Raw genomic sequence first — 57671 nt, 5'->3', positions numbered from 1 at the left:
GCACATCTACAGCCGCAATATCGGGATTTCGGGATGAATCAAAGGTAGCTGTAATATTAGTAGAACCATCATTACTACTACTGGAAGTAATGTAGCGGATACCTTGAATACCGTTGATTTGTCGTTCTAAGATGTTTGTCACACCGCTTTCGACATCCTCAGCACTAGCGCCGCTAAAGTTGGCGGTGACGTTGATTTGAGTAGGGGCAATATTTGGGAAACGAGCGATAGGCAATGTGGGAAGACAAATCAATCCCAACAACAGCACAATAAATGCACAAACCGTAGAAAAGACTGGTCTTTTAATAAAAAAATCAATAAACATAAGAAAATTGGGGAGTGGCAAGTGGGGACTAGGGACTAGGAACTAGGAACTAGGAAGATTATTCTGAAAATACTTCCTTAGTAGTACAAGCCTCTAGATTTATCTGTGGGGTAAATCCAAAATCCAAAATCCAAAATCCAAAATCCAAAATCTAAAATTGTATGACCTTCGCATCCTTCATACTCAGCACTTTACTTTTATTGACCCTTTTCTTCTGGTGCAGGCATGATGGGCGCACCATTGGTAAGATTGAGAATGCCAGCAATAACAATTTTGTCACCAGCTTCGAGTCCTTCGAGAACTTGATAATCGTTTCCTTGAATGGCTCCCAATTTAACGGGTTTTTGTTGAGCTACGAGGTTTGGCATTCCTGCTTTAGATTCTGCCGGCGCTTGGGCCACAAATACAAAAGTTTGTCCACCCATGCGAGATATTGCTTCTGTGGGAATTAAGATTCCTGGACGTTCCTCCCAGATGACTTTGGCTTGGACGTTCAGGCGATTGAGTATTTGGTTTCTGGCATTAGTAAAGGTGGCTTTTGCTAAAATATTCTGCGTATTTACACTAATATTAGGCGAGATAAAACTCACTTTACCTGTGACGGCTGGTTTGCCTTCAGCATCTAGGACTTGTACTGGTAATCCTACACGCAACCTTTCGACTTCACTGAAAGGGATAGATAAATTCAATTCCAAAGTCTCATTTTTATTTAGTGTGGTGAGTGGGTCTCCTTGACTGACAAAATCTCCTACCTTTGCGGGAATATTACCGAGAATACCAGTTAGAGGCGCGACAACATTTGTGTATTGCTGTTGGGCTTGGGCTACCTGGACTTGGGCGGCGGCTTCCATCACTTGAGAACGGGCTTGGGCGATTTCTTCGGGGCGGGAACCGTTCTCTAGTTGTTTGAGATTTTGCTTTTCTAGTTCTACAGCCGCAGCTAGTTCATCAATATCGGAGCTTCTGCTTTTGCGGAGTTGGTCGAGCCGTCGTTGAGCTTCTTGTAGCCTAGCTTCAGCACTTCTTTGTTCTCCGAGATATCCTTCTAGTTCGTCTTGGGAAACAGCACCGTCTGTTCTTAATTGTTGGTATCGCTGACCTCTTGACTGTGCTAATTCCAGATCAGATTTAGCTACCTCAATTTGAGCTTCAGCCTGAGCTATTTCTTCGGGACGCGCTCCCCCTTGGGCATTTTTTAGGCGAGTTTCGGCTTGAACTAATCTGGCTTTGGCTTGGGCTATTTCTTCGGGACGTGTACCTGCTTTGAGTTCTGCTAGTCGGGCTTGGGTACGGTCTAATGATGCTTTGGCTTGTCGTAGGCGGGCTTGGGTGTCGGCACTTTGCAGGCGTATTATAACTTGTCCTTTTTGGACGCGATCGCCTTCTTTAAATAAAATTTGATTGATCCGCCCGTCAATTTCTGGCTTGAGTTCTACTGAGCCAGGATCTTCTAAAAAGCCCCCAATTACTGAACTGTCTTCTATGGTTTCAGTCTCTACTGTGGCTAACTTCACCGGAATTCCCATTGGTTGTCCAGCCGCAGCTCTATCGCCTGGTGGTGCATTACCCGCAAAGCTATTTTGCCACCAGCGCCAACCAAAGCCACCGCCGGCAATTAACAGGACTATGCCCAAAATTAATGCCCAACTTCGCTTTTGACTTGGTTTCAATGTTTGCTTTTGCTGTTCAATCTGACTGGAATCAGTCACAGCATTTTTTTCAGTTTCCGCAGAAACTTGAGATTCAAGGGATTCAGAATTGTGCATCTTTATTTTCTCATCTTAGACTGATTGGCTATTTGGCTTGCTGGAAAATCTCTAAGTTTTTGGGTATATCTAAAATTTGTATCTAGTAATTTGGTGTAAGAACTGTGGTTTATCTCCAGAAATAAATCCAGAATCAGGCAATTACTTACAAGCAAATGTAAGTGCTTGCTTGCATTATATACACATAGGGAGGAATTTTGGAGAAATTATAAGGATTTGATAGCGATCGCGAAAAAATGTGCAGTTAAAATCCAATCAATCCCATTTAATTCCCAAAATATAAGTTTTAATTATTGAAATTAGCCATTTATATCCGGGTGAGAATGCTTATAAATGCAATTTATACTGTCTTTACAAGAGAATATGGGTAAAATGACTGTGTTCAGCATATCTGATATGATTGACCATCAAATATCGATAGTGCTAATATTTTGCTGTTTAAAAACTCTGTTGTAGAGCAAGTCCTAAGTTGACAATTTCATAGACAAAACTATACTTATATTGACAAAAATCAATATATATTTTAGGAAAAAATCAACTACTTGATATATAATACGGTGATATCAAGTATTGAATTGAGACTATTGCCGACGCGAAAACCAAGCAATGATGGTGGTAGTCTTTTTCAGAAACTTAATTGGAACACAATCGCGTCTGGCTAAGGCGTGAAAGTCTACTGAGGGATAACTGCTCCCATGCTCCCGTTGAAGTAGAAAGTAAAGTCTAGTTTTGTCTAGGTTTTATATAGCAGATCATCTGTTGAGCATTCAATTTGCACAAACTGGACGGGCATCTTTGCCCTTCCCACAAGGGTTGTATTTAGATATGTTGTGCAAAATATTAACTAAAATCTATCTTTCATTCCCCGTAAACGAGCAAAAGTTTGTATTGGATCACTACTTTTGGTCACTAACTGTAATGATGGTTGTTCCCAACGTAAAAACGGATTGGTGAGCTTTTCCACACCCAAGAATGAAGGAACAGTAGCTTCTTGGCGACTACGATAGTTTTTAACTTCCTCGTAGCGCCTTTGTAATTCGGTATTCTCGCTATCCACAGTCAGAGCAAATTGCAGATTCTTTAAAGTGTATTCGTGGGCGCACCAAACACGGGTATGATCTGGGAGAGAGCGGAGTTTACCCAAAGATTCCACCATTTGCGTCGGTGTACCTTCAAATAAGCGACCACAACCGCCAGCAAACAGGGTATCACCACAGAATAACTCTCCGGTTTGGTCAGATGTTACTGGGAAGAAGTAGTAAGCGATATGAGCGCGGGTGTGTCCAGGAATGAAGAAAACTTCGGCGGTGCGATCGCCAAATTGAATGCGATCGCCTTGTTGCAAAAATACCTGTTGTCCCGGAATTCTTCCCCGATCTTCCGCACCTCCATAAACTGTCAAGTTAGGGAAATCTTGGATTAACTTTTTGTTTCCACCCACATGATCATTATGGTGATGAGTGTTGAAAATGGCTACCAACTCGGCTTGGAGTTCTGCAAGCTTCTTTAATACTGGTTCAGCCTCTGCTGGATCAACAACAGCAGCAATATTTTGTTCCTCATCGTGTAGTAAGAATATGTAGTTATCTGAGAGCGCTTCCAGACGAATTACCTGCATTCCCTATTTCTCCCATGTGTTTTAGCTATCTTAGAGGATGTTTTCACAATATTACACAAACATCCTCTGAGAACCCCAGTCAATTACTCAGCTACTTGCATAAATTGACTAAACTATCTATATTTTGTTTATTATAGCTTTCACTATTCATAAATCATGATAATATGCAACCGTACTTACACTTAGGCTATACTAAAGTTCAGTTTAATGAACTTTTTTTTTACAGTAACATTCTTCTGGGTAAGAAGTTAACTTTTTGGGATGATTTTTGATGGCAAAAATCAAAATTAAGAAAAAACGAACCACGTAAAGCCTTCTCTACGAGAGGCTTCGCCAACGGCATAGCTTCGCTTACCGCGTTAGCGTCTCCCCTTCTCCCAAAGGGAGAGGCTAGCGCCAAGGGAGAAGGGACGAAGGACACAAAGGTAAGAGGTTTCAAAGAGTTTTTGCATTTTAGGTGAATTTAATTGACCAACTATTTACTCTTGTATCTGGGTTTTATAATTTTTAATTTTTTAGAGGAATAATTAACATATGGCTCCATTCGTTTCGTTCATTCTCCCCTGTTTTAATCGCGCCATCTATCTGGAAAAATGTGTTCAAAGCATTTTAAATCAAACCTTAACAGACCTAGAATGTCTAATTATAGATGATGGTTCAACTGATTATACTCGTCAAGTAGCTGATAAGTTAATCGGTAAAGATTCACGAGTTAAATATTTTTATAAAGATAATGGAGGAGTATCTTCTGCCAGAAATTTTGGCATGAATCAGGCTGAAGGAGATTGGATTCAATGCTTAGATCCTGATGATTGGATTCATGAAGATAAAACTAGATTTCAATTAAGTTATTTAAATAATTTAACAGAAAAGGAAGTTGTATTTTATTGCGATTATGAAAGAGTACATTTAGATGAACAGCAAAATATTATTAAACGAGAATTGAAGATAGTTTCTGCTCTCACACGGGAACAATTAATCAACAGATTGTTGCTTCCTGACTCTTTAGCTAATTCACCATTTCCCTTGCTTCAGCAATGTTTACTCATGCATAAAAGCGTTATTCATCACAAAAGGTTTGATGAAAATCTCAAAGCTCTTGAAGATAGAGATTTTGTATTAGACCTTCTCGTTGCAGATGTAAATTTTGTTTATACACCGATAGTGGGGACATTCTACACCAAACATCAGACTAATACAACTAATAATTGGTCTTACCTCAAAGGTTGTTACACAAAATTATATGAAAATGTCTCTAGAAAACACCTAGATTTACTACCATTATGCCAACCGGGAATTGATTATTTCATTAAAGAAGCAATTAAATACAAAGATAAAAACACTTTTGATAGATTACTGAAAATCTTAAAAATGCCCTTTTACTTATTAGACAACCAAATTAAAATAAACCATCGGATATTACTCAAAATTATTTATATAACCAGGTTATTTATCCCCAACTTTATCCTATATGAAAAATTCCGTGGTCCACGGTCAAAAAAGCTCATGGCTATATTTGCCAAAATGATCAATTTTGCTCCCAAGAGTCAATCAAATTGAGAAAAATCTGAAATATAGCGTTTCCCAGACTGCTAAAATCTATATTATCTGTGTTAATCTGTGGTCGAATAATTATTGTCATACCTATTGAGATAATAATCGCTATATTAACTGAATAAAAGCCCCTAAAAAAAATACCTTAAAATTAGTCAAATATGAAAAAAATCAAGGTTTCATTAGTTGTTAGTGATTTATCTAGTGGAGGTGCAATCAGAGCATTTCTTTTAGGACAAGTTCTAGAAAAGCTGAATTATCAAGTAGAAGTTATAGGCTTTTTATTTGGTAAAGAACTTTATGCAATTCCTCCTTCTAATATGTCTGTGATTTCGATTCCAGGAAAAAATTATCCTGAATTTTTGAATTCATCAAAAAAACTTTTAAACCAACTGGATGGAGATATTATTTATGCAATAAAACCCAAACCTACAAGTTTTGGTATATCTCTAATAAAAAAAATCAGCAGTGGTCGTCCCTTAATTTTAGATATGGATGACTGGGAATTAAGTTGGTATGGTGGCGATGACTGGAAGTATAGTCCAACTCCCAAACAATTATATAGAGATATCTTTAAAAAGAATGGTGCATTGAGATTTCCTGACCATCCGCTTTATGTCAAGTGGATAGAAAATTTAGTATCTCGCGCAAATGCAATCACTATAGATACTCAATTCCTCCAACAGCGCTTTGGCGGTGTTTATGTCCCTAATGGCAAAGATACGGCAATATTTGACCCCAATAATTATAATTCTGAAGCGAGCAGAGAATATTATGGTCTTTCTGGGTTGAGAATTTTGATGTTTCCCGGCGCACCTAGACCACACAAGGGGGTGGAAGATGTTTTAATAGCATTGGAGCAGTTAAATCAGCCAGATTTAAGATTAGTAATTGTGGGTGGTAGTCCTTATGATAATTATGATGAGCAGCTGATGGAAAAGTGGGGACGTTGGATTATTAAGTTACCAAAGTGTCCGATAGAAGTTATGCCTCATGTATTAGCTGCTGCTCATATTATAGTTGTTCCTCAGCGAGATACTTTGACTGCTCGCGCCCAGTTTCCTCTAAAGCTTTCTGATGGAATGGCAATGGCTAAACCTGTATTATCAACGATAGTTGGAGATATTCCCGAAATTTTGGGTGAAACTGGTTATTTAGTTAAACCTAGTTGTCCTGAACAAATTGCGGAACAAATTCAATTAATATTTGAGAATTTGGAGTTAGCAAATGAGCGAGGACAAAGAGCTAGGGACAGATGTGTGGAAAAATATAGTATAGAGGCGATGGCTTCTAGCCTTGAGTCTGTAATTTCCCAGTTATAAACATCTGGTTTGCAAAATTTTCAAGATGCCATAAACTTAAGGTGCAATTATGTAAATTTTTATAAACAACGGTGTTTAATTTAGGGAATAACTTGATTTTTTAAGTAGAGATAATATTGCATTCATGTTGATATATTTGTCATTGCCAAATATACAATAAATTGATAAATTATTTAAATAATAATTAAATTGTGATATAAATAACTGATGTCTACCAGGAAATTACTACTAAGATTTGCTAAACCCTATCCAGGTTGGATTCTGCTAACGATATTATTGGGATTTTCTGGAGCCTTATTTAATGGGGTTAGTACAGCGCTGATTGTGCCAGTAATTTTAAAAATTGTCGGTCAAGAGGTAGATTTTACTAATGCTCCCCCCATTCTGAAAATTATTATAAATCCATTTGATAACGTCCCAGAAAATTACCGTATAGGGGTAATGGCTGGGGCAATTTTGTTGATAATTATTTTAAAAAATATAGCTACTTATGCCAGTGTATTGACATCGAGTTCTTTCACGCGAATGCTGACATCAGATATACGCGAATCTGGATTGAAATTATTAATGGAGGTGGATATAGATTATTATGCCAAGATGAAAATTGGCGATTTAATCAATAGTCTTGGTGGAGAAATTGGTCGGACTGCCAATGCTGTGTCTAATATAATAAAATTAATTATTCTAGTAATTACTATTTCAGTTTTTGTGATCATATTACTGTCAATTTCTTGGGAATTGACAATTGCTGCGGCTTTTTTACTATCTTTTGTGACTCTAATAAATCAGTATGCTATTTACCGTTCTAAAAGCTTTGGTAAGCAACTGAGTGAAATGTCTAAAGCCTATTCAATTGCTGTGCTAGAAACACTGAATGGCATAAGATTGGTGAAAGCGACGGGAAATGAAGCGAAGGAATATTTCAGAATTAAAAAACTCATACGCGATCGCGAAGCAGCCGATTTTCAATCTCAAGTTAATTCGCAAGCGATCGCACCAATCAGTGAGGTAATGGGAATTGCATCTTTACTGGTGATTATATTTTTGAGCCGAACTTTCTTTTCAGACCAAATTTCTACTCTTTCCGCCGTACTATTAACATATTTATTAGTGCTGCTGCGATTATTGCCATTAATTTCTCAGTTAAATAGTCTGCGTAGTAGCTTTGCCAATAGTTCTACAAGTGTAGCCATCATCACTGATTTTTTAAATCGAAATAATAAGCCTTTTATGACTCAGGGGAATATTCCCTACACAACATTACAGGAGGGGATACATTTTCAATCTCTTTCCTTTGCCTACCCTGGTCATCAAAAGCTAGTACTCAAAGATGTAGACTTATTTTTACCCTGTGGTGCGACTTTAGCTTTGGTAGGTGGTTCAGGTGCTGGTAAATCCACCTTGGCGGATCTTTTACCGAGATTTTATGACCCGGTATCTGGCAGTATTACCATCGACGGTAAGGATCTGCGTGACTTTGATCTCATATCTATGCGAAAGAAAATGGGAATTGTCAGTCAAGATACCTTTTTATTCAATGATACAGTACAGAATAACATCGCTTATGGGCGACCGTCAGCTACTGTGGATGAGATTATCACCGCAGCAAAGCGGGCTAATGCTTACGAGTTCATTAGTAAATTACCCCAGGAATTTGAAACCCTGATTGGCGATCGCGGTGTTATGTTATCTGGTGGACAAAGACAAAGATTAGCGATCGCTCGCGCCCTGTTACAAAATCCCGAAATTCTGATTTTAGATGAAGCCACCAGCGCTTTAGATACGGTTTCCGAACGCTTGGTACAAGCTGCACTTGATGATCTCAGTCGCACTCGCACAACCTTAGTAATTGCTCATCGCCTTTCCACAGTGCAGAAAGCTGATCAAATTGCTGTGTTAGAACAAGGACGTGTAGTAGAGGTAGGAACTCATCACGAACTTTTACAAAGGGGTGGTTACTACTCACGTCTGTATTCCATGCAATTTAGCGATCGCCCGAAAATCTCCACCAAAAGCAGCCAAAGCTTCATCCGCATCTCTGACGAATTGCGGACGCGGTTCAACTCAATGATTGGGTTCTTAAACTTATTAATTGATGGTATGGTAGCCAATCCCCAAGAACAGCAAGAATTAATTACAAAATCCTATAAATCAACTCTAAAAACCATCACAACAGTTGATATATTAGAAGATATTATTCACTTACAAATCCAAGAGCAACTACTATCATCCCCGCATCAAAATATCATTACCAAGTATCCAACCTTTGAGCAAATTGCCGAAAAAGTTCGCCAACATCTCAATACAATAATCAGTATCCTGTCCTTTTTAGATAATAGCTTAAAACCAATACAGCCAGGAAAAAGTAAACTGATTATAGAATCATATCATGCTGCTAAATCTTTAATTGAAGATTTAGAAAAATTTGGAAATCAAATATTCAAATTATGAAAAATACTATATATTCTATATTAAACAAGAATTAGCAAAACCACAACCTCACCTAGTCCAATAAATAAATGCAGCAAAATTAGGATATTCAATCGAATTGGTTCAACAATTATCTTGGCAAAATCGAGCCGCAAAAATTATGAGTTATATTGATAAAAATTTCCGTCCTCAAATGATAAATTAACATGAGTATTAAAACGATTGGCATGATCAGCAGCTATCCAAATCTTAATAAAAGAGAAGATTGGCTGTGGCCACAAACGCCAAATTACTTTGGGATTTGGAACAATATACAAATGCAGGCGCTGCTAGCAAAACCCGATTTCCTGCTGATGTATCAGTTCGAGTTTCCCAAACCTCCCCAGCCCCAACCCTGGTGGGAAAAGTTAGGTAAAAAACCGCAAAAATTAGAGGTAAACATCAAATCGATCCTGCGTGATGTTCCGCCAGAACGCGTAATTTATCTTTTGCGGGAACCACCATTAACTGAAGTTATCGACGTTGCTAAACGTAGTTATCAGGAAGCAGAAAAATATTGCGGTTATATTTCTGGCCCTGATGATTTTGCGCCGACTCCTGACTATATGCCTGCAATTTGGTATCATGGTAACTCGTTTCGGGAATTAAATGAAATGCCACCACCCGAAAAAGTTTACCCTTGTAGTTGGATTACTTCTGGTATTAATCGCACAGCCAACCATCGCCAGAGGTTAAACTTTTTACAGTCCCTACAATCTCATGAAATTAAATTTGATTTGTATGGGCGCAATTTGCCTTCATGGTCGAAAAATTCGGGGGAAGTGGGTAACAAATGGCATGGTATGGCTCCTTATTATTACAATCTCGCCATTGAAAATTATGCCGAAAATGATTGGTATGTGAGTGAAAAATTATGGGATTCTTTATTGGCTTGGTGTCTACCAATTTATTATGGTGGTTCTGCTGCTGATAAATTATTACCACCGGGGAGTTTTTTGCGTTTACCAAGTTTGGATGAAAAAGGTATTGCTTACATCCAGGAAGTGACAGCTAGTCCTGATGCTTGGTATGCTGCTAAAGATGCGATCGCAGAAGCTAGACAAATTATTTTACATAAATTAAATCTACTGAACTGGTTATCAGAATTTGTTACTAAAGTTTCTGGCTAAATTGGGAATTTTTATATGGATGGTATTTGTACCCTGGCTAACGACCGAGTTTATCAGCAACTCGTGGCTTTACTTAATAGTATCGAGGCAATTTATGGGCAAGATATGCCCGTTTGCATCTATCCTTATGATGACAATACAACACAAATTACTGCGGAAATTGCTCATCGCCCTAATGTGCAGATTTACGATAATCAAGAGTCAATTCAGCAATGGGATGAGTTTGTTTGCCAGATTTGGGATGCTCACCCCAGCGCCCAAGCACATTGGTTGAAATTAGGTAATGACAAATATTATCGCGTTGGTACTCATAGACGTTATGGTGCATTTGATGGACCTTTTGACCGCTTTGTTTATATGGATGCGGACACTTTATTAATGAGTCCATTAACAGAAGTTTTTAACCAGTTAAATCACAATGATTGGGTAGTATATGATTTTCAGTACACAGATTTATCTCATGTTTATCATCAATCTTTGGCAAAATTAACCGAAATATTTCCACCAGAACGACTGCAAACGGAAATATTTTGTTCGGGATTTTATGGTTCTAAAAAAGGGGTATTTGATGCCCAAATGCGAGAATCATTACTAGAAAAACTCCGCCAAGGAGAAGCCGAAATTCTCTATGATATGGCTCCTGACCAAACTATTCTCAATTATATGGTAATGCGTTCGGGAATCTCTAGCTGTAACTTGGCTCTGGAACTGACTGAAGCTCAGAAAACAGGCTGTTGTGTAAGTTCTGCTCATTTTCAAGCTGAAGATCATATTTTATATGATCACGGGAAACGATTAACTTATATTCACTATATTGGCTTAAAATCGCAATTATTTCAGCAAGTTTGCGAGGGAGAAAATATTGATTTTCCCTATCGAGATGTTTTCTTACATTATCGCTATCTCCATGAACCAGAGAAGCGCCCAAAATTTACAACTAAAGCCAAGGCTTATAACGCGCCTCCCAGTTTAGCTACAAAAGTTTTAAAAAAGTTAGGATTAACAGGTAGAGGTAAATAACATGACTCGCGGAATTTATATTATTGCTAATGACAAAGTGACTGATCAGGCGATCGCACTCCTAAATAGTATCAGATTGCATGACGCAGATACACCCATTGTGATGATTCCTTATGATGAAAATTATCACAATATAGCCGAAACACTCAATAAATATTATGGAGTGACAGTTTACGAAGACTTAGAATTTATTGACCGTCTAGCAGGAAAGTTACATGAAACCTTCGGGGGGCAGTTTTTCGCTCGTCCGAATCAATTTCGGAAGCAAGCTTGTTGGTTTGGTCCCTTTGATGAGTTTTTGTATATTGATACCGATATTGTGGTGTTTGAAAAGATTAGTAATAATTTAGACTATCTAGCTGAATCAGATTTTATCTATTGTGATTATCAACATTTAGGTGGGATTAAAAATGTTTTCAGTCCCCAGGTATTAACAGATAAAGTATTTACTGAAGCAGAAGTTAAGGATATTTTCAATGGTGGGTTTTGGGGTTCCAAGAAAAACTTAGTCTCGGAGAATGATTTATATGAAACTTTTGCCGAGTGTGCAGCCCATCCAGAATATTTTGACTTTTCTGAAAAGACTTCTGATCAACCAATTATTAATTATATGTTGCTCAAGCGGATTTCCCGCCGCTTCAATATAGTTAAAAGAGAAGGGAAAGCACCGGGAAATTGGGCAGGAACTCCACACTTTCAGAGCCAAGGCAATATTCTCTTTGATCCTACAGTCAATCAACCGCTACAATATCTCCACTGGGCGGGGATTCGGATTCAACCTGGCTGTGCTTATTGGCAAATTTGGGAACATTATCGGAATCTCAATCCCGCGTTACCTGCGGCGAATATACCCGCACCTGTAGAAAAAAGTCAGTTGGAAGCAACTCTTGAGCAGGTGAAAAATCAACTTCGGAAACTGAAAAAAGGCGTTTTAAGTGATTAATTTCAGCCCAATGCAATCGCATCGGAATTTTTGGATGAATAAATAGTTGCGATCGCACCCTACGATTCGCTAGGATCGGTAAGCTTTAGGTTATAAGCAAAGCTGCTGGTGATTGTGAGCTATGCTGCTAAAACCCAAGTTAATCAGATTTTACAGGAAAAAACGAAACCGATGGCGAAACGTGTACAGTTAGTTTTAAATCAAGATATTAGCAAGCTGGGAAAATTAGGAGATTTAGTAGACGTAGCTCCCGGCTATGCTCGTAATTATCTTATTCCCCAGAAATTAGCAACCCATGCGACTCCCGGAATTCTCAAACAAGTAGAACGCCGTCGCGAGAAAGAACGTCAACGCCAGTTAGAACTGCGTCAACAAGCTTTAGAGCAAAAAGCAGCGTTAGAAAAAATTGGTAGCTTGCAAATTGCTAAACCCCTGGGTGAAAACGAAGCAATTTTTGGTACAGTCACGACCCAAGATGTCGCAGAAGCAATTCAAGCCGCTACCAGTCAAGAAATTGATCGGCGTGGTATTACCATTCCTGATATTAACCATCTAGGGACTTACCAAGCCGAAGTCAAGCTACATTCTGACGTAACGGCTCAAGTTAATATTGAAGTTGTAGCCAGCTAAGAGAACACCAGACAATAAATTATCCCATCTTGTGGGATGGGCATCCTGCCCGTCCTTGGTGATGCCTGCTCCACAAGAAAAGTTGTCAGATTTTTTATTTGTCAGTGTCTAAATCAGTCCCAGAGGCGATTGATAGCGTCTGTACAAAGAATTGCTGAGTGAATCCCATCCAAGTTGAAATCGCTTATGTCGGAAGAACTAAGTTTTCAAGGCGATGGTAGCGATCGCCTACCACCCCAAAATATTGAAGCCGAAGAAGCGATTTTGGGCGGAATTTTACTTGATCCAGAAGCAATTGGGAGAGTGAGCGATCGCCTCTTACCAATCGCCTTCTACATCAGCGCGCACAAAGACATCTATCAAGCAGCGCTGCGCCTCCATGCTCAAGGTAAACCCACAGACTTACTCTCAGTTACAAGTTGGCTAGCAGATAACGACATCCTCGCCCGCATTGGGGGGAGAAATAAATTAGCCACCCTCGTAGATCGCACAGTATCAGCCGTTAACATTGATGCTTTAGCCGGCTTGGTAATGGAAAAATACCTGCGGCGACAGTTAATTAAAGCTGGTAACGAAATTGTCCATCTTGGTTACGAGACAGAGCAAGAATTACCAATCGTTTTAGATCAAGCAGAACAGAAAGTTTTTGGCGTTACTCAAGAACGTCCCCAATCAGGTTTAACTCACATTTCAGACACCCTGATTAATACCTTTCAAGATATTGAAACTCGTCATCAAGGTATTGCTCTCCCCGGTATTCCTTGCGGCTTCTATGATTTAGATTCCTTAACCAGTGGCTTCCAGCGTTCTGATTTAATTATTATCGCCGGTAGACCATCAATGGGGAAAACGGCATTTTGTTTGAATCTGGCTCACAATATTGCAGCTGGTTATAAATTACCGATCGCCTTTTTCAGCTTAGAAATGTCGAAAGAACAGCTAGTACAGAGACTATTAGCTAGTGAAGCGGGAATTGAAACGGGATATTTGCGGAGTGGGCGCATTAGTCAAACCCAATGGGAACCTTTAAGCCGTGCAATTGGGATGCTTTCAGAGATGCCCATTTTTATTGATGATACATCCAATATTACCATCACTCAAATGCGTAGTCAAGCCAGGCGACTGCAAGCAGAACAGGGGACTGATTTAGGATTAATCGTCATCGATTATTTGCAATTAATGGAAGGCGCAGGGGATAACCGCGTTCAAGAATTATCAAAAATTACCCGTTCTCTTAAAGGTTTAGCGCGGGAATTATCTGTACCAGTGATTGCTCTATCTCAGTTGAGTCGTGGGGTGGAAGCACGTACAAATAAGCGCCCCATGTTATCAGATTTGCGTGAAAGTGGTAGTATTGAACAAGATGCGGATTTAGTTATCATGTTATACCGCGATGATTATTATAATCCTGACAGTCCTGATCGGGGAATTGCAGAAGTAAACATAGCTAAACACCGCAACGGTCCCACAGGTACTGTTAAACTTTTATTTGATCCACAGTTTACCAAGTTTAAAAACTTAGCCAAACAAGGCAATTATTAATAATTCGTAATTCGTAATACTCGCCAAGGGCGAGAAGCAAGCTACGTAATTCGTAATTGGGGAATTGGGGAATTGGGGAAGAAGAAATAGGGTTGATTTTCCTAAACTTCAATCCCCAGACCCCAGACCCTAGTAAAGCACGGCGTAAATAGGCATACTATTTCAAAAATCTCAAAATCCCAAAATAAAAGCCTTTTGACTTTTGACTTTTGACTTTTGACTTCCGCGAAGCGGTACTATTGCCTACTTAATACCCAACAATTCAACGTCAAATAGCAAAGTGGCATTGGGTGGAATTACGCCACCAGCACCACGGGAGCCATAACCTAACTCGGCGGGAATGATTAACTGACGACGACCGCCTACTTTCATAGTGCTGAGTCCTTCGTCCCAACCTTTTATTACTTGTCCTGTACCGATTTTAAACTCGAAGGGACTATTGCGATCGCGTGAACTATCAAACTTATTACCATTTTCTAAAGTCCCGGTGTAGTGAACTACAACCGTTTGTCCACGTTCAGGAGTCGCCCCAGTTCCCTCTTCTAATTCAATATATTTCAGTCCAGATGGGGTGGTTACGACATTATCAGACATAGTATTGCTCGCAATCAAGGTTTGGTTTTGTGTGACACTCGTGGATGCTGGTGTAGTTTCGGTCAAATTAGCAGCAACAGCCGAGTTGACTTTATTCCCAACTTGTGCTAACACCAAAACTACAACACAGAGCAGCATGAAACCCACGCTGAGTAAAATTGATTTCAAAATTAGCCCTCCCTAATTAGGCAATCTGGCATTTTGAAGATTACCAACAGGACACAATTTAGTGTAAATCAGAAAGAGCATTTTATCGCCAAAGCTTATTTTCTAAATCACGCAGTTGACGCTCTAAACGGTCAATTCTCCCACGTAATTCATCCACCTCAGATTGACGAGCCACGCCCAAATCCTGCATCATATTCCGCATTTGTCGCTGCATTTGGTCTTCCCAGTTTCCCTGCTCTGACTTTAATTGCTGTACAACGTCATCCATTACCGCCTTAGCTTGCTCAGGATCAAGTTTACCGTCCTTAACCAAATCATCGCTAACTTGCCGCATTTTTTCCGCTACCAAAGACGTTGTACCAATACCTAGTACCATTAACTGTTGCAACCAGTTGTTATTATCCATACTCCCTTCCTCTTGATGATTTCCCACTAGCTGACTGGGCTGCTTGAGTGTATACAATCAAGCTATGCTGGAAAAGTGGTTTTTTTAGCCTACATCTCTATTTTGGCAAATTCGTAAACACAACAGAGGGAATTAAAAGGTGTGGTTATCGAACTACTGAAGTTTCAAGTTGCTCCAGAAGAGCGAGAAAATTATATCCAGAAGGATGCAGAAATTTGGACAACCGGGCTGGCTAAGTATCCGGGATTTTTGGGAAAAGAAGTTTGGATTAACCCCAATGATCCCACAGAAGTGATTTTCATTATTCGTTGGGCTACACAAGAGCAGTGGAAAGCCATACCTTTAGAAGACTTACAGATGATTGAAGACAAATTCACCCAAGCAATGGGAAAATCCTATCCCATTGTCGAGTCAGCCGAATATCAAGTCCGAAAATTTCCTCATTCGTAGATTATGCCTGACGATCACAATCACGCCCAAATGGATGTGAAAGTTGTAGCATAGAAATCTAGCATCAATTTTTAAATAAAATATTTATGTCTGCTACGCCGCTTGTTTCTCAGGTTGATTCAGTAAAATCAGAACTAATTCCGCCCCTACTAGGTGCTTCAGTTGCAGAGTTAAGCCTTTGGGTACAGCAACAGGGACAACCCGCCTATAGAGGTAAACAACTGCACGATTGGATTTATCATAAAGGAGTGCGATCGCTAGCTGATATTTCTGCCTTCCCGAAACAATGGCGTGCAGAAGTTGCAGAAGTACCCATTGGACGTTCAACTATACATCATCGCGCTGTTGCACCCGATGGCACGATAAAATATCTCTTAAAACTTGCAGACGGTCAAATTATTGAAACTGTGGGTATTCCCACTGCAAAACGCTTGACGGTTTGTGTTTCTACCCAGGTAGGTTGTCCAATGGCGTGTGATTTCTGCGCTACTGGTAAGGGTGGCTTTACACGCAATTTGGCCAGACATGAAATTGTCGATCAAGTTTTGACTGTACAAGAAGATTTTCAGCAACGGGTTAGCCATGTAGTGTATATGGGCATGGGTGAACCTTTATTAAATACTGAGAATGTGTTAAAATCTTTGAAATCTTTGAATCAAGATGTGGGGATTGGACAGCGATCGCTTACCGTTTCTACAGTGGGGATTCGCGATCGCATTCGTCAATTAGCCCAACACAATTTACAAGTCACTTTGGCTGTGAGTCTACACGCACCTAACCAAGCACTCAGAGAAGAACTAATTCCCAGCGCCCGCCCCTATCCCCTAGAAGATTTGCTCGATGAATGTCGGGAATATGTGGAAATCACTAGAAGACGCATCTCTTTTGAATATGTGCTTTTGGCTGGGTTCAACGACTTACCAGAACACGCTATGCAACTAGCAAAATGTCTGCGGGGATTCCAAAGTCATGTAAATTTGATTCCCTATAACCCCATTAGCGAAGTTGATTATAAGCGCCCTAGTAGCGATCGCATTCAAGCCTTTGTTAACATTCTCAAACAACAAAACACTGCTGTGAGTGTCCGTTATTCTCGTGGTTTAGAAGCCGATGCTGCTTGTGGACAACTCCGCGCCAGCAAATAAAATTACCCTTGTAAAGACCCGATAAATCGTGTCTTTACTTACGGTATTTATTTAACCTTAGCAAATTGTTTATTCGCATTAATCCCTGGAGCATAAGCTTCAATGACCTTACCAGTAACCGTACAAGTGATCATCAAGTAATCGCAAGTTGGGCATTGTGTCCGAGTTAATTGACTATCAGAAATATAGTGACGCTCCGCATCACTGCCACAATTTGGACAGTGAACTTTTTGGACTGTATTCATTTTAAAACCCCTGTTTGTAATTATTTTTTATTTAACAAAACTTAAAGTTAAAACGGCAGATATTTTAATTGGGTTCAACTTAACAAACAGCCTTGATCTTGGCTGGTTATTTTCCAGAAAATTTTAGATTGGCATTTTTTATGTTTTCTACATTATCTCAAATTTTAGCTAAATTTACCATCCCACTTTAGATATATAAATTGATTTTATTTTCACACAGTTTCTTAGAATTTCAGTGATCCCTATCACCATTACCTTGAGATAGTCTTATTTTATGCTTATTTCAGGCAATTCTTAAAAGCCGTTCTTGTATTGAAAAATTAACAGCAAAAAAATACTGTATCTTTGGTAACAAAATTTTGTATTTTAAGATTTAGTTAATATTTGTTTGGTGAAGCAAAACAAAGCTACTATAAATTGTATAATATTTTACAGGACATTTACGTCTGAATGATTCAAATAATTTATCTTATAAAAGAGTATTTTGACTTATTTTAAAAACAGCTAAATCTGTAAATAAAGAATATTAAAAATGTCTAAAGTTTGATATGATATATAGTCTGGCTGTTTAAATAATGTTTCCTTAATTTTTATGGGGGAAGTCAAATTAAAGTTTGGAGATTTATTTGCTGGTATTGGAGGTTTTAGATTAGCTTTTGAAAAAGCTGACTATGAGTGTGTATTTTCTTGCGAAATTGATCAAGCGTGTCAACAGGTTTACTTGAATAATTTCGGAGACAAGCCAGAATGTGATATTAGAAAAATTGATTTAGAGAAATTACCTTATTTTGATGTTTTAACTGCTGGTTTTCCTTGTCAACCTTTCAGTATTTGTGGACATAGAAAGGGTTTTCATGACACTAGAGGAACTTTATTTTTTCATATTTGTGAAATTATTGAGCATATTCATCCTCCTGTAGTTGTCTTGGAAAATGTTAAGCATATATTACATCACGATCAAGGTAGAACATTAGACGTAATACTCTATTCTTTAGAAGACATGGGTTATATAGTTAACTACGAAATAGTTAACTCTAGAGATTTCGGACTACCACAAAATAGAGAACGAGTAGTATTTGTGGCGACAAAAGACAAGAAATTTAATTTTAAAACTCTTCAAAAATCTCATCCAGTTCCCACGTTAAGAGAATTTTTGTGTACTTCAGGAAAGTTTGAATATCTAAATCCTGAAGAATACACCATGATAGATTATCCTAAACAGCAAGCATCAGGTTTGATTTTTGTAGGATATCGCAATAAAAGTATTTGGAAAACAGGTGTTAGACCAAATACAGAACATTTATCACGAGTTCATCATCAACCAAATAGAATTTATTCTATAGAAGGAGTACATCCAACAATACCTTCTCAAGAGACTTCAGGAAGATTTTTTATTTACATACCAGAAGAAAATGCAGTTCGTAAATTAACACTGCGAGAGTGTTATAAAATTATGGGTTTTCCTGAAGATTTCAAAACTCATCGCAATTTAGCAGAGTGCTATAAACAAATAGGTAACTCTGTGTGTATACCAGTAATGTATGAACTGGCGAATCAAATTAAAAAACAAATTTTTTCACATCAAGATAGCGAAGTAGAAATAGTCAGTCTGAATAAAAATTCTGATTGCAATCAACCGCTTAAACTAGAAACACATTCGATTATGAATCATCGAGAAAAACTTATACAGATTTATTACAGCATATCTGAATTTAACATTAATCAAGTCGAATTACCCCAAGAATGTCAAGATTATGTTGTGGAGATTAGTAAAAAATGCTTTGCTAGAAAGGCAGTTTATACGGTGCTTGTTACTCTTTTAGTACATAAGGTATTACATCCATATCAGGATATTCGATACCATCAAGTTGATCTCCCAGGTGGGTTTTCAGGAAGAACTATAGATACAAAATATATTACTCCTACATTAACAGAGTTAGGTTTACCAGCAATGGCTGAAAGTGGTTGGTTAACACGTTCTTTAGAACAACCTTACCCTTATACTTTAAATTATGAGGGAAATATCAGTCCTAAATCTTTAAAATTAGCATTTCTGAATATTATTGATTTTGTGCAGAAACATCCTGACAAAGCAGAAAATGTTTTAAAATTGCTTTTGAAATTAGTAAACTCAGCTAAAGATAATAATTTGGTTGAAATTATTAAATTAAGTAATCCAGAAAAATTAGACTTAAAGAGTTTAGTCAATGCTTTAGATGAGCATTTTAATTATAACTATAAAACTGATGGTGGCTCAAAATTGCCGGTTATTGCTTTCTATGCTATTTATCAAATTTTAGTTAAGGAAATATCTAGATATAATTCCTGTACCCTGAAAAAATTAGGAAGTCATACGGCTTCTGACAGAACTTCTAACACTGCTGGAGATATTGAAATTATTGATAAAAATGATCATCTTATTGAAGCGATAGAAATAAAATATGGGCAAGAAATCACTTTGCAAATGGTTTACCGCGCAAAAAATAAAATTATCAAACATAATCCCCGAAGATACTACATTTTTGCCTCAAAAGATGTTAATCAACTAGAAGCTGATAAGATTGATGAAGTTATTAAAGCAATTGCATCAGAACATGGATGTCAATTAATTCTTAATGGAATTATCCCGACAATTAAATATTATTTGAGGTTAATCATGTCTATCACGGATTTTATTGATTTATATTCACAATTAATACAGTCAGATAATGAAATTCAAAAAATTCACAAAGAGAAATGGAATGAAATTTTAGGTAGATTAATGATTGATGAATAAAATTTAGATTCCTGAAGCAGGATGGAAATAATCGTAAATTTCTTGGGCTAACCTTGTCCCAATTCCTGGAACCTCAGCTAGTTGCGCTGGTGTGGCTTGTCTGATATAATCGACTGAGCGAAAATGCCCTAAAAGCTGCTTTTGGCGATGGTGTCCTAAACCGGGAATTTCATCTAAACGCGATCGCTTTAATTTGTCACTGCGTTGTTGACGATGGAAACTTACAGCAAATCTATGGGCTTCATCTCTTAACCTTCGCAATAACTGCACTCCTGGCTGTTCTGCGTTTGTTTCTAAAGGTTGCGATTCTCCCGGTAAAAAAATCTCTTCTCGCTGCTTCGCTAAACTGACAACGCGCAAGTCTTCTAATAAATCCATTTCTTGCAAAACAGCGACAACAGCAGATAATTGACCTTTACCACCATCAATCATAATTAAATCAGGCCAGTCAGGATTTCCCACTCTGGCTAATTGTGAATCTTCGCCATACTTGCGAAACCGTCTCTGGATAACTTCCGCTAAACTAGCAAAATCATCTGAGTGTCCAGATGTAACTGTGGGATTCTTAATTTTATAGTGGCGATAATGCTGTTTACCCGGTAAACCATCAATAAACACAACCTGGGAAGCTACCGCGTTGGAACCCTGAATGTGAGAAATATCATAACCTTCGATGCGGTGGGGTAAATCGGGTAAATCGAGAATATTGGCTAAATCTTGTATTGCTTCATGGTTGCGATCGCTTAGTTTTTGCATTCTTTGCAATTCATACTCAGCATTTCGCTCTACCATCTCTACTAATTCTGCCTTAGTTTGGCGCTGGGGAGCTAAAATCGTAACTTTTCTTCCCTTGCGTTGAGTCAAGACATCCGCCAAGATTTCTGCATCTGGTAACTCATGCTGAACTAAAATCTCTGCGGGAATTTCCACAGCATCCGCAGTTTGATAATGTGATTCTAAAACTCGTTGTAAAATAGCTCCAGGTTCAGCGTGACTATCTGCAATAAATGCTAAACGTCCGACCAATTGTCCGGCGCGAATCTGAAATAATTGAATACAGGCGCGTTCTTTGTCGCTCGCCAGTGCTAAAGCATCTCGTGAAACTGTATCATCTGGTAAGGAAACTTTTTGATCAGCTGTTAACGATTTTAACCCGGATATTTGATCGCGAATACGCGCCGCTAATTCAAAGTTTAACGCTTCGGCGGCGGTTTGCATTTGGGCTGTGAGAATATCAATCAATTCTTGAGTTCTTCCTTGAAACACCATCGCGACTTTCTGTACAGTTTTGCGGTATTCTTCGGGAGAAATTAGCTGTTGACACACACCCGGACAGCGCCCTAAGTCATAATTTAAACAAGGACGGTCTTTGAACAGTGGTTGAGGTCGTTGTCGCAATGCAAATATGCGTTTAGATATGTTTAATATTTCGCGTAATAAACCTGTATCTGTATAAGGGCCGTAAAACTTATCTCTGAGTTTACCTATTTGACGTTTCCGGGTGATGAAAATGCGCGGATAGTCTTCTGACCACGTTATACAGACGTAAGGATATTTTTTATCATCTTTGAGTAAAACGTTAAAATAGGGCTGATGCTGCTTAATTAAGTTGGCTTCTAGGGCTAATGCTTCAGCTTCTGTATCAGTGACAATAAATTCAATCTCAGTCACCTGCTGAACCATTGTGGCGATACGATGGCTTTTGTGATTGCTATCCTGGAAATAGGAACGGACACGCGATCGCAATTTTTTAGATTTACCTATATATATTATGCGATCTTCACCGTCCCGCATGAAATAAACTCCCGGTTCCGAGGGAATTTCAGCTAAACGGTTTTCTAGTTTTTCTGGATCTTTAATTAGTGGTACTATTTCAGCAGAGATTGCCACAACCCAATTTCAGTAGTTTTATCTATCCTTATTTTAAGAAAAATAAATTTGCTCTGTTGATATAATTCATTTAATGAATTTCAGATCAAGTTTTAGTGAAGGAACTGAGCAATTCTCTCTACAGCAGTTTGTAATAAAGGTGGTTCATGTACTAAAGCAAAGCGGACATATCCTTCACCAGATTTACCAAAACCAGCACCAGGGGAAGCCGCTACACCAGTTTGTTTGACTAACTCAGTACAGAATTCTACAGAATTTTTATCCCAAGGTGAGGGTAACTTAGCCCAAATATACATTGTACCTTTGGGAGTGGGAACTTGCCAACCGATTTGATGTAATGCGGTAATAAAAGCATCACGCCGTTTGCGGAAAATAGCCACCCCATCTGCGACTCCGGCTTGAGGTCCGGTTAAAGCGGCGATCGCACCATTCAAAATTCCCTTATACTGATTAAAATCCACAGCAGCTTTGACTTGGCGCAGAGCCTTAATTAACTCGGCGTTACCGATGGCGTAACCGATGCGGAAACCGCCCATATTGTAGGATTTGGAAAGGGTAAAAAATTCAATAGAGACGCTTTTCTCTGGGTCAGCTTGCAGCACTGAAGGAACGACATCCCCAATTTCGCCAAATACCAAATCCACATAGGGAAAATCGTGAATTAAGGCGATATCATGCTGCTGACAGAAAGCCACTGCTTCTTGGAAAAAAGACAAAGGAGCGATCGCCGCCGTGGGATTATGAGGATAACTTAATACCATCATCCGCGATTGAGCCAAAACATCCGCCGGAATCTCAGCAAATACTGGTAAAAAATCGTTTTCTGCCAGTAGTGGCATTGGGTATATTTGACCACTAGCCAAATAGACTCCCCCGGCGTGGGAGGGATAACCCGGATCTTGCAACAGCGCAAAATCTCCTGGGTTGAGCAGTGCTAAAGGTAGATGGGCTGTACCTTCCTGGGAACCAATCAGGGGTAAGACTTCAGTTTCTGGGTCAACTGTGATGCCAAATTTTTGTTTATACCAGTCAGCTGCGGCTTGGCGAAAGCCTTGTGTACCATGAAACAATAAGTAGCCGTGGGTACTGGGATCATGGAGAGATTTCGCCATCGCCTCAATGACCAGGGGACTGGCTGGTAAATCTGACGACCCCAAAGACAGGTCAATTAACTGCTTTCCTGCTGATAAAGCCGCCGCCTTAGCTTTGTCCATATCAGCAAATACATTGGATTGCAGGGGTTGTAAACGGTTAGCAAACTGCATATTAGTTATTAGTCATTAGCCCTTCGGCTACGCTCAGGGTAAATCTTTAGTCATGAGTTTTTAGTCAGCTACTATTGACTAATTACTACTTAAGTGCGTATCCAAGAAGTTGAGTAATTTTTCTTTGCCAATTGCTCCTTCTGTGGAGCCTAATACCTTGTCTCCTTCAACGAGTCTCAAGGCTGGTACGCCTTCGACTTGGTATTGTTTCACAGTCTTGGGGTTGGGATCGACTTCGATTTTAACAATTTTCAGGCGATCGCCGTATTTGGTAGCCGCTAGGTTAATTAGTGGCGACATCAACTGACAAGGACCACACCAGGAAGCCCAAAAGTAAAGCAATACAGGCTGCTCGGCTTTCAATACTTCGGTTTCAAATTCACTATCAGTTATGGTGATTACACCCTTACTCATTACAGTCTCCATTAGGTGGCATTGATCAAAGTTCGCACACACAATACTCTACCTTAAAAGTGCTGGATGCTGTTAGCGTTGAGGGGCAGAGACATCTCCAACTAAAAATGTAGAGACGTTGCATGCAACGTCTCTACAGGGGTTTTAGAAAAAGCATATTTAAATTCAGTCGATGTCTCATGTAAAATCCCACAACCAACAGCTGTGGGATACCCTCATTCAACAAACCAGGTTTTGCGCCAATTGCGTAGTCAGTAAAAATTACAATTGATCCAATTGCCTTTTTAGGGCTTCTAAGTCCGAATCAACTACTTCACTGGCTGGATTCGATTTAGGGGCGGTGCTTTCTTGTTGCGGTGGTAGTTGGGCTTGATTAGGTGCAGCCGCAGGTGGTAAAATTTCCATTTGTGCCTTCATCGCTGCCAATTCATCATCAACGTCGCTACCTTCCAACTGAGCAAATTGGCTTTCTAAATCACTACCTACTAACTCTGCACCTGCTTGGGCGCGAGCTTCTTGCATCAAAACTTTTTCTTCCATGCGCTCAAATGCGGCCATCCCGCTGCTGCTACTCATTCCGCGCACCATACCTTCAAGTTGCTCTTGGGCTTTAGCAGAGGTAATCCGCGCTTTGAGCATTTCTTTTTTGGTCTTAGCTTCAGAAATCTTGCTTTCTAGCTGGATTAAGTTGCGCTTGAGGGTTTCGGTTTGAGTAGTTTGCTGATCGAGGCTAGTTTTGAGCGCCCCTGCGGTATCGCTAAAACTTTTTTTACGTTCTAGGGCTTGTCGTGCTAGGTTTTCATCGCCCTTTTGTAGTGCTAACTGAGCGTTGCGTTGCCACTTATTGATTTCATTTTGGGCATCATTATACTGTTTTTCCGTGCGTTTTTGGGCGGCGATCGTCTGAGCTACACCCTGACGCAACTGTACCAAGTCTTCCTGCATTTCCAGGATGGCTTGCTCTAGGATTTTTTCCGGATCTTCAGCTTTATTAACCAAGTCGTTGAGGTTAGAACTGACTACTCGTCTAATTCGATCAAATAATCCCATAATTGTGTTTTTCCTTGTAGAGTTTACGCTCTTTGTGGTAAAATTCGCTTTTTTACTATTTAATAGCTTCCTATTTCAATGTAATCTTTCCGGTTTGGTTCGGTACCTCCCGACACCCGTTATTTTTTAAGATATCTCCTAACTTGGCTGATTGCCCAATCTTTAAGAGTCTTGAGATTTAGGTAATTGTTGTGGCGGAGGATTTTCACTAGCGGTTAACATCTGTCCTTTCATTGCTGCTAGTTCGCTATCGATGTCACCACCCGCTTCTAGGGATTCAAATTGTTTTTGCAAGTCGTCAGTACCCAGTTGAACCATTGCTTCTGATTGGGCTTCGATTTGCAAAACTTTATCTTCCATGCGCTCAAAGGCATTGAGACTACTTGTAGGGGAACTAGTATCAAGCATATCCTGGAGTCGGACAGAAGCCTCAGCCGAACGGGCGCGAGCGATGTACATATCTTTTTTGGTTTTAGCCTCGCCAATTTTTAATTCTAGCGATCGCATATCCTTTTTCAGTCTAGCTACCACATCATTTTGCTGCTCTATTTGACTAAATAGGGCTGTGGAAGTTTCTTGGTATGCTTTGCGTTTAGTTAAAGCTTCCCGTGCTAAAACTTCGTTACCTTGTTGTAGTGCTAACCCGGCGCGGCGATACCATTCTTCTGAAGTCGATTTTGCCGCCTGTGCTTGGCGTTCGGTGCGTTTTTGAGTGGCGATCGCTTGTGCTACCCCTTGTCGTAAGCGCACCAAATTTTCCTGCATCTCAATCACGGCTTGTTGCAGAATTTTTTCCGGATCTTCTGCACTCCCAATGAGACTATTGATGTTAGCGCGAATTATCCGCAGGATACGCTTGATAAATTCCATATTGGCTCTCTCTCCATTGATTTTGTATCCACAGCGCGGTACTAGGCTCTAGGGCGAAAACAGGAAGAATCAAGATTCGTAACCAGTACCCCATCCTTTCATCCATCCTAGACTTTTACAACTCATGGCTGCTGAATCCTGGCTTTGATACCCTTGGACTGAAGCTCTTGTACCCTTTGTTTTGCTTCCTCTTGCGTCTTGACAGCAGCCAGATAAATTAAAGTTTGTCCCGGTGATAAATAAGCATCGGGAACGATTTTTTGGGCATTAGAGAGAGCGCGATCGCCTTGATTATCCATGACTATATGATAAAACCCATCTGCTGCTGGTGTGATTTGTGCATTCCCATTAACTGGAGTTGTGGTTTCCTCAACCAAAGTTTTTGCTGTAGAACTTGGTGGTACATCTACGGGAATTACAGCCTGCAACTGTGGTAATAACTGCACATCTGGAGTCATTGGTGGTTGAGTAATCATCGGGCTAGGTGTTGGTTTAGGTTTGGGTTGTAAACCCACTACATCATTCGGGTTTCTCACCTCTGGAAATTCTTTAGCTGCCAAATTAGGATATTTAGGTATCGGTGTTAGTTGGGGTTCAGCTTCACCTGGGGTATTATTTGCAACTTCCGTAGTATTTTCCCCACCGTTGGGGGATGAGTCGGGGGAAAACAATCGAGCTAGATTAAACCCAGACCAGTCTTGAGCATCAGGATTAAATACTACATAACCCAGAGTCAGACTGGCTACTAATAGCAGTAACATGGAGCCGATACCCAAAGGCGATAGCAAACTATCATTGGAATTACGAGGCTCTTCTGGGGACTGTTCTTCATCTGTTAAACTTCGCAGCAGTGCTTCACTCGATTCCAAATAGTCATCTGGTTGTGAGGGATGCTCATTGACTGGGGCGAGGTCTTCATTGAGATCAGCATCCACCACCGCAGGGACAATACTGCTGGCAGAATTTGTGGAAGACTGGGGAATTTGTGTTTTGATAGACTCGGAATGAGAGAGTAAGTCGAAATAATCAAGTTTAGCGTTAGTTGTTACTGGGTTCTCTTCGGGAGTCTCATCAGTATATGTAGGCTGAATATCTGTATGATTATTTCCGAGCGTTGGTGTAATTTCTGCCTCTGTTCCTGGATGATTCGGCAAATCTGGGGATGGACTGCTGATGTAACTTCCCAGACGGGATTGATTTTGGATTTTGACTCCAATGCGTGTGCGTCGGTATCGGGCTAATTCTTGATCTATAGGTACTTCTAAACTCGCCAGAGCTGCGGCTAATTGAGGCTTTAAGCCAGATGTTTTCGATGATTTAGTGCCGGCTTCTATCAGGGTATTTTGATTCATTCTCTGCCTCAAACCGAGAGTACTAGATTAACTTTAGATACAATAAGCGCAATCATAGCGAAAATTGTTTAAACACTAACATTCAGCAATCTTAAAAATGTCATTCAATTCAGTTAATAATATTTTAGGCGTTCTCAAGCAACAGGCGAAATGGCAAGAACACCCATTTCAGCGCGTGCTTCAGTTATGGCCAGATGTTGTGGGAAAAGTGGCTGCTACTCATACCCGACCATTATCAATTCAGCGTGATGTCTTGCAGGTAGCTACTTCTAGCGCTGCTTGGGCGCAGAACATGACATTTGGACGAACAACTCTGCTGTTAAAATTAAATCAAAAGTTGTCTGAGCCTTTAGTGGATATTCGCTTTTCTACTAAAGATTGGCAACGTGTTCCAGATTACTTACACCAAAAAACCGTCATCCCCCAGGAACATCCCAGTTATTTGGGTGATGTTAATCGTTCTCGCAGTCAGGTTAAACCCACTATTGAGAACGCAAATACTGCTTTTGCAGCTTGGGCTAAAACAATGCAAGGGCGATCTCATGGTTTACCCCTTTGTCCTCAATGTCAATCTCCCACCCCACCCGGTGAACTCCAGCGTTGGCAAATCTGTTGTGTTTGTGCTGCCAAGCAGTTTTAGTTACTGAGAGTTTTAACAGTATAAACTGAATATAATTCCCTACTAGGGAACACCAGAACATCAATTATTCCCTCTTGTGGCATGGGCTGCATTCCACTAAGCTCAAGCCAAGTCCTGCCCCTCCTGGGTCATTAGCGTCTCAAACAGGGTGTCCCCGCAAAGGAAACTGTTGCACCCGCAGTAACCAATTTACAATTTATTGAAATCAAAACTTTGACCTTTATCCTTGATCCCCAGCCAGTTTTTGTTAAAAATAAGTGTGTATGCACTACTGTGATCATTTACATATATAACAAGAATATAAAAACATCATAAAGTTTATTTTTTCCTGGGGATCGCTGAAACCTATGTACAATAATGACTTATTGGTGATATTACCTCTTTATATATAGGAGCAAAATATAAGTATGTAAATCACCCATAAACTGCATTAAAGATGTACCCAAATGGAACCTATTAAATTCTTGACATCTGCCTGTAGATATTGTCGTCATTACCAGCCAGAGGGTCGCCGAGGCGGAATGTGTCAGCAATTAGGAAGCCCAGTCCAAGCAGGTTGGAAAGCTTGTTCTTTGGCACTTCCACCTTTTGCACCTTCTTGGGAAACTTTGGAAGACGCTTGGGGTTTACCAGATGCAACAAGAGTTTTAGGTTCTTCAACAACTTTGGCTACAGATGCAGACAATACTATTACTACCCCTGTAGAGCAAATAGCTAACCGCACCTCACAAGCTGCTGAGACTGAGGTAGTGCGAATTTAGTTGCCTATTCGAGAAAATAAGATAAATTTTTAATATCAGGACTTACGCAAAAACCCTCTCAAACCCTTATTCCTCTGTGTCCTCTGCGTCTGGTGTGGTTTGTTATTCCGTAATTTGTGCGTAAGTCCTAAATATTTCTAGTGCTTTGAATTTTGACCGAAAAACGAGACGCAAGCCCCTGACTTTAGGCATGGGGAGAAGGCGGTAAGAACTTTTAAGTTCCGTCAAACGATTGCGTGGCTTTAGCCACAGTGTTAAAATAGATTAGCGAGAAAACAAGTAGGAATAACCTTCAGCGCATTGAAGTATCCTAGTACGGAGCAATCCCGGCAACGGACATATCCGACTCGATTCGGAATAGTTAAAGGGCGAATAATGGCAGGATATGGAGCGTTCATCTTTAAAATATGAAGGACTCAGAAAGTATGCGCGAATGAGAGCAAAAGCTCTTTGAGTGAGTAGAGGGATACTTGAATGTCCCGTTGTCGCCTTTTTCAGGTAGGCAAGAATCCCCTGGCTTTAGACGTGGGGAGGTTCAAATCTGGAAAAGTCGCACCTGGTTATCAGGTGCGATTTTTCTAATTTTAAGGTAGCCAAGGAAAGGTGCGAAAATTCGGGGGACGTTTTTCTAAAAAGGCTTGTTTTCCCTCAGAACCCTCTTCAGTCATGTAATACAGTAGAGTGGCGTTCCCGGCGAGTTCTTGTAAACCAGCTTGTCCGTCACAGTCAGCGTTAAATGCTGATTTCAAACACCGTATTGCAGTCGGACTTTTTTCTAAAATTTCTTGCGCCCATTGAATACCTTCAGCTTCTAGCTGTTCTACTGGGACAATGGTATTTACTAAACCCATATCTAAAGCTTGTTCGGCGTTATATTGACGACAGAGAAACCAAATTTCTCGCGCCTTTTTTTGTCCCACAACACGGGCGAGATAACTTGCACCAAAACCACCATCAAAACTGCCTACTTTGGGTCCCGTCTGTCCAAAAATAGCATTATCGGCGGCAATGCTGAGGTCACAAATTAGGTGTAGGACGTGTCCACCACCAATAGCATAGCCAGCTACTAAAGCAATGACTACTTTCGGCATGGAACGAATTAAGCGTTGCAAGTCCAACACGTTTAAGCGGGGGATTCCCGCATCGTCAACATAACCCGCTTTTCCGCGAACACTTTGATCTCCACCAGAACAGAAAGCGTATTTACCATCAATGTGGGGACCTGCGCCAGTAAATAGGACTACGCCTATGTTCGTATCTTCACGAGCATCACAGAAAGCGTCGTAGAGTTCAAAGACGGTTTTAGGACGAAAGGCGTTACGTTTATGGGGACGGTTAATAGTAATTTTAGCAATGCCGTCGATTTTATGATACAGGATGTCTTCGTAGTTTTTGACAATTTGCCAGTTGATTTGGGTCATGGATGATTGCGCTGTTGTGCTTGAGAATTTTATCGCGCCTTCAGGGACAAGCGATCGCTAATATTAGTGTCTGTAGCTTTTACAATCAGTTTGTGAGACGGCTTCAAGTTAAATTCATAAAATCGCAAAGTTTAGCGAAAATAATGATATTTTAGAGAATCTGCGCTAAAAATTTCCGAGTCCGTGCTTCTTTGGGGTTGGTGAAAAAGGTATCAGGTGTAGCTGACTCAATCAGGGAACCACTATCCATGAGAATTACTCGGTCGGCTACTTCACGAGCAAATCCGACTTCGTGGGTAACTACTACCATCGTCATCCCATCGTTAGCTAGGCTTCGCATTACATCTAACACTTCTCTGACCATCTCTGGATCTAATGCGGAAGTGGGTTCGTCAAAGAGCATAATTTTAGGTTTCATCGCTAAAGCACGGGCGATCGCTACCCGTTGTTGCTGTCCACCAGATAACTGTCCGGGATATTTGTGCGCTTGCTCTAAAATACCGACTCTTTCTAAAAGTTGCATTGCTAATTCTTCAGCTTTTGGCTTTGACAACCGCCGCACCCAAACTGGAGCTAAAGAAATGTTTTCCAGGACGGTTAAATGGGGAAATAAATTAAACTGCTGAAACACCATCCCCACTTCTCGCCGAATCAGTTCAATATTTTGCAAGTCATGACTGAGGGTAATACCGTCAATGATGATTTTTCCCTGTTGGTATGCTTCTAAAGCGTTAAATGTGCGGATAAAGGTTGACTTACCAGAACCAGAAGGTCCCATCAAAACTACCACTTCTCCACGATTGACATTTAAACTCACGCCCTGGAGAGCATGAAATTTACCGTACCATTTATGAACATCTTCAGCAACAATTATTGGTTGTAACTCTGACATAGGCTCTAAATTGGGAATCATTAGTAATATTGCTCTATTGACTAATATTTAATTGTCTTTCTAATCGTCTAGATGCTAAGGACATCAAGTAACAAAATATCCAGTAAATTAATCCAATAAATAAATAAACTTCTGCATAGCGTCCGAGAAATTGGGGCTGCGCCAAGATAGAACGGGAAATACCTGTGAGTTCTACCAATCCCACCAGAGATAATAGGGAAGTGTCTTTAAATAAGCCAATAAACTGACCAACTATTGCTGGAATCACTGCCCGTAAAGCTTGGGGGAGAATAATTAAAATTACTACTAAAGGTGTATTCAGTCCTAATGCTTTTGCTGCTTCAACTTGTCCCCGTGGGATGGCTTGGAGTCCGCCACGCAAGTTTTCTGCCATGTAAGCAGCACTAAATAATACTAGTCCGGCTACTCCTCGCAGTAACCGATCTAAACGCAATTCTGTGGGCAGAAATAATGGCAACATGACTTGGGCTAGGAACAAAATCCCAATTAGCGGTAGTCCTCTGACAATTTCAATATAGAAGATGCAAAACCAACGCACTACAGGCAAATAACTGGTGCGTCCTAAAGCTAGTAAAACGCCAATGGGAAAGGAAAGGACTATACTAACGCTTGCCATTAGTAAGGTGAGTAACAAACCGTTCCAAAGGTTGGTAGATACTGCTTGCAAGCCAAACCCACCGCCAAGTAGCCACAGAATTACCGGGAACGACAACAACCATGCTAAAGAAAGCCAAGGCGCTATGATTTGATCAAATCTACTTCCCAACCAAAAACCTGCAAGGAGCAAAACTGCAATTAACAGCAACCACAGGCGGGATGTCAAATCCCAGGGCAAAATTACTAATAAGAATCCCGAAATCAAGGCATATCCAACAACCAGAGGCTTTGTCAACTGTTGTTTACCAAAGAATACACTAACAGTGATGGCGCTGAATGTGGAAGCGATCGCCACGACAATCCAAACTCGCCAGTATAAGGTTTGGGGAAACCTACCAACTAAAAATAAACGTAAATTCACCCAAATTACTGTCCATTGTGCTTGAGTAATTGCCCAATTCAGTAATCCCCATACCATCCAAAACAACACTAATAAGCAGACAACAGTTAACAAGCTGTTGTACCAGCTACTAAAGAGGTTTTTACGTAACCAAGTCAATTTAGTCATTAGTCATTTGTCATTGGTCATTGGTCATTGGTCATTGGTCATTGGTCATTAGGAAGTTACCGTCTTCTCCCCACACGGACCACGGACTACTCATTTGATCTGCACTTGGCGGTTGAATAAGTTCATTGTTAGGGAAATAGTCAAACTCAGGGTGAGATATGTCAATATCAGTAGCAACATTACTTCTACGGCTCTCCCGGTTTGGTTAAAGGTGGTAGAGGCGACAAAATAAATATCAGGGTAGCCGATGGCGATCGCTAAACTAGAATTCTTAGTTAAATTTAAATACTGGCTTGTCAGTGGTGGAATAATCACTCGCAAGGCTTGGGGAAATATTACCAGACGCATAATTAATAATGGTGGAAATCCTAGCGATCGCGCTGCTTCCCATTGCCCTTTTGGTACTGATTGAATCCCGCCTCGGACAATTTCGGCAATAAATGCACCAGTGAAAAACACCAACCCCAGCAATAAAGCTGAAAACTCTGGAGATAAACTAAACCAAGGCAGTTCTATGCCATCTTGGCTGATTCCCAGGAATCCCCAGAGGGAAATTTTATCCTCTCTTCTGGGAAAACCTAGAAATACGGCAAAGTACCAAAATAATAATTGCAGCAGTAAAGGTGTATTCCGAAATATTTCTACGTAAATCGTCGTAATTTTCCGCACTAGCCAGTTGTCTGACAACCGGGCTATCCCGGCACTAATCCCCACAATAGTGGTGAAGAAAATACCTAAAACTGCCACCCGCAATGAGTTAACTAATCCCACCCACAAGGCGCGACTGTAGGTATCAGTTGGTTGGTAATTAATGAGGGTTTCGCCGATACCAAAAGACGCTTGCTGCTGGAGAAAATCAAATCCCAACTGAATGCCTAATTGCTGCAAATTGCGGTTGAGATTACCCCACAGGATGATGACTACAACTGCTGCTAATGATACAGCTATCAGTTGTGCCACAATGTTCCAAAATCGATAATCGCGCCATACAGGTGGTTTGGAATTAGTCATGCGTGATTCTCCCCTTTAGCGAAACGGTGGAGCATAAAGTAATCCACCCTGCTGACCTAGTTGATTTTGACCGCGAGGGAGATTTAGGTTAGTTTTTGGTCCCAAGTTGCGATCGTAAATTTCGCCATAGTTACCGACGTGCTTGACTATCCTGGCGGCGAAGTCGTTTGTTAAACCGAGTCCTTCTCCTAGATTGCCTTCTGTGCCTAAAAAGCGTTTAATATCTGGGTCGTTACTAGTAGCGAATTGTCCCAGGTTCTGAGAATTAATCCCCAATTCTTCGGCTTTAATCAGCGAATAAACCACCCATGTCACCGCACTACCTAATACAGAGTCACCTTTGGCAACGGCTGGTGCTAGGGGTTCTGAGGAAATTACTTCATCCAGAATGACGTTATTTTCAGGATTGGGTAGAGTGATGCGCCGAGAAACTAATGCTGAACGATCGGCTGTAATGCCATCACAACGCCCTTCAGCATAAGTAGCAAAAGTCACGTTAACATCTTCAAAAACAATGGGCTTGTAGGTGATGTTTCGTTTCCGCATTTGGTCTGCTAAATTTTGCTCTGTGGTAGTACCACTTTGAACGCAGATGGCTTTATCTTTCATATCTGCCAGGGAATTAATTCCACGATTTTTGCCCACCATGATCGCCTGACCATCGTAAAAGACAACGGGGGCAAATTCTAGACCCATAGCAGTGGCACGACTGAGTGTCCAGCTAGTGTTACGGCTGAGAACGTCTATTTCCCCAGTTTGTAAGGCTGTAAATCGCTCTTGGGCGCTGAGGTTGCGAAATTCTACTGCATCTGGGTTGTCAAATAAAGCAGCTGCGATCGCTCGGCAGATATCCACGTCGATACCACTATACTTACCGTCAGTTTCCACAAAGCTAAACCCTGGGATTTGTCCACTGACACCGCAAATTAGCTGACCACGACTTTTAATTGCATCCCAGCGATTACGAGTTGTTTGTGTTCCGGGATTAGGATTATTTGTGTTTGTGGTTTCTCCTGGGTTGTTACAAGCCGTAATTGCAAATATTAGGGGAGCGATCGCTAAAATTAACGCTGATCTTCTCATAAACTTCATGGATACTGAACTCGGTAAATTGTATTAGTGACTACAATAATTTTGTAGAAATAAGTAGATGTTTGTAATATAAAACTTTTTGAGTACCTCTGCTGAATTTCCGGGAATATCAGGCATATTAGCTGAATGGCACTAAGTAGGTCGGCATAAATGTTAACTAGCTAGGGTCGTCATTGGTCATTTGTCATTGGTTATTAGAAAGGGTTTGGCTCCTGTTTACGAGTCGTAACATAGTTTGGTTTATTCATGCTTACCTACTTAATAAAAGCGTAAAGGCTTGTAGTTTAAGCAGTTTACAATTGCTTTTGTAATTCGTGCCGAGGTTTCGCCGTGCTGTACTAATGACAAATGACTAATGACAAATGACTAGGACTTACGCACAAGCAACGGAGAAACGAACCACGTTGGTGCTAGCCTCTCCCAAAGGGAGAAGGCACGTTCGCGAAGCGTCTCCCCTTGGGAGAAGGGAAGAGGATTTCAGAGAGTTCCTGCGTAAGTCCTAATGACAAATGACAAATGACTAATGACTAATGACTCAACCTACAATATTCGCCCCAAATCTCTCTAAATTTTCTTTTCTCCATTTAGCATCTACTTTTCTATTGGTTCTGAGTTCTAAAACTCTAATTCCCGTCTTGGGTAACAGCTGCAAGTTTTCTTTTAACTGTTCCCAAGAACTAATTAGCTGATGCTGGACATTGTATGTGGCGCACAACTGAGCAAAATCAATATCTTGGGGAGTGGCAAAAAATTCTTCAAAGGGGGGGTCAAATTTGCTAATGGGTAACATTTCAAAAATGCCCCCACCATTGTTGTTAATTAAGATAATTGTTAAATGTCCAATAAATTTATTTCTCATTAAAAATCCGTTGGTATCATGTAACAAGGCTAAGTCTCCTGTTAACATCACACTACTTTGCTGTTGATGTGCAATTCCTAAAGCTGTGGAAAGTGTGCCATCAATACCATTTGCACCTCGGTTAACATAAGGTTTTATTCCTAAGTTATTCGGTTTCCAGAAATATTCTACATCCCGCACTGGCATACTATTAGCAATAAATAAGGCTGTTCCTGGTGGGAGAGTTTGCGAAAGTAGCCAAGCAGCTTTACTTTCAATTAATTCATCTATATGTGCAAATTTGTCATCAATATTATTTCTGATTTTCGTTTCAAGTTCACACCATTTTTGTAAATAAATTCCCTGCTCAGGATTGATTATTGCCAAATTTTCTAACTCTTCTACAGATATCCTTAAATGTATGGTTTTTCCATGCAAAGGGTCTAAGTTTTCATGGCTACTATCGATGAGCCAGCGTTGGGGTTGAGTAGTAGATAGCCAGTTACGTAGTTCTTTACTGGTGGGCATTTCCCCGATCTGAATTACTATTTCTGGTGTTAATTCTTGGGTAAGTTGCTGATTGCGTAAAATGATGTCGTAGGTGGAAATTAAATAGGGGTTGAGGTCTGCATAATTTCTGACTGGGGAAAGTCCTTCAGCTAAGACAGGCCAGTTGAGTGTTTGGGAAAGACGGGCGATCGCCTGACAATATTTCTCTGCTTGTTGGGGTTGGGCTACACCGCCGATGATTATTCCTCGCTCAGATTTTAACCACTGTGGGGGAATCGGGAATGGCGAATGGGTAATAGGGTTAGTATGTGCTATTCCTGCAAAAAAGTCTTCTGGGTCGAACTGTGACTGTAAATCACTCAAGTCAATTTTATCGGGAATGGGTGCAAGGGGGTCACGCAAGGGAATATTTAAATGGACTGGCCCCTGTGTCGGCATTTGACAGCGTTCCCAAGCATGGATGATGGTTTGTCGTAGATAACCGAGCATTCTCATGTCTGGAGAGGGTACAGCTAACTCTGCTTGCCAGTTGGGGTAATTACCATATAATTTAACTTGGTCTATGGTTTGCCCAGAATGACAATTTCTCAATTCTTGTGGTCTATCGCTGGTTAATACCAACAGTGGTACGTGACTTTCTTTGGCTTCAATAATCGCTGGGTAAAAATTCGCTCCGGCTGTTCCAGAGGTGCAAACCAGCACTACGGGAACCCCAGTGGCTTTGGCTCTTCCCAAGGCAAAAAAGGCGGCTGAACGCTCATCGAGAATGGAAATAGCTTCAATATCGGGTATTTGCTGGACAAAGGCGACTACTAAAGGTGTAGAACGTGAACCAGGACAAATGACGACACTATTTAATCCCAGGCGCTTGAGTGTCTGAGTTAAGATATAAGCCCAAAGTTGATTAACATTTTTATAAGGTATGATATCAAACATAGCCAGCAATTAATTTTAATTTTTAGATTTTGTACATAGCAGTCCTAAATTATCTGTGAACCTCTTTCCTTCTTCACTTGGCGATCTTCTCCCAAGGGGAGACGCTACGCGAAGGCGACTTGGCGGTATGCGCTTCGCGCACGCTACGCGAACGATAAATTCATAAATCAAATAGGATGCCTATAGTTAAATTCAATTTAAAATCTTTCTGGGAAAGTTGAGTTTTTTCGCTTCCCGGCAAATGTCAAATTTACTCTCAAGGTCTTATGGATTGCATTCATTTAACTAATATTCGCTGCTATGGCTACACTGGGTATTTACCAGAAGAACAGGTATTGGGACAATGGTTTGAGGTAGACGTGAAGTTATGGTTAGATATTTCCACAGCTGCCCAGACTGACGCAATTGAAGATACTATAGATTATCGCAGCGTTATTAGCTCGATTCAACATTTGGTAAAAACAGCTAAGTTTGCTTTGATCGAAAGGTTAGTGGGTGCGATCGCTGATTCTATCTTGCAACAGTGCGATCGCGTCACTCAAGTTCAAGTCATTGTCAGTAAACCCGCCGCACCTATTCCAGATTTTGGCGGCCGAATTAGTATTGAAATCACTAGAACCAAGTCTAACCTCTGAAGTTCTAGCGGGCTTTTGGCAACTGATAAAATATCTCAGTAGAGAAATAAATCATGAGTAGATTATACCAAGCTGTTGATGATGTTTACCCTCTCAAACAGCTTGGGTTATTCTGCAATATTTCTCAACTCATCAAAAATAAAATTATAATCTCCTGATAATTGTCTGCAAAATAACCTTACATCTATCAGAAATTATGCTTTTATCTGATAAAATAACTATTTATTTGTTCATCCGAAAAGCCATATTTAATCAGTAATAACTCCAGTCTGCTATATATTTGCTGTCTTTATATTTTGCGTGATTTATTCGTCAATTTAGCCATAAATGGCACATTCAGGGTATCGTCGATGTAGTATCACATCACAGGTTCATTCGCCTAAAAACTAAAACTCTGCGTCCCTTTGCGTTAACCTTTGCGTAACTTTGCGTTTAAAAAATAAAATCCTGATATCATGACCATTCTTGTCTTCGGCAGCATCAACATAGACCTAGTAGCAACCACATCGAGATTACCAATTGCAGGAGAAACTATATTAGGAGAAGACTTCTTCAAAATACCAGGAGGTAAAGGAGCAAATCAAGCAGTAGCATTAGCGAGATTAGAAATTCCTACTCAGATAGTGGGACGTGTAGGCGGACAGAGTTTTGGTGAAGAACTTGTCCGTAATTTGCAACTTTCTGGCGTACAGACTGAAAATATTTTCATAGATGAAACCGTGAATTCTGGAGTTGCTATTATCACCGTAGATAACACAGGTGAAAATCAAATTCTTGTAATTCCTGGTGCAAACGGACGCGTTAATTCAGAAGACATAGAGCGATTATCCCACTTGTTACCAACAGCTACAGCACTACTTTTACAACTAGAAATTCCCATTGATGCCGTAGTAGCAGCAGCCAAAGCAGCGAAAGAAGCAAATATCAAAGTAATTTTAGATCCCGCACCCGCACAAGCGAATTTACCCGATGAACTATACCAATTAGTCGATATTATTACACCCAATGAAGTAGAAGCAGGACAATTGGCGGGTTTTCCTGTAGATAATCAGGAATCGGCAATCAAAGCAGCTAAAGTTTTATTAGAACCCACATTCTGCACCTTCAACTGTCACAAGCGGTAATTACTGAAAGCAAAATGTAAACCAAGAATAAAATCAGACATTTGTAGGGAGAAAAGATTTTGAGCAGTCATTAATATGACAAAATGGCATCAGAATGTATTGTCAATAAGTAGCAATAAGAATGAGAACTAACTTTATTCTTATTTGATAGATAAATGTCTATGCTAAATCTCTAAATTAGCAATTTTGTTAATATATACAAGCGATGAACCTAGATTTTAAACATATTAATTGAGAACTAACTGTTACATTAATTAGCCCATTAATCAAAAATCAAATAACTAATTAAATACGCAATTCCGAGAATAGTTAGGTAACAAATTTATAGTAATGAAGACAATCTGATGGTAATAGTCTCAGAATAAAATCTCTATCTTTATTCTGATTAGAGATTTGAATTTGGTCATTAGATGTAACTAAATGAATCGACTGAAAGCGCTGTGGGATTTTCAAATATTACTTCTGGTAAGCTTGATTTATATTCCCCATGCAGATGAATTGATGATGAATCTAAATGTGACGATGAAAGTGATACATTTGCTAGCTGCCTTGATGAGAATCTCGAATAAAGTTTGTTGATCGCATACCCCTTGAGTTTCAATTGCCAAATTTTCTCCTAAACATTTAATAACCTCCTCCAGGGTTTCTGAGTCTGTTAAAGCTAGTTCTTCTGATGAAACGCTCAATTTTTTCCGTCAATATGCTAGACATTACTTTCATCATTTCATTTTGGGAAATATTTGACAACAGTATAAGCATTAATGATATATTGAGTAATATATCATACATCGTCTGAACCAATCGTCTGAACCAAGATAAATTAGCGATCGCTCTTCTCTTAAAAACTTTTTGGTTTACTGAGTATTAGTTCGTTGTGCCTGAATACCTATCCCATTTTGTGGCTGCATAACAAACCCCAAAGATACTCGTTTCATAATCCAGTACAAACCTAGCAGGATCACAAAGGTGATAGCAATAATTATTAAAGGCTGTCTACCAAGCAATTCCTCTATACCTCTGGTTAGTAAAGCATCCGGTTGAGTCACGAAATCCCAACTATTGAAACGTAAGAACCTACCCCAATAAATACCAACCGCACAAAGTGCATGGGTAATTAGTTCAACCGCCAAAATCCATTGATTTTTACCTATCCGATGTAAATAGTAACCTAAATTAATTAAGGAAATTACATAAGCTTCAAACCCAGCCAAAATCACCAGCAGATAAATAGGAATTAGGACTAAGGTAATCATCCATACAGATTCAATCCTACGGATATCTTCTATAAAGTGAATTATATCGGTTAATAAATAAGGGGCATTTGGTAAGAACGCAAAGAAAACCAGGAATCCTAGCCACCAAACCCCAGAACGTCGGCGTTTAATACGAAATAACCAAACACTCAAAGCTAAAGGTATAAAAGCCAGAAATAAATTCCAAGTCATCCAACGCATATTAAAGCGTAAGATTTGTAAAAATGTGGCTATCAATTCCTCTTTCATAGTTGGTGACTCGCTAGGCGTATGAAGGACAAAATTTGACTATGAGAATTTGAGTGTAAAAATGGTTACTACTAATTTGAGAATATCTACACCAAATAACTAGTATAGCTAGAAAATCAATGCTACATTTTCAGCGATCGCAATTTGGCAGCATTGGCAACGATACAATAGACACAAATCCATAAAAGGCAGTCTTTATGGCGACACAATTGGGTAAGACCAAAGAGCTACAACATCCGGTAATCTCTTGGGAAGCCTTACCGGAGGATTTTCAACTAGAGGATGAACCAGTGGAAAATACAGGTCAGCCAATCTTGGCTGGTGCTTTGCGGGAAAGCCTAGAAATTAGTGGTTTCATCCAACCGCAGATGTTGATTGCTTCCAATTTTGGTCTTTGTGCAACTGTAAACGGGCAGTTTATTGTTAAAGCACCAGATTGGGTTTATGTTTCTACTGTAAATGAAGTTTTAGGCGATCGCAAAAGCTATACACCGAATTTACAAGGTGATGTTCCCGCAGTGGTGATGGAATTTCTATCGGACACCGACGGGGAAGAATATTCTGTCAAGCGAACCTATCCGCCAGGAAAATGGTTTTTTTACGAGCAAATCTTACAGGTTCCTGTCTATGTAATTTTTGATCCCAATGGTGGTTTGCTGGAATTTTATCACCTGGAAAATGGTCGCTACGAATTAAAACAACCCGATGAAAATGGTTTTCATTGGGTTTCGGCGATGAACTTATTTTTGGGTACTTGGCAAGGTATAAAAGAAGCTAGAACAGGTTATTGGTTGCGCTGGTGGGATCAGAGTGGTAACTTGTTACCTTGGGCTGTAGAACGACTGGAACAAGAACGCCTACGTGCTGAACAGGAACGCCAAGAAAAAGAACGGCTCATGGCTTATTTGCGATCGCAAGGTATCGACCCAAATAATTTGCCCATACAGTAAAATGCTGAGTAGAAACTGAGTAGGGGCGGGTTTTGACAGTCAGTCTGTTGTCTGTCGAAATTCTTCATAAACCCGCCCGAACAGCAATAAATATATTTACTGGGACTGTCCGCAATATTTATTCAAGTCTTCTGCTAAGGTATCCGATTTTTTAGCAGCAGTTTCAGCTGCTGTGAGAGATGTATCAATTTCTGTTCTCGCCTTTTGGAGTTTTTCCCTACCCGTTGGAGATGCTTCCGCACTTTTAGCGACACCAAGGGCAAGAGAAGCTTTAGCGATCGCTTGACTAAGATTCTCGAATATGCTGGCAAAACTGCTTTGAAATTCTTGGAGATTTGGGTCTGAAAAATTCAGTTCTTCTAAAGATTTGGTGATCACTTGCAAATCCTTTGAGAGTTGCAAACTAGTTACCACCTGCTCTCCTTTATTTTGCTCAATCAAAGAATTCCCGGCATTCACCACCTGAATTAGTCGCTGACATTGGGTAACTTTATCCTCACAACTACTAACCAGTAAAGCAATACTCAAACTCACAGGAGCCATCACAATCAACTTACGCCACACAGATAATTCCTCAACACCTGTAAAACCCAAACAATTTTAGCTAATAATTGCTCCTAAGCCACGGACGGGCAGTCCTTGCCCTCTCCCACAAAATAGAATAAGGGATGTCCAGAAAATAAATTGCCCCATTTCATCAGACCATATTTGTTCTTTATCCCCCCTGCTCCGGTGCTCCGGTGCTCCCCTGCTTACCTCAGCGATGGAATGTTTTTTTAATTGGAAGTCCCTAATTTATGTTCTGGTGTTCCCTAATCACCAATCAACTGGCAAATTCAACTGGTTTAAAGTATCTTTCTCTTGCAAAAGTGCTTGAATCTCACTGTCTATTTGAATGCGTCCACCAGATAGCACCAAAGCACGTTGAGTCACTTTTCCTAACCAATGTAATTCATGGGAAGCAATTAACATTACCTGCACTGGCAACTTTAATAATACTTGCGCTAAGTGCCGTCGCCATGCGGGATCAAGTCCGTTAGTTGGTTCATCTAAAATCAGAATTGTCGGATCTAGGGCTAAAATCGCCGCTAAAGCCGCAAGTCGTCTTTGTCCTCCAGAAAGTTCATGAGCGGAACGGTGAGCGTAGGCTTCTAGACCAAAATCTGTTAATAATTCCCTGGCGCGATCAATAGCTATGGCTGGGGGAACACCGTAATTGCGTGGTCCAAAGGTAATATCTTCTAAGATGGTGGGCATAAATAGTTGGTCATTGGCATCTTGAAAGCTAAAACCAATGTAACGCCGCACTTGGGGGAGCGTTTTCGGTTCTATGGGGATACCATTAATCAAAATTTTCCCTGAACGGGGTTGTTTTAAACCCATCAGGTTTTCCAATAAGGTGCTTTTACCAGAACCAGTTGCACCCATTAACGCCACGCGATCGCCTGCATTCAAGGTAAAGGAAAGTTCTTGCAATACTGGTTCCTGGTTAGCATAGGCATATACCAGATTTTGTACCTCAACTACACGTTTATCTGTGGGAACTTGGGGATCAAAAGTCAAAGATTTCAAGATAGCTGCACTAAATTTTTTGACACTCTCAGCGTCTTTAGACCTGAGATTCTTTAATCAATGAGCAAACTTACAATTGCTGGATTACTCCAACAAAAACAGAGGTCGATTCTCCTAAAGCGTTAATGACCGGATCCCTACCGTACTCGATTTTAGCATTTCATTTTTCCCCAAATTTAGCTTTCCTAAACTGTAATACCGTTAGGTATGACTACGCACTCAACCACATAAGTTAAGTTTTTACGTCGTTTAGTTATACTTAAATTCTAGAATTCTTGCGACTCTATCACATCTACTGTTACCAGTCAATGAATTAGGCGAATAAATTCGTGGTCAGTGAGCGAAGTCGAACTGCCCGTGTCGCTTATATCTCAGGTCTAAAGACACTGAGCTTTACGCTTACCGGGTAATCTTGTAAGAAGTTATGGTCAAGCACGCTGCGATCGCCCAAGCTACTAATAAGGCAAAACGCTCTTTTGGTTTGAATGTTGCATCTACAGGTAACTGCCCATTGTAACCACGAATTACCATTGCAGCATAAACACGCTCTGCTCTATCTAAACTGCGGAGATACAAGGCTCCAATCATCGCCGCACTGGTGTAGCGCAACCATGACACCGCACCATTTAAACCCCGCAATTGAGCGCTGCGCTGCATTCGTGTAACTTCATCGAGCAAAATTTCTAGGTACTGCCCGGCTAATAATAAATTAGCCTTAATAGGTGCGGGTACGGGTAAACTTTTCAAGGCAATACCGAAACTATGGGGAGGTAAAGTTAACAAAAAAGTATTCATGGTAACCAGAGAAACCAAGGAACGCACCAATAAAAAACTCGCTCGTTCCCATCCCAAGGGTAATGCCATAAATGAGAGGAAAATTAATTCAGTACCGAGTAGCCCTGCTAACTGGGGAATGGGTACACGTAAAGATACTGCCCAAAAAACAGCGATCGCCCCATATACGCCCAAGCAAAGCCAAGCATCATAGTTTAATAAAGCTGCCCCTACCACAATTACTAAAGACAGATGCAAGCGTAACGGCAAAGCAATTTTAAGCATTTTTGGGTTTCATTACCTTGGCAATTCCAAAAGCTACACCAAAGCTCACCACAGATCCTACCAAACCCGCAATACTCGTACCAATTAGTCCTAAAGATGGAATTTCGTAGTCGGCTAAGGGTGTTGGCACTTCTATTCGCACTTGCTCGGCTAAATCTATAAAACCTACGTTTTCTGCAACTCTTTCCAAACCGTCAGGCCATCCTGAAGCCACCAAAGATAACACACCAGCAACTAATAAAATGCTGATCACAGGTACTAACCATCCTTGAAATTTCTGCTCCTCCCCTGGAAGTAAATCTGGTCTGGCTGTCGCTAGGTAAGCTACCACACCGCCAGTAATCAATCCTTCCACAACCCCAATCAGAATATGTACTCCTGCCATAGCTGGTAAAACTATACCTGCGGATGCTGTTCCAGAAAGCACTAACTGAATGGCACAAGCCACAGATGCCACAACTATGCTGATACCAGCAGCAATACCAGCCGCCAGAGGTAAGCGACCTTTAGAGCCTCCAAATAGCCGTTGTAAGGTTTGGGTTAACACCCAGCCCACCCAAACAGAAATTACGGCTGCATTTAAAATATTTGCTCCCAAGGCTGTGATTCCACCATCGGCAAATAGCACAGCTTGAATAATGAACACTGTGGCAATACATAACATTCCCGCCCAGGGACTGCCCAAAACTATCGCCGCTAAGGTTCCCCCCAATAAGTGACCGCTAGTGCCTCCTGCTACGGGAAAATTGACCATCTGAGCGGCAAAAATAAAAGCGGTGGTTAAGCCTAGTATGGGGGCGCGACGGATACCAAAAGCTTCTTGCGATCGCCCGCAAGCCACAACCAGTGCTACAGCACTCACTAAACTCGTCGCCCCAGCTACGGGAACTGAAAGAAATCCATCAGGAATATGCATTATGTACCCTGTATTGAATGTGTTGACCCACACATTGTAAACAATGTAATTACGGCATCACATTAATAGAAAACAAAATTTCTCTTGCTTTTGCAATGCCCTCTAAGGGGATTCTATCCTGTGATTCCGGGAATCTAAACAATAAATTTTTCGTTAAATAATATACTTATTTATCGTAATGTTTAATTTTATTTCTGAAACTGGACAGATGAGTAAAAATACCATTGTCAGAGGTTGCTTGAAAACTGGTCGGCTGTAATTTTAGGCACTTGTAGAAGCAGGGAATTGGAATTAAAGTCCCCCTTAAAAAGGGGGATTTAGGGGGATCTATAATGTTTTGCTACCGACAATAGGACTTTTCAAACATCCTCTCAGTTTAATTAGCTATGTCGCTTTGGAAAGAGAATTATTTTGAATGATATCTGCAATGAATTGGGGCTAGATATCTCATGTTGTACCGCACCCTTTTCGATATTTTTTTTGAATATATTTCTAGGAGAATATAGATAATTTATTTGGGCTAAAAATAAGGGAATAATTTTAATATTTTCTGGTGCAGTTGTTCCCAAAGTTGTCTTTGTTCGGCTATTTCTTCAGTAAATAACATTTCATATATTAGTGGTACTCCTAACTGTAGTTCTTCCAGCATTTCGCGTTGCTTAAAGACATCCTGGGGATTTCCTTCTAACATAAGTTGTCCTCTATCCATGACAAACACCCAGTCTGCCCAACGATATACTAAATCCAGGTCATGGGTTGCCATTAATATGGTTGTTCCAGAAGCATGAATATTTTTTAGGGTCGCCATTAAGTTACGGGTATGCAACCTATCTAGATATGCTGTTGGTTCATCTAGTAATAGCAGTTCTGGTTTAAGCACCATGACATCAGCAATAGAAACTCGTTTTTTTTGTCCCAAGCTGAGATGATGTACAGGTCTTTGAGCTAATTCAGTTAATCCAAACTCAACTAAGGCTTGCTCAACGCGTTGTTGAATTTCTGCTGTTGGTAATCCCATATTACACAAACCATAAGAAATATCTTCTTCAACAGTCGAGGCTACCAATTGTTGCTCTGGATCTTGAAAAATTAGACCGACTTTTTGGCGTAATTCCAGCAAAGATTTACGGTCATATTTTAGCGGCTTTCCTTGCCATTTAAGATTTCCTTTTTGGGGTTTATATAAACCATTAGCTAATAAAAATAGTGTGGTTTTTCCACAACCATTTTGACCGATTAATGCACATTTCTTTTTTGATGGTATCTTCAGTGTTAAATTATTTAAAACTGATTGTTGTGTACCAGGATAAGTGTAATCTACTTGCTCAAATTCTAGTAAAGATTGCTGCATAGTTATCAGTTATCAGTTATCAGTTATCAGTTATCAGTTATCAGTTATCAGAGCAATCCCTTACTAAATTGGCTTGATAAGTAGGCAAACAACGAAACAACAAAAGGATAATAATAAATATTTTTGACTTTTGACTTTTGACTTTTGACGAACGCCCTGCGGTTTCTAGCCCCATTCTAATACTATTAAAACTACATATCCGATAATTGCTTCTATGGCGTAGCGTTTGGAGAAATTATAACGATGGGGATGCCAAACTTTAAATTCGCCATTAAAACCCCGTGAAGCTAAACTTAAAGAGACTTGACGATAGTTCTCTAGGGTGCGCCTGAGTAGTTGTCCAATCAATAGCGATAAACTTTTGATCCCAATGCTAAAAGTGCGGTAGCCACTACGAGACTGTTGTGCAAACCAAATTTCGGAAGCTGTGTTTAATAAGACGAAAATAAAACGGTACATTAATAATAAAATGTCTGTTAATATCACTGGAAAACCAAAGCGGCGCAAGGTTTGTAAAAGTTCAGTAAATGGGATAGTTAACATGACAAAATATAAGCAAGAAAGTGAAGCGATCGCTCGTGTTAAAATTGTCCATCCTTGCTCTATTCCATAATGACTAATATATATATAATAATCACCAACATTCAACCCAATTATTGCATCATCTTGGATCAAATTTAAATAATTAATATCTATACCATTAATTACTAAAGCTGGGAAACTTGTTAACCAGAACAAAATAGCAATATAAACTAATTTTAGATATATTGTTAGGGGAATTTTGGCATAAATCACTGTCCAACTACTCACCCAAATAGCAATTATAATTTGGATTGGGGGATGAGCAAAGGCTGTGAGAATTAATAAGGCGATCGCAAATAATAATTTTTGCTCTGGTGCTAACCATCGCAACCGATTAGTATAAGCCAGAGTATCTATTTGCAGCGTCATCCTTTATTCCTTGTCTGTCGATTACGCTCCTTATATAATCCAATCACATAACCAATTACTCCAGCACCCAAAGCAGCTTGAGAAGTGAATAACAAGCTTTCTACTTCACCACTAGGCGGTTCAAAAACAGGTTTAAACCAAGGTTCATATCCAGGCTGAACTTCCCCAATCGCTGCTTCGGCTTCTCCATCCGCACCACCAAATTCTGCATCCCGGATAAATATTAAGGGTGCAACTGCTAAAGTAATCACTCCTACTACCAATAGCCAATTACTCAATTTTGTTTTAGACTTACTCATTACTTTGGGGTTCCCTTTTAATTAAATTCAATAGTTCCAGTTCTTGAGGCGTGTAAGATTGTAACCAGTTCCACACCAATACAGTCAGCAATCCTTCGCTAATTGCCAAAGGCACTTGAGTAATAGCGAAAATGCCCGCAAACTTGGCGAATGATGCCATAAACCCACCCACAGGAGCAGGAAAAGCTAAAGCCAGTTGTACAGAAGTAATGATGTAAGTGAGTAAATTTGCTAAAGCTGCGGCTAAAAATATGGCAATTCTGGGCTTACCAGTGAGCCCCTTTGTCAGATGATATATCCAATAGGCGGCAAATGGACCAGCGATCGCCATTGAAAAAGCATTCGCTCCCAGTGTTGTTAAACCGCCATGTGCTAACAGCAAGGCTTGAAACAGCAAAACCAGCGTACCTAACACAGACATCGCTAAAGGTCCAAATAATACGGCTCCTAAGCCAGTACCTGTAGGATGGGAAGAACTACCTGTAACTGAAGGTATTTTCAGCGCTGACAAAACAAAAGCAAAGGCTCCTGCTAATGCTAAAAGTAATTTTAATTCTGGATTGGCTTGGGTGATCCGAGTTAGCGCTCGCAATCCTAAAACCAAAAATGGTAATGCTACCACCCACCAAAAAATTGCCCAATTCCCTGGTAAGTAGCCTTCCATAATGTGCATCCCATAAGCTGGTTTAGATGCTCCCACAATCATGTAAAAGCTGAGAACCCCCATCAGGATTAGTGAGCCAAGTTTTGACGTGATAATGGTTTTTAACAATCTTTCTACCCTATTGATGTATATTAAAGACTTAGTTTAATTTAAAAATTAAAAGTTCCCCATGCAAAAGTCCAATTATTCTCAAAGTGAATTATAAGACTTTCTTGGATTTGAGTTATCTGCTCAAGCAGATTTTGCAAATTATTGATAATTATTGACAATAACTTTTTAATCCCATATACACAAAAGTAATTGCAAATTTTTACTATTTGTGCTGATTATGTCATGCCCAACAACTTTGCTCTCGATCAGGAAAAACTGTGGAGCCGTCGCCAACTGCTGAAACTGGGGTTAGCAGGTGCTGGGGTGACGAGTACAGCAGCACTTTGGCATTTGCTGAATTTACAAAATAACTTAAAGGTAAGAGTACCGTCTATAGAGATGGAAGCAACTGAAGGCCTTGCTCACCCCATGAAGATGCTCAGAGAGTTTGATTATGGGACAATTAAGCAAGAAAATGGGCGGACTATCCGAGAATTTGAATTAACTGCGGGTACTTCCACAATTCAACTCAATAGCGCTGTCTCCTACAATATTTGGGATTTAAACGGTCGAATACCAGGACCAACCCTACGAGCAAAACAAGGCGATCGCGTGCGGGTGCTGTTTCTCAACCAAGCCGGACATTCTCACTCTTTACATTTTCATGGCACTCATCCGGCGGAAATGGACGGTGTTCGCCCAGTTAGACATGGTAGCGCCACAATTTATGAATTTGATGCTGAACCCTATGGTGTTCACTTGTACCACTGCCATATTGAACCAGTTACTCGTCACATTGCCAAGGGGCTATATGGGATGTTTATTATTGATCCCCCAACACCACGCCCCCCAGCAGATGAGATCGTGCTAGTTATGGCTGGGTATGACGTGAATGATGATAACCGTAACGAATACTACGCCTTCAACGGTTTACCTGATCACTATATGCATCATCCCATACCCATTTACCAAGACCAGTTGATTCGGCTGTATGTCCTGAATATTATTGAATTTGACCCAGCAGTAACCTTTCATCTCCACGCCAATTTCTTTGATGTCTATCGCTCTGGGATGACTCTGACTCCCAGTGAAAAAACTGATGTGATTACGATGGGTGTAGCAGAAAGACACATTTTAGAATTTGCTTTTCGGTATCCAGGAAAATATATGTTTCATCCTCATCAGGATGCGATCGCCGAAAAAGGTTGCATGGGTGAATTTGAAGTCATCGCTACTTGAGTCCCGAAAATTAAGGAAGATCATTAAATTCTCCAGAATATTTCAGCAATTAGTTGACAAAAAATATCATTTCGTACAACAGTAAAATCTATACAAACTGTTGTGTGTTGTGTAAATCGTTTTATTTAGGGAACACCAGCAAAAAAATTATCCCCAATTGTGGGATGGGCATCTTGCCCGTCCTTGGTGATTAGCAGGCAAGATGCCTGCTCCACAAGAAATTTTGGAATGTTTTTTATTTGTTAGTCCCTGAGTACCCTTAAAATTTTGCCAGGAGCAAAAATGATTAAATTACGTTATGCCAGCTTGACTGTTACCACTGCGATCATGGTTGCTCTAAGTGCTTGTAACAACACACCAACCGCAGAAAATCCATCCACGCCAGCCACTAATCCCGATTCCCAAACTACAGAAGTTGTCAGCCACGTTGGTCATGATGGTAAATCTCAAATTAACATCAACACTGCGATCTTGTCAGAGTTGGATAAATTTGAAGCCAAGTTAGGTATCCCCGAATTATCGAACAAAATTCAGGCGAACCGTCCCTATGGTAGTCCGGAAGATTTGGTAAGCAAAAAGGTCATCACTCAGGAAGAATTTGACCAAATCAAAGACTCGGTTACTGTTCAGGAAGTAGCACTCACAGGTGAAGCCAAAGATGTGGATTACATGACCAAATTGAGTTTAATGAAAGGGCATCTTTTAGTAGCACAAGAACTGCTAGAAAAGAATCAGCCAAAACAAGCCGAACCTCATATTGGACATCCAGTTGAAGAGATATATGTTGATGTAGAAGACCAATTAAATGAGCGTCAAGTCAAAGAATTTAAGACAACTTTAGTGAGTTTGGAAAATTTCGTCAAATCTAATCCCAAAGATGCCAAAGTGAACACTGAACTGACCACTTCCATGCAAGCAGTTGATGGTGCGATCGCCGCTTTACCCGCAGAACAACGCTCAAAACCAAAATTTGTCCTCCAGGTGATTAACGAATTACTAGATGCAGCTAACGCCGAATATACAGCCGCGATCGCAGATAGCAAAATAGCAGAACCAATTGAATATCAAGATTCCCGTGGTTTTGTAGTTTACGCCAATGAACTATATCAAGGGATTTCTAGCCAAGTAGCCACAGAAAATCCCGAAGCAGACGCAGCAATCAAGGCTAGTTTCACTGAACTTAAAGCAGCTTGGCCTAGCGTGATTCCACCAGCTACAGCAGCGAAGACACCGGAGGATGTTACTAAGTTGGTAACAACTATTGCGGAAAACTCGCAAAAAATCATCAAAAAAGCCAGTAATTAAGTCAGGTGATAGGCAAAGCCGATCTGTAGGCGATTGGCAAAGCCACGCTGTAAGCGATTGGCAAAGCCACGCCGGGGGCGATCGCATTGACTTAATTGGTGATGCAGAGAGAGGAGTTTAGAATGAATGAGAAGTGAGGCGATAGTTAACGGTTCACAGTGTAGATAGCTTGGGCTTTGAATACCTGTAGAAAGTATATCTCTTAACTCAACACTGATAACTCCCCATTCGGAAATTTAACTAAATAAATGATGCAAGAGCTTAACAACGAAAAAACCATCGACCTACTAAACGCCATCATGGAATTTGAACTAGCGGGAGTAGTCCGCTACACCCATTATTCCTTGATGGTGACTGGCCCTAATCGCATTCCCATCGTAGATTTTTTCAAAGCACAAGCCAGTGAGTCTCTACTTCATGCCCAACAGGTAGGAGAAATTCTCACCGGTTTAGAAGGGCATCCCTCTCTCAAAATTGCCCAAATGGAAGAAACTTACCAGCACACAGTCAAGGATATTTTGGCAGAAAGCTTATCCCATGAAAAGAAAGCGCTGGATTTGTACAAAAGTCTTTTAGAAACTGTCACCAATGCCAGCATTTATCTAGAAGAATTTGCTCGTGGGATGATTGGGCAAGAAGAGATGCATAATCTCGAACTCAAAAAAATGCTCCGCGACTTCAGCTAAAAGTAGTACGGGCGGGTTTATTAAAATTGTGGGGTGGGCATCCTGCCCGCCTTCTTCGTTGAATGATATTGTGGCGTAGCCATACCCGCCCCCTGCTCCCTGCCCCCTGCTCCTATTCCCCATTCCCTAATCATGAATCTCAGCACTGCTTTACCAACTTTTGTCATTACACTCCGAGAAGGAGTAGAAGCTGCCCTTGTTGTGGGCATTGTCCTAGCTTTACTCAAAAAAGCCAACCAATCCCGACTCAATTCTTGGGTATATGCCGGCGTTGCTGTTGGCATTGTGATTAGTGTCCTCATCGGTGTGTTATTTACTTGGTTAATTCAAACACTAGGGGCAGTAAATCCTCAATACACCACAGTAGTTGAGCCAATGCTAGAAACTGTGTTTGGTATCGTGGCGATCGCTATGCTCAGTTGGATGCTAATCTGGATGACTAAACAAGCCAGATTTATGAAAGCCCAAGTTGAAGGAGCAGTCACACAAGCGCTAACACAAAACTCCAATGCTGGTTGGGGCGTGTTTAGTTTAATTTTAATCGCCGTTGTCCGTGAAGGTTTTGAAACTGTTTTATTTATTGCTGCGAATTTTCAACAAGGATTACTCCCCGTTTTAGGTGCAATTGCTGGTTTAATCGGGGCAGCTGCTATCGGAGTTTTACTATTTAAATTGGGTGTCAAAATCAACATCCGCCAGTTTTTCCAGGTGATGGGCGTTTTATTAGTGTTGATTGTTTCTGGGTTAGTAGTTTCTGCGTTGAAGCATTTTGATGAAGGTTTAGCTAATCTTGCCCTGAGCAGTAGCACTCCCGAAAATATTTGTTTATATTACGATCACTTTAGCCAAATCCACTCTTGCATTTTGGGGCCAATGGTGTGGAACACTGACGCAATCTTACCAGATAAACAATTCCCCGGTATTATTCTCAAATCTTTGTTTGGCTACAGAGAACATCTGTATCTATTACAGGCAATCAGTTATGTTCTATTTTTAGCCAGTGTCGGAGGTCTATATTTCCGCAGTCTGACTAGTGCTGGTGTTCAAAATGCCCAGCATAATTCAGTCACTCAAAAACCCATGAGTTCTGCAAAGGAATAAACATAGACATTAAAAATGCGAGTAGATACACAAGCCAAAATCCCATGAGGAACCTATGACTGCTCTACTCGCTATTATCTATACAAGGTTTATTGAAAAAAGCTATACAATCAGTATACAGTAATAATTCCAAAATTCATGTTTTATAGACGACAAATATTATTTTTTTCCATATTTTTGTGAGAATGAGATTTTTATTTGAGCAAAGCCAAATCTTCTGGTGTATTACAGTTAAATAACATCTCTGATGCTGGTAAGGACAAAACTTGTATGGGATGCTGATTCAGCCACTGCTGGAATGATCGCCCCCCTTGATTGACAAAATCTAAAAGTTGTGGTAAACAGCGACGGCGATAAAAACCACATAGAGGTTCCCAGCCTTTAGTATTATGAACCAAAGTGGCGATCGCTTCATCCGGTACACTATTAAGTTCACTCGCCCATCCTTGCAACACCTCAACCCGTAACCGAGGTAAATCACAAGCTAGTAACAAAACCCAATCAGTTTGTACCTGCGCCAACCCTTGAGCAAATCCTACCAATGGTCCGTGGGAAGAAGAAGGGGATAAACGTAATTCCCGAATGAATTGGCAACGAGGTAATACTAACTGTTCATAGCGTTCTGGCCAAGGGGTGACTACATAAACATTATCTGTACAACTTGATGCAACACTACAAACTAACTGCAACAAAGGCATCCCCCCAACAGAAATCAAGGCTTTATCCTCACCCATGCGAGAACTCTTTCCACCCGCCAAAATAAGACTGCTGAGTGACTGATTATGCTTTATACTCATCATTTTTTATATAATCACCGTCTTATTATTCTGTAAAACTATATACTCCACAATTTGACCATTATCATCAAGCATCTTTTCAAAGTGAGGCACTATCCAAGTGGGATCAACAGTATAACGGTGAAAGCCACCACCCACATGGTCATAAATACCCCCCAAAGCTAAATCTATGACAGCTTTAAAGAGATGTGAATGCTGCCAAAAATATTTTGAATCTTGCAAAAGCTAGGGATGGGCAGTCCCAAAGTAACGCTACTGGACTAGCAACCTCTACTCTACCTGGGGAAACCCTGGTTGAGCAAGTAGCTAGGGTGAAAGTAGAATCCCCGTTTCTTTAGACCGGGGAGTGTCAATTGAAAGAGCGTAATAGTAAGCTCACAATTGTGACTGGCGTTTCCTGTGCCGATGAGTTTGCCCTTGTTTGAATTCGATAATTAGGGCTAAGGGCTGCTATCAGGTGGAGTAAAAAGGTAATTATGGCGGCTTGCACAAGTTTTTCAGGCATGGCAGGTATCCCTTTGTTAATAGCACTTCAAGTTGGATAGATTTCTGTAAATACACGCCTTGCTATTGGTTTACCGGAATTGACAAAATTTACCGGATCATTAATCAACAAGAAGCTGAAAATGTTTAAGAAGTTACCAATAGTTGACATCAATTTACTGTAAATACACTTAGTCAAATGGTCTGTACTAAACCCTCATATCTAGGGTTTAGTGTAGATGCACAAATTTTCCGGCAAAACAAAGTCTTGTCGTAGACATCACTGGTTTATTTTTTAATTTTTTTCTCCCTGACCATAGGTCGATATATCTTTAGACGTTTATCTTCTATAAAAAGTGCCTAGGATAATTTTTTTATCTATCAAGTAGAGGAGAAATTAGCGGAATTTTCGTCAAAAACAGCAATCAGGCGTTGACTGAATTCGTAGGGGAACAGGCTTCGCCGTGAGCGTCAGTCGTTAGCGTTCGCGAAGCGTCTCCCTTGGGAGAAGCTTCCCGAAGGGTACGGGCGCAGGGCGTGGGCGGATTTCAGAAGTGAGCAAGAATCTCTTAGCCTTTAGGCAGGACGAGTATCAAGCCGATAAGATAGATGTAAAATTAAAATACCTACAAGCACGCTGCATGATTCCTATCGTTGTTGAACAATCGGGTCGAGGCGAACGCGCCTTTGATATCTACTCACGACTTTTGCGTGAGCGCATCATATTTTTGGGACAACAGGTTGATAACGAAATTGCAAATTTGATTGTTGCCCAACTGCTATTCTTGGATTCTGAAGACTCGGAGAAAGACATTTATTTGTATATTAATTCTCCCGGTGGTTCGGTAATGGCTGGTATGGGTATTTTTGACACCATGAAGCACATCCGTCCTGATGTCTGTACTATTTGTACCGGACTAGGAGCAAGTATGGGCGCTTTCCTCCTCAGTGCTGGTGCTAAGGGTAAGCGAATGAGTCTACCCCACTCTCGGATTATGATTCATCAACCCTTGGGTGGCGCTCAGGGACAAGCCACTGATATTGAAATTCAAGCGCGCGAGATACTATACCACAAGCAACGGCTAAATGAATATTTAGCTGAACATACTGGTCAACCAATTGAGCGGATTGCTGAAGATACCGAACGCGACTTTTTTATGTCTCCAGAGGAAGCGAAGGAATATGGCTTGATTGACCAAGTTATTGACCGTCACGCTGCTGGTAGCCGTCCGGTTCCTGTTCTCAATCACTAGGGAGTAGGGAGTAGGCAGTAGGGAGTAGGGAGTAGGCAGTAGGGAATAGGGAATAGGGAATAGGGAATAGGGAATAGGTAGGGGCGGGTTTAAGCAGTGAGTCTGTGGTTGGTAGAAATTCTGAATAAACCCGCCCTTACACCGAATAGGTAGGGGCGAAAATTCCCCACTCCCAAGTCCCCACTCCCCAGAAGAAGCAGGGGCGCACCGGAGCACCGGAGCAAGGGGGAGTGAGAAATTACTTTAAAACTTCCGGTTACTTAACAACCGTTCCTCTTCTCCCCTGCCCCCTGCCCCCTGCCCCCGTTCCTCTTCTCCCCACAGACCACGGACCACAGACCACTTCCTGATCAAAATCCCGCTACTGGGTCTGGTTGAGACTCCAGATGTTGGAGAAAATCGTGCAATTCTTCTTCGGTTAGCAAAGTGCGTCCCCGCTTACCGTAGGTTTGAATTAAATGCTCTCTCCCCTGTTCTGCTGTCCAGCCTAAGCGCTGAAGTTCGACATCCGTTTTGGCAATGACATCAGACAAATCCACTGGTTCACGAATCTTACTCTTATTCTTCTTACCTACCCCTGTGAGATTACTCACATTGTCTGGTGAACTATAATTGCGGGGTGTAAATGGTGTGACATTACTGGCAAAATTTCCCGAAAATGCCTCATGTTCCAGCTGATTATCAGGTATTGTTTCCCGTTTTTCAACTGGGTTGTGGAATTCTAGCTGTCTGTTGTGACTTGGAAGAACATTTTGATTTAAATCTTCGCTGTAGGTATTGCCGTTATCAGCGCTTTTTGCCTGAATTGTTCCTGAATCTGTGTTGAAATTTTGTTGGCTCAGAGGCGGTAGAGATATTTCTCTGTCATTGGGTGCTGACCACTGGCTACTGCCAAAGTCTTCATCTATAACGGGGGAATTGCTAGCCTGACGAGGTTCATTAAATTTCACCTTGGGGGTGTTCAAGGCCGGATTTAAATGTAGTGGGGATGTTGCTTGGGGAGCAACTTCTACCGATCCCTCTGGAGAATTGCTGATGCCCAAAACCATTAATGCTCTAGTTATGGCTTTGTCTTCTGCTACTTCTACGGTTTCTGCCCCTGCCATACCAGTAGCACGGGTAACATTTTCAATTTCCAGTGAGCATCGGACAATATATTTCCCTTGAAAAATTTGCACTAATTCAGTAATAATACTGCCGTGGGGATACAAGCTCTGGAATTGAGCTAACATCAACATAATACTGCCACCAATCTAAATCTGCTTTGTTACGAAAAGTGGACTACTTTTTCTAGTGTCTCCAAAAAAGAAAAAATGAAAGTTTCTTCCTTTCTCAGGACTCAGGAATTAGCACTCAGCACTCAGTTGTGTCCCGATTGTAGCAGTAGCTGTTGGTTGAGTAACTCTAGGTGGTCACTGTTTAAATGCTATACTAATTGGCCAATTCTGGATCCGGATTTATTTCCTGGTAGTACGTACTAAATCTACAATAATGGAGAGAAGGTTGGCCCTAACTGCTTGTTAAGCTGCTTACCTGATTTTTACCGATTCTACATATAGGAAAATCGGGCTTATGGGCAGTTTATCCTACTTACACATCAGAGACTTATGGTGTAAAACAAGTACCTGAAATCTAGACAATCAAACACTTGTGGTTGCCCTTGGTAGCGCTTGTGGTCTACGTGGAGAGTTATTCCCACCCAGCCTTTCAAAAACTCGTTGCGTAATTACCTAGAGTTGCTCAATTCCAATCAGGTGTAATCTATTAAGTTGGGCTAGTTGAAGGGGCTTGTACCCAGAAGAACTCACCAGATGATTTTGCAGTCGGAGGTTGGTAGATCCAAAGCGGCTGACCGTAAGGGTGAGTCGGCTTCCTTAGCCTAAAACAGAAACCCTGCCTCAAGGCATTCGTTTCGGTGCTAGTGTAGTTAAGCAGAAGTGACCGACTATCTGACAACAAGTCGTTGTCTAGGACACCCGCAGGGCTTTACGCGCAGCGTCTCCCCTTGGGATAAAGCTACAAATAAAACTGACTTTTCATGGAAACTGAACAACCCCTCTCCAAAGTTCTCACCTGTAAGGAGAGATATTTGAAAATTTCCCCCTTCTCTAGTCGGAAAGGGGGCTAGAGGGTGAGGTTATACGATAATCTTTCCTCATGACCAAAAAAGTCAGCAGATAAAAAGGTCTTTTAACTTTTGCGTAGCAGCAAAGCGTGTCTGTAAGCCGTGGGGGTATAAGTAGGTAAACAAAAAAAATTAAAGGTGTGTAAAGATAAGTAAATACGGAAAAACATATATTAGGGTGATGTAAATATGGGGTCAAGGTTAAGGATATTCCTGACAAAAAAACAAGATAGAGAGTTGTTTGACCTGAGAACAGCGAAAGTACCGCAGAAAGTAAAAGATAGAGCTGAAGTAATCAGATTAAATGCAGATGGTTGGTATGTGGAAAAAATAGCGGCTCACTTTGATTGGGGAGAGCAAACAGTAAGAGTCGTGTTGAATAAGTGGGAAAAAGAAGGAATAGAAGGACTCCATGAGTTACCAGGTCGAGGGAGAAAGCCAAAATTGGTGGAAGCTGACATTGAATATTTAGAAAAATGCTTGAAAGAAGAAGCACAAACTTATAACAGTAAGCAATTAGCAGAAAAACTGGATAAAGAGCGTGGGATAAAAGTAAGTACCAACACAATCAGACGGGGACTAAAAAAAAAGGGGTGATTTGGAAGCGGATAAGAATAAGTCATCAAGCAAAACAAGATCCAGTGACTCGTGCAAATAAACAAGCAGATATGGATATGTTAGAACTGGCTGCGGCTAGTGGAGAAATAGACCTAAAATATTTGGATGAATCAGGATTTTCAGCTTGGAGTGATTCAGGTTATACATACTATCAAAAAGGAGAACAAAAAAAGCTCGAACAAACAAAAAGACGTGGACGCAGAATCAGTATTATTGGGCTATTTCAGCCATTAATTAGCTTTATTTATGGTCTAGTAATTGGAGGAGTTAAGCGCAGTTCTTACATCAAAATGATGGAACAAGAGGCGCAAGAAGCATCTGAAAGTAAACGAATGAGAGTCATAGTTCAAGATAATGGACCAATACATTGTTGTAAAGAAGTTCAGGCATTATGGACAAAGTGGGAACAAATGGGTTTATATATGTTTTTCCTTCCTAAATATTGCTCGGAAATGAATCCAATTGAATTAGAATGGCAACATCTTAAACGAGATGAAATTGCTGGAAAAATGTTTGAGGATGAATTAGAACTAGCGTATGCAGTTATGGATGGTGTTGAAACCAGAGGTAAAAAAGGAAAACACCGGACAGAACGTACTAAATTTAACAAAGCCAATTAGGTTAACTTTTCTTTACATACCTTTAAATTTTTCTGTTAACCTACTTACAGGAAAAGGCCAGATTAAATGAAAAATGATGTTTTGACCAAAGGTCGGTTCA

The 57671-nt window shown here is 40.5% G+C and carries 52 protein-coding genes and 2 pseudogenes (1 of these 54 only partly in view); 22 read left to right on the top strand and 32 right to left on the bottom strand.

What is annotated here, in order from left to right; all coding sequences use genetic code 11:
• The 3 genes from NSP_RS22655 to gloB form a co-directional block, all read right to left on the bottom strand.
• A protein-coding gene (locus NSP_RS22655; protein ID WP_006195882.1) for an efflux RND transporter permease subunit crosses the window boundary here: on the bottom strand, positions 1–325 show its 5' end (the start). 2849 nt of this gene lie to the left of the window's left edge; 325 of the gene's 3174 nt are visible here — the first part of the coding sequence; its start codon is at positions 323–325; the stop codon falls past the left edge of the window.
• A gap of 197 nt (positions 326–522) precedes the next feature.
• Positions 523–2091 carry an efflux RND transporter periplasmic adaptor subunit gene (locus NSP_RS22650; RefSeq protein ID WP_006195883.1) on the bottom strand — a complete coding sequence of 523 codons (1569 nt, stop codon included), beginning with the start codon at positions 2089–2091 and terminating at the stop codon, positions 523–525.
• 844 nt (positions 2092–2935) lie between these two features.
• On the bottom strand, positions 2936–3709 hold the full coding sequence (gloB, locus tag NSP_RS22645) for a hydroxyacylglutathione hydrolase (RefSeq protein WP_006195884.1): 774 nt from the start codon (positions 3707–3709) through the stop codon (positions 2936–2938).
• Between the two features lie 534 nt (positions 3710–4243).
• On the opposite strand from gloB, the gene NSP_RS22640 reads away from it, so the two are divergent.
• The 8 genes from NSP_RS22640 to dnaB all read left to right on the top strand — a co-directional run bounded on the left by NSP_RS22640 (position 4244) and on the right by dnaB (position 14319).
• Positions 4244–5269 carry a glycosyltransferase family 2 protein gene (locus NSP_RS22640; RefSeq protein ID WP_006195885.1) on the top strand — a complete coding sequence of 342 codons (1026 nt, stop codon included), beginning with the start codon at positions 4244–4246 and terminating at the stop codon, positions 5267–5269.
• Positions 5270–5424: 155 nt separating this feature from the next.
• Positions 5425–6585, top strand: coding sequence for a glycosyltransferase family 4 protein (locus NSP_RS22635; protein ID WP_006195886.1), 1161 nt, complete (start codon positions 5425–5427; stop codon positions 6583–6585).
• Positions 6586–6792: 207 nt separating this feature from the next.
• Entirely contained in the window at positions 6793–9036 is a 2244-nt protein-coding gene (locus NSP_RS22630; protein ID WP_006195887.1) for an ABC transporter ATP-binding protein, read from the top strand.
• A gap of 185 nt (positions 9037–9221) precedes the next feature.
• Positions 9222–10184 (top strand): glycosyltransferase family 10 domain-containing protein, encoded by a 963-nt coding sequence (locus NSP_RS22625; RefSeq protein ID WP_006195888.1) that lies wholly within the window; start codon positions 9222–9224, stop codon positions 10182–10184.
• A 15-nt stretch (positions 10185–10199) separates the two neighbouring features.
• Positions 10200–11204: an Npun_R2821/Npun_R2822 family protein gene (locus tag NSP_RS22620; protein WP_006195889.1), complete on the top strand. Its 1005-nt coding sequence runs from the start codon at positions 10200–10202 to the stop codon at positions 11202–11204.
• 1 nt (position 11205) lies between these two features.
• Entirely contained in the window at positions 11206–12147 is a 942-nt protein-coding gene (locus NSP_RS22615; RefSeq protein ID WP_006195890.1) for an Npun_R2821/Npun_R2822 family protein, read from the top strand.
• A 171-nt stretch (positions 12148–12318) separates the two neighbouring features.
• Positions 12319–12777: a 50S ribosomal protein L9 gene (gene rplI / locus NSP_RS22610; protein ID WP_042202031.1), complete on the top strand. Its 459-nt coding sequence runs from the start codon at positions 12319–12321 to the stop codon at positions 12775–12777.
• Positions 12778–12963: 186 nt separating this feature from the next.
• Positions 12964–14319 carry a replicative DNA helicase gene (gene dnaB, locus NSP_RS22605; RefSeq protein WP_006195893.1) on the top strand — a complete coding sequence of 452 codons (1356 nt, stop codon included), beginning with the start codon at positions 12964–12966 and terminating at the stop codon, positions 14317–14319.
• A 243-nt stretch (positions 14320–14562) separates the two neighbouring features.
• On the opposite strand, the gene NSP_RS22600 is transcribed toward dnaB, so the two are convergent.
• Both NSP_RS22600 and NSP_RS22595 read right to left on the bottom strand, forming a co-directional pair.
• Positions 14563–15081, bottom strand: a complete 519-nt coding sequence (locus NSP_RS22600; RefSeq protein WP_173403319.1) for an FKBP-type peptidyl-prolyl cis-trans isomerase — start codon at positions 15079–15081, stop codon at positions 14563–14565.
• An 82-nt stretch (positions 15082–15163) separates the two neighbouring features.
• Positions 15164–15487, bottom strand: coding sequence for a phasin family protein (locus NSP_RS22595; protein ID WP_017804446.1), 324 nt, complete (start codon positions 15485–15487; stop codon positions 15164–15166).
• Between the two features lie 141 nt (positions 15488–15628).
• Here NSP_RS22595 and NSP_RS22590 point away from each other — a divergent pair, with 141 nt between their 5' ends.
• Together NSP_RS22590 and rlmN are read left to right on the top strand one after the other, a co-directional pair.
• On the top strand, positions 15629–15937 hold the full coding sequence (locus tag NSP_RS22590; protein ID WP_006195897.1) for a TIGR03792 family protein: 309 nt from the start codon (positions 15629–15631) through the stop codon (positions 15935–15937).
• 86 nt (positions 15938–16023) lie between these two features.
• Positions 16024–17082 carry a dual-specificity RNA methyltransferase RlmN gene (gene rlmN / locus NSP_RS22585; RefSeq protein WP_006195898.1) on the top strand — a complete coding sequence of 353 codons (1059 nt, stop codon included), beginning with the start codon at positions 16024–16026 and terminating at the stop codon, positions 17080–17082.
• A 47-nt stretch (positions 17083–17129) separates the two neighbouring features.
• Here rlmN and NSP_RS22580 read toward each other — a convergent pair whose 3' ends face one another.
• Complete coding sequence (locus NSP_RS22580; RefSeq protein ID WP_006195899.1) at positions 17130–17327, bottom strand: hypothetical protein; 198 nt, start codon at positions 17325–17327, stop codon at positions 17130–17132.
• A gap of 592 nt (positions 17328–17919) precedes the next feature.
• Between NSP_RS22580 and NSP_RS22575 the strand changes: the two genes are divergently transcribed.
• Entirely contained in the window at positions 17920–20103 is a 2184-nt protein-coding gene (locus NSP_RS22575) for a DNA cytosine methyltransferase (RefSeq protein WP_006195901.1), read from the top strand.
• A gap of 3 nt (positions 20104–20106) precedes the next feature.
• On the opposite strand, the gene uvrC is transcribed toward NSP_RS22575, so the two are convergent.
• The 6 genes from uvrC to NSP_RS22545 form a co-directional block, all read right to left on the bottom strand.
• Entirely contained in the window at positions 20107–21993 is a 1887-nt protein-coding gene (gene uvrC / locus NSP_RS22570) for an excinuclease ABC subunit UvrC (protein ID WP_006195902.1), read from the bottom strand.
• A gap of 92 nt (positions 21994–22085) precedes the next feature.
• Positions 22086–23258, bottom strand: a complete 1173-nt coding sequence (locus tag NSP_RS22565) for an LL-diaminopimelate aminotransferase (RefSeq protein WP_006195904.1) — start codon at positions 23256–23258, stop codon at positions 22086–22088.
• A 78-nt stretch (positions 23259–23336) separates the two neighbouring features.
• A complete protein-coding gene (locus NSP_RS22560) occupies positions 23337–23672 on the bottom strand; it encodes a thioredoxin family protein (protein WP_006195905.1) in 336 nt (111 codons plus the stop codon).
• 261 nt (positions 23673–23933) lie between these two features.
• The gene (locus tag NSP_RS22555; RefSeq protein ID WP_006195906.1) at positions 23934–24722 is read right to left on the bottom strand and encodes a PspA/IM30 family protein; all 789 of its coding nucleotides are present in this window, start codon (positions 24720–24722) and stop codon (positions 23934–23936) included.
• 162 nt (positions 24723–24884) lie between these two features.
• Positions 24885–25592 carry a PspA/IM30 family protein gene (locus tag NSP_RS22550; RefSeq protein WP_006195907.1) on the bottom strand — a complete coding sequence of 236 codons (708 nt, stop codon included), beginning with the start codon at positions 25590–25592 and terminating at the stop codon, positions 24885–24887.
• Between the two features lie 122 nt (positions 25593–25714).
• A complete protein-coding gene (locus tag NSP_RS22545) occupies positions 25715–26944 on the bottom strand; it encodes a hypothetical protein (protein WP_006195908.1) in 1230 nt (409 codons plus the stop codon).
• A gap of 97 nt (positions 26945–27041) precedes the next feature.
• Between NSP_RS22545 and NSP_RS22540 the strand changes: the two genes are divergently transcribed.
• Positions 27042–27584 (top strand): DciA family protein, encoded by a 543-nt coding sequence (locus tag NSP_RS22540; protein ID WP_006195909.1) that lies wholly within the window; start codon positions 27042–27044, stop codon positions 27582–27584.
• Positions 27585–28030: 446 nt separating this feature from the next.
• Positions 28031–28345, top strand: a complete 315-nt coding sequence (locus NSP_RS22535) for a hypothetical protein (protein WP_006195910.1) — start codon at positions 28031–28033, stop codon at positions 28343–28345.
• 584 nt (positions 28346–28929) lie between these two features.
• Here NSP_RS22535 and menB read toward each other — a convergent pair.
• The 6 genes from menB to menD form a co-directional block, all read right to left on the bottom strand.
• Positions 28930–29766 (bottom strand): 1,4-dihydroxy-2-naphthoyl-CoA synthase, encoded by an 837-nt coding sequence (gene menB / locus NSP_RS22530; protein WP_006195911.1) that lies wholly within the window; start codon positions 29764–29766, stop codon positions 28930–28932.
• 151 nt (positions 29767–29917) lie between these two features.
• Positions 29918–30658: an amino acid ABC transporter ATP-binding protein gene (locus NSP_RS22525; protein ID WP_042202032.1), complete on the bottom strand. Its 741-nt coding sequence runs from the start codon at positions 30656–30658 to the stop codon at positions 29918–29920.
• Between the two features lie 34 nt (positions 30659–30692).
• Positions 30693–31844: an amino acid ABC transporter permease gene (locus NSP_RS22520; protein ID WP_006195914.1), complete on the bottom strand. Its 1152-nt coding sequence runs from the start codon at positions 31842–31844 to the stop codon at positions 30693–30695.
• Positions 31845–31934: 90 nt separating this feature from the next.
• Positions 31935–32855 carry an amino acid ABC transporter permease gene (locus NSP_RS22515; RefSeq protein ID WP_006195916.1) on the bottom strand — a complete coding sequence of 307 codons (921 nt, stop codon included), beginning with the start codon at positions 32853–32855 and terminating at the stop codon, positions 31935–31937.
• A gap of 15 nt (positions 32856–32870) precedes the next feature.
• Positions 32871–33938, bottom strand: a complete 1068-nt coding sequence (locus NSP_RS22510) for an amino acid ABC transporter substrate-binding protein (protein WP_017804445.1) — start codon at positions 33936–33938, stop codon at positions 32871–32873.
• Between the two features lie 544 nt (positions 33939–34482).
• Positions 34483–36231, bottom strand: coding sequence for a 2-succinyl-5-enolpyruvyl-6-hydroxy-3-cyclohexene-1-carboxylic-acid synthase (gene menD / locus NSP_RS22505; RefSeq protein WP_006195918.1), 1749 nt, complete (start codon positions 36229–36231; stop codon positions 34483–34485).
• Between the two features lie 266 nt (positions 36232–36497).
• Here menD and folB point away from each other — a divergent pair, with 266 nt between their 5' ends.
• Together folB and NSP_RS22495 are read left to right on the top strand one after the other, a co-directional pair.
• Positions 36498–36866 carry a dihydroneopterin aldolase gene (gene folB, locus NSP_RS22500; protein ID WP_006195919.1) on the top strand — a complete coding sequence of 123 codons (369 nt, stop codon included), beginning with the start codon at positions 36498–36500 and terminating at the stop codon, positions 36864–36866.
• A gap of 455 nt (positions 36867–37321) precedes the next feature.
• Positions 37322–37954, top strand: a pseudogene (locus tag NSP_RS22495) (ribokinase); the annotation flags it as partial.
• Between the two features lie 575 nt (positions 37955–38529).
• Here NSP_RS22495 and NSP_RS22490 read toward each other — a convergent pair.
• Positions 38530–38676, bottom strand: a pseudogene (locus NSP_RS22490) (ISH3 family transposase); the annotation flags it as partial.
• Between the two features lie 168 nt (positions 38677–38844).
• Complete coding sequence (locus tag NSP_RS22485; protein ID WP_006199220.1) at positions 38845–39492, bottom strand: DUF1361 domain-containing protein; 648 nt, start codon at positions 39490–39492, stop codon at positions 38845–38847.
• Between the two features lie 197 nt (positions 39493–39689).
• Here NSP_RS22485 and NSP_RS22480 point away from each other — a divergent pair, with 197 nt between their 5' ends.
• Positions 39690–40442, top strand: coding sequence for a Uma2 family endonuclease (locus tag NSP_RS22480; protein WP_006199221.1), 753 nt, complete (start codon positions 39690–39692; stop codon positions 40440–40442).
• A gap of 96 nt (positions 40443–40538) precedes the next feature.
• On the opposite strand, the gene NSP_RS22475 is transcribed toward NSP_RS22480, so the two are convergent.
• From NSP_RS22475 to NSP_RS22440, 8 genes are all read right to left on the bottom strand, one after another.
• Complete coding sequence (locus NSP_RS22475; RefSeq protein ID WP_006199224.1) at positions 40539–41036, bottom strand: hypothetical protein; 498 nt, start codon at positions 41034–41036, stop codon at positions 40539–40541.
• Positions 41037–41258: 222 nt separating this feature from the next.
• Positions 41259–42014, bottom strand: a complete 756-nt coding sequence (locus NSP_RS22470) for an energy-coupling factor ABC transporter ATP-binding protein (RefSeq protein WP_017804444.1) — start codon at positions 42012–42014, stop codon at positions 41259–41261.
• A 399-nt stretch (positions 42015–42413) separates the two neighbouring features.
• Positions 42414–43073 (bottom strand): energy-coupling factor transporter transmembrane component T family protein, encoded by a 660-nt coding sequence (locus NSP_RS22465; protein WP_006199268.1) that lies wholly within the window; start codon positions 43071–43073, stop codon positions 42414–42416.
• Positions 43066–43989, bottom strand: a complete 924-nt coding sequence (locus NSP_RS22460) for an energy-coupling factor ABC transporter permease (protein ID WP_006199269.1) — start codon at positions 43987–43989, stop codon at positions 43066–43068. Before NSP_RS22460 ends, NSP_RS22465 begins: the two co-directional genes overlap by 8 nt.
• 520 nt (positions 43990–44509) lie before the next feature.
• A complete protein-coding gene (locus NSP_RS22455; RefSeq protein ID WP_006198325.1) occupies positions 44510–45340 on the bottom strand; it encodes an energy-coupling factor ABC transporter ATP-binding protein in 831 nt (276 codons plus the stop codon).
• Between the two features lie 165 nt (positions 45341–45505).
• Positions 45506–46291, bottom strand: a complete 786-nt coding sequence (gene cbiQ, locus NSP_RS22450) for a cobalt ECF transporter T component CbiQ (protein ID WP_006198326.1) — start codon at positions 46289–46291, stop codon at positions 45506–45508.
• Positions 46288–46590, bottom strand: a complete 303-nt coding sequence (locus tag NSP_RS22445; RefSeq protein ID WP_006198327.1) for an energy-coupling factor ABC transporter substrate-binding protein — start codon at positions 46588–46590, stop codon at positions 46288–46290. The genes cbiQ and NSP_RS22445 overlap by 4 nt, the downstream gene beginning before the upstream one ends.
• Positions 46583–47317 carry an energy-coupling factor ABC transporter permease gene (locus NSP_RS22440; RefSeq protein WP_006198328.1) on the bottom strand — a complete coding sequence of 245 codons (735 nt, stop codon included), beginning with the start codon at positions 47315–47317 and terminating at the stop codon, positions 46583–46585. The genes NSP_RS22445 and NSP_RS22440 overlap by 8 nt, the downstream gene beginning before the upstream one ends.
• 270 nt (positions 47318–47587) lie before the next feature.
• Between NSP_RS22440 and NSP_RS22435 the strand changes: the two genes are divergently transcribed.
• The 4 genes from NSP_RS22435 (at position 47588) to NSP_RS22420 (ending at position 51675) form a co-directional block, all read left to right on the top strand.
• On the top strand, positions 47588–48583 hold the full coding sequence (locus NSP_RS22435; protein WP_017804442.1) for a multicopper oxidase domain-containing protein: 996 nt from the start codon (positions 47588–47590) through the stop codon (positions 48581–48583).
• A gap of 282 nt (positions 48584–48865) precedes the next feature.
• On the top strand, positions 48866–49888 hold the full coding sequence (locus NSP_RS22430; RefSeq protein ID WP_006198330.1) for a ComEA family DNA-binding protein: 1023 nt from the start codon (positions 48866–48868) through the stop codon (positions 49886–49888).
• 251 nt (positions 49889–50139) lie between these two features.
• On the top strand, positions 50140–50574 hold the full coding sequence (locus NSP_RS22425) for a ferritin-like domain-containing protein (protein ID WP_042202860.1): 435 nt from the start codon (positions 50140–50142) through the stop codon (positions 50572–50574).
• Between the two features lie 132 nt (positions 50575–50706).
• Positions 50707–51675 carry an FTR1 family iron permease gene (locus NSP_RS22420; protein ID WP_006198333.1) on the top strand — a complete coding sequence of 323 codons (969 nt, stop codon included), beginning with the start codon at positions 50707–50709 and terminating at the stop codon, positions 51673–51675.
• Positions 51676–51869: 194 nt separating this feature from the next.
• Here the strand turns inward: NSP_RS22420 and NSP_RS22415 are convergent, their stop codons facing one another.
• From NSP_RS22415 to NSP_RS26415, 3 genes are all read right to left on the bottom strand, one after another.
• The gene (locus NSP_RS22415; protein ID WP_017804441.1) at positions 51870–52472 is read right to left on the bottom strand and encodes a molybdenum cofactor guanylyltransferase; all 603 of its coding nucleotides are present in this window, start codon (positions 52470–52472) and stop codon (positions 51870–51872) included.
• 6 nt (positions 52473–52478) lie between these two features.
• On the bottom strand, positions 52479–52694 hold the full coding sequence (locus NSP_RS22410; protein ID WP_006198335.1) for a hypothetical protein: 216 nt from the start codon (positions 52692–52694) through the stop codon (positions 52479–52481).
• A 127-nt stretch (positions 52695–52821) separates the two neighbouring features.
• Complete coding sequence (locus NSP_RS26415; RefSeq protein WP_173403318.1) at positions 52822–52977, bottom strand: hypothetical protein; 156 nt, start codon at positions 52975–52977, stop codon at positions 52822–52824.
• Between the two features lie 619 nt (positions 52978–53596).
• Here NSP_RS26415 and clpP point away from each other — a divergent pair.
• Positions 53597–54208 carry an ATP-dependent Clp endopeptidase proteolytic subunit ClpP gene (clpP, locus tag NSP_RS22405; protein ID WP_017804440.1) on the top strand — a complete coding sequence of 204 codons (612 nt, stop codon included), beginning with the start codon at positions 53597–53599 and terminating at the stop codon, positions 54206–54208.
• 350 nt (positions 54209–54558) lie between these two features.
• Here clpP and NSP_RS22400 read toward each other — a convergent pair whose 3' ends face one another.
• Complete coding sequence (locus NSP_RS22400; protein WP_017804439.1) at positions 54559–55440, bottom strand: hypothetical protein; 882 nt, start codon at positions 55438–55440, stop codon at positions 54559–54561.
• Positions 55441–56522: 1082 nt separating this feature from the next.
• On the opposite strand from NSP_RS22400, the gene NSP_RS24910 reads away from it, so the two are divergent.
• Positions 56523–57571 (top strand): IS630 family transposase gene (locus tag NSP_RS24910; protein ID WP_231859466.1). Its coding sequence is split into 2 segments (ribosomal slippage): positions 56523–56915 and positions 56918–57571, totalling 1047 coding nucleotides; the frame shifts between segments, so codons are not numbered across the junction.
• Positions 57572–57671 lie beyond the last annotated feature (100 nt).

It is taken from the genome of Nodularia spumigena CCY9414, from assembly GCF_000340565.2.
GTDB lineage: Bacteria > Cyanobacteriota > Cyanobacteriia > Cyanobacteriales > Nostocaceae > Nodularia > Nodularia spumigena.
Note: the sequence above shows the minus strand (reverse complement) of the source record. Positions and strands in the feature narration are given on the sequence as shown.

What these genes read in the sequence shown, in the direction of transcription:
- NSP_RS22650 (WP_006195883.1), bottom strand. Translation starts at nt 2,091, where the DNA reads ATGCACAATTCTGAATCCCTTGAATCTCAAGTTTCTGCGGAAACTGAA.
- NSP_RS22430 (WP_006198330.1), top strand. Translation starts at nt 48,866, where the DNA reads ATGATTAAATTACGTTATGCCAGCTTGACTGTTACCACTGCGATCATG.
- NSP_RS22550 (WP_006195907.1), bottom strand. Translation starts at nt 25,592, where the DNA reads ATGGAATTTATCAAGCGTATCCTGCGGATAATTCGCGCTAACATCAAT.
- NSP_RS22535 (WP_006195910.1), top strand. Translation starts at nt 28,031, where the DNA reads ATGGAACCTATTAAATTCTTGACATCTGCCTGTAGATATTGTCGTCAT.
- NSP_RS22420 (WP_006198333.1), top strand. Translation starts at nt 50,707, where the DNA reads ATGAATCTCAGCACTGCTTTACCAACTTTTGTCATTACACTCCGAGAA.
- NSP_RS22485 (WP_006199220.1), bottom strand. Translation starts at nt 39,492, where the DNA reads ATGAAAGAGGAATTGATAGCCACATTTTTACAAATCTTACGCTTTAAT.
- folB (WP_006195919.1), top strand. Translation starts at nt 36,498, where the DNA reads ATGGATTGCATTCATTTAACTAATATTCGCTGCTATGGCTACACTGGG.
- gloB (WP_006195884.1), bottom strand. Translation starts at nt 3,709, where the DNA reads ATGCAGGTAATTCGTCTGGAAGCGCTCTCAGATAACTACATATTCTTA.
- NSP_RS22640 (WP_006195885.1), top strand. Translation starts at nt 4,244, where the DNA reads ATGGCTCCATTCGTTTCGTTCATTCTCCCCTGTTTTAATCGCGCCATC.
- NSP_RS22440 (WP_006198328.1), bottom strand. Translation starts at nt 47,317, where the DNA reads ATGGGGGTTCTCAGCTTTTACATGATTGTGGGAGCATCTAAACCAGCT.
- NSP_RS22480 (WP_006199221.1), top strand. Translation starts at nt 39,690, where the DNA reads ATGGCGACACAATTGGGTAAGACCAAAGAGCTACAACATCCGGTAATC.
- NSP_RS22415 (WP_017804441.1), bottom strand. Translation starts at nt 52,472, where the DNA reads ATGAGTATAAAGCATAATCAGTCACTCAGCAGTCTTATTTTGGCGGGT.
- NSP_RS22580 (WP_006195899.1), bottom strand. Translation starts at nt 17,327, where the DNA reads ATGAATACAGTCCAAAAAGTTCACTGTCCAAATTGTGGCAGTGATGCG.
- NSP_RS22575 (WP_006195901.1), top strand. Translation starts at nt 17,920, where the DNA reads ATGGGGGAAGTCAAATTAAAGTTTGGAGATTTATTTGCTGGTATTGGA.
- NSP_RS22540 (WP_006195909.1), top strand. Translation starts at nt 27,042, where the DNA reads ATGTCATTCAATTCAGTTAATAATATTTTAGGCGTTCTCAAGCAACAG.
- NSP_RS22615 (WP_006195890.1), top strand. Translation starts at nt 11,206, where the DNA reads ATGACTCGCGGAATTTATATTATTGCTAATGACAAAGTGACTGATCAG.
- NSP_RS22635 (WP_006195886.1), top strand. Translation starts at nt 5,425, where the DNA reads ATGAAAAAAATCAAGGTTTCATTAGTTGTTAGTGATTTATCTAGTGGA.
- NSP_RS22400 (WP_017804439.1), bottom strand. Translation starts at nt 55,440, where the DNA reads ATGTTAGCTCAATTCCAGAGCTTGTATCCCCACGGCAGTATTATTACT.
- NSP_RS22435 (WP_017804442.1), top strand. Translation starts at nt 47,588, where the DNA reads ATGCCCAACAACTTTGCTCTCGATCAGGAAAAACTGTGGAGCCGTCGC.
- menD (WP_006195918.1), bottom strand. Translation starts at nt 36,231, where the DNA reads ATGTTTGATATCATACCTTATAAAAATGTTAATCAACTTTGGGCTTAT.
- NSP_RS22595 (WP_017804446.1), bottom strand. Translation starts at nt 15,487, where the DNA reads ATGGATAATAACAACTGGTTGCAACAGTTAATGGTACTAGGTATTGGT.
- NSP_RS22510 (WP_017804445.1), bottom strand. Translation starts at nt 33,938, where the DNA reads ATGAGAAGATCAGCGTTAATTTTAGCGATCGCTCCCCTAATATTTGCA.
- rplI (WP_042202031.1), top strand. Translation starts at nt 12,319, where the DNA reads ATGGCGAAACGTGTACAGTTAGTTTTAAATCAAGATATTAGCAAGCTG.
- menB (WP_006195911.1), bottom strand. Translation starts at nt 29,766, where the DNA reads ATGACCCAAATCAACTGGCAAATTGTCAAAAACTACGAAGACATCCTG.
- cbiQ (WP_006198326.1), bottom strand. Translation starts at nt 46,291, where the DNA reads ATGACGCTGCAAATAGATACTCTGGCTTATACTAATCGGTTGCGATGG.
- NSP_RS22445 (WP_006198327.1), bottom strand. Translation starts at nt 46,590, where the DNA reads ATGAGTAAGTCTAAAACAAAATTGAGTAATTGGCTATTGGTAGTAGGA.
- NSP_RS22455 (WP_006198325.1), bottom strand. Translation starts at nt 45,340, where the DNA reads ATGCAGCAATCTTTACTAGAATTTGAGCAAGTAGATTACACTTATCCT.
- NSP_RS22555 (WP_006195906.1), bottom strand. Translation starts at nt 24,722, where the DNA reads ATGGGATTATTTGATCGAATTAGACGAGTAGTCAGTTCTAACCTCAAC.
- NSP_RS22525 (WP_042202032.1), bottom strand. Translation starts at nt 30,658, where the DNA reads ATGTCAGAGTTACAACCAATAATTGTTGCTGAAGATGTTCATAAATGG.
- clpP (WP_017804440.1), top strand. Translation starts at nt 53,597, where the DNA reads ATGATTCCTATCGTTGTTGAACAATCGGGTCGAGGCGAACGCGCCTTT.
- NSP_RS26415 (WP_173403318.1), bottom strand. Translation starts at nt 52,977, where the DNA reads ATGCCTGAAAAACTTGTGCAAGCCGCCATAATTACCTTTTTACTCCAC.
- NSP_RS22460 (WP_006199269.1), bottom strand. Translation starts at nt 43,989, where the DNA reads ATGCATATTCCTGATGGATTTCTTTCAGTTCCCGTAGCTGGGGCGACG.
- NSP_RS22515 (WP_006195916.1), bottom strand. Translation starts at nt 32,855, where the DNA reads ATGACTAATTCCAAACCACCTGTATGGCGCGATTATCGATTTTGGAAC.
- NSP_RS22620 (WP_006195889.1), top strand. Translation starts at nt 10,200, where the DNA reads ATGGATGGTATTTGTACCCTGGCTAACGACCGAGTTTATCAGCAACTC.
- NSP_RS22560 (WP_006195905.1), bottom strand. Translation starts at nt 23,672, where the DNA reads ATGAGTAAGGGTGTAATCACCATAACTGATAGTGAATTTGAAACCGAA.
- NSP_RS22565 (WP_006195904.1), bottom strand. Translation starts at nt 23,258, where the DNA reads ATGCAGTTTGCTAACCGTTTACAACCCCTGCAATCCAATGTATTTGCT.
- NSP_RS22520 (WP_006195914.1), bottom strand. Translation starts at nt 31,844, where the DNA reads ATGACTAAATTGACTTGGTTACGTAAAAACCTCTTTAGTAGCTGGTAC.
- NSP_RS22425 (WP_042202860.1), top strand. Translation starts at nt 50,140, where the DNA reads ATGCAAGAGCTTAACAACGAAAAAACCATCGACCTACTAAACGCCATC.
- NSP_RS22545 (WP_006195908.1), bottom strand. Translation starts at nt 26,944, where the DNA reads ATGAATCAAAATACCCTGATAGAAGCCGGCACTAAATCATCGAAAACA.
- NSP_RS22465 (WP_006199268.1), bottom strand. Translation starts at nt 43,073, where the DNA reads ATGCTTAAAATTGCTTTGCCGTTACGCTTGCATCTGTCTTTAGTAATT.
- rlmN (WP_006195898.1), top strand. Translation starts at nt 16,024, where the DNA reads ATGTCTGCTACGCCGCTTGTTTCTCAGGTTGATTCAGTAAAATCAGAA.
- dnaB (WP_006195893.1), top strand. Translation starts at nt 12,964, where the DNA reads ATGTCGGAAGAACTAAGTTTTCAAGGCGATGGTAGCGATCGCCTACCA.
- NSP_RS22625 (WP_006195888.1), top strand. Translation starts at nt 9,222, where the DNA reads ATGAGTATTAAAACGATTGGCATGATCAGCAGCTATCCAAATCTTAAT.
- NSP_RS22630 (WP_006195887.1), top strand. Translation starts at nt 6,793, where the DNA reads ATGTCTACCAGGAAATTACTACTAAGATTTGCTAAACCCTATCCAGGT.